This window comes from Streptomyces sp. NPDC001604 (genome assembly GCF_042893475.1).
Lineage (GTDB): Bacteria > Actinomycetota > Actinomycetes > Streptomycetales > Streptomycetaceae > Streptomyces.
Genome location: NZ_JBIAUY010000012.1, coordinates 1 through 55,791, shown reverse-complemented (window position 1 = coordinate 55,791; position 55,791 = coordinate 1). Strand labels below are relative to the sequence as shown.

The following is a 55,791-nucleotide window of genomic DNA, read 5'->3' as shown; positions in this document are numbered from 1 at the left end:
CCTGGCGCAGATGGGTGCGGGCGGCGCCGCTGCGATCGAGCTTCACATAGTCGGCCGCCAGGTTCAGATGCAGCGAGGGGTAGAGGGCGCGCACCGCGAGGGTTCCCTCGTGTGCGGCGAGGCGGTCGTCCGTGAGTTCCTCGGCCGCGGTCAAGGCCCGAAGGTCCCATGCCAGTTCGTCCGCGGGGTCGTCCTGGGTGTCGGCCATGTAGTGGGCCAGCGTGCAGCGGTGCAGCGCGTCGCCGTGCTCGCCGATCTCCGCCCACAACTGGAGGAAGCGGTGCCGGGCCTCCTCGCGGTCGCCCGCGTGATGCAGCATGACGACCTGCCCGATCCGCGTCATCACGGCGTCCGTCGCCGCCTGCTCCTGTCCGTTGGCCACCGCGTCCTCCGCACACACTCGCCGGCTGGTCGGCTGTCCCGACCGACGCTAACCGCCGCCCGCGGCAATCCCGGTCAGGCGGCACCGGGCCGATCCGGAGCGGAACCGGCCCGGCGGGGTGGTCAGCCCAGATTCGGGATGGTCCAGTCGATGGGCTGATGCCCCTGGAGGGCCACGGCCTCGTTGATCTGCGTGAACGGACGGGAGCCGAAGAACTTCTTCGCCGACAGCGGGGAGGGGTGGGCGCCCTTGACCACCACGTGCCGGGTCTCGTCGATCAGCGGGAGCTTCTTCTGCGCGTAGTTGCCCCACAGCACGAAGACCGCCGGGTCGGGCCGGTCGGCCACCGCGCGGATCACGGCGTCGGTGAACTTCTCCCAGCCCCGGCCCTTGTGCGAGTTGGCCTCGCCGCCGCGCACCGTGAGCACCGCGTTGAGCAGCAGCACGCCCTGCCGGGCCCATGGCATCAGATAGCCGTTGTCCGGGACCGGCAGACCGAGCTCCTCCTTCATCTCCTTGTAGATGTTGCGCAGCGACGGCGGGGTTTTGACGCCCGGACGGACCGAGAAGCACAAGCCGTGGCCCTGTCCCTCGCCGTGGTACGGGTCCTGGCCGAGGATCAGGACCTTCACCTGGTCGTACGGTGTGGCGTCCAGCGCGGCGAAGACCTCCTCGCGCGGCGGGTACACGGGACCCTTCGCCCGCTCCTCCTCGACGAACTCCGTGAGTTCCTTGAAGTAGGGCTGCTGCAGTTCCTCGCCCAGGACCCCGCGCCAGGACTCGGGCAGCATGGCGATGTCGGTCACGTCAACTTCCTTACGATGTGCGGTAAACCGGGTGCGGTCGCTTCCAGGATCAGAACCTACAGGCGACCACTGACAACGGCCCCGCGCTCCCCGAAAGGCATCGCCTACCAGCTGGTCTTTCGGGACAGCTCGCCCATCAGCATGATCGTCGACGGGTCCAGCGCCTGCTCCGCGCCGGAGATGTCCTCGCTCGCGGCCACGTACTGCTTGCCCTGCCACAGCGGCAGCAGCCGGGCGTCGTTCACCAGGATCTGCTGGGCCCGCTCGAAGTCGGAGACCACGTTGGCGCGGTCGCTCTCGCTGCGCGAGCGGGGCAGCAGCTTCCCGGTGATCTCCGGCGCCGGATAGGGCGTGCCGAGCGCGTTCTGGTTGCCGACGAACGGCGCGATGAAGTTGTCGGGGTCCGGGAAGTCGGGGAACCAGCCGCGCCCGAAGACCGGGTACTCGCCGTTCTGGTAGCCCTTCACGTACGTGTTCCAGGGGCGGCTCTTCAGGGTGATCGTGAACAGGCCGGAGTCCTCCAGCTGCTGCTTGATCTCCGCGAACTCCAGCTTGGTGGAGGAGCCGTAGCGGTCGGTGGTGTACCAGAGGGTGAGCGGGACGCGCCGGGTGATGCCGGCATCGGCGAGGATCTTGCGGGCCTTGGAGGTGCTGGGGCTGCCGAAGTCGTCGAAGAAGTCGGTGGTGTGCCCGGTCAGGCCCTTGGGGACCATGGAGTACAGCGGCTCGACGGTGTCCTTGTAGACCTTGTGCGCGATCGCGCCACGGTCGACGAGCTGGGCGATCGCCTTGCGGACGGGGAGCTTGCCCGCCCAGGGGTCCTTCGGGTTGAACACCAGGTAGTTGATCTCGATGCCGGAGCCCTCGATGAGCTGGAGGTTCCCGCTCGCGTCATGGCGCTGGAGGTCGACGATGTCGTTCGCGTTGAGGCCGCGGAAGGCGACGTCGACCTGCTTGTCCTTCAGGGCGGTGACCATGGTGGACGAGTCCTGGAAGTAGCGGATGGTCACCGCGTCGTTCTTGCGCTCGGCGTAGCCCTTGTAGGTGTCGTTCTTGACGAGCTCGGCCTTCTTGCCGTCCTCGTACGACTGGAGGGTGTACGGCCCGGAGCCGTCGATGCTGTCGCCCTTGCGCAGCGATCTCTCGGGGTACTCCGCGGGGTCGACGATCGACATGGCGGGGGTGGCGAGCACGAACGGGAAGGTGGCGTCGGGCTTGTTGAGGTGGAAGACGATCTCCCGGTCGCCCAGCGCCTGCACCCGGGCGAGGCTGCCGAGCAGTCCGGCGGGCCCGCCATTGACGTTGATCTTCAGGATCCGGTCGATGGAGTACTTGACGGCCTTGGCGTCGAGCGGGTGCCCGTTGGAGAACTTCAGGCCCTCGCGCAGCTCACATGTGTACGTGGTGTTCGAGCTGTCGGAGAAGCGGCAGCTGTCCGCCGCGTCCGGCTGCGGGGTGGTCGCTCCGGAGGGGTAGCTCAGCAGCGTCTGGTAAATGTTGCGGAACAGTTCCCAGGACTGGTCCCAGGAGGCGGCGGGATCCAGTGTGCTGGGCGCGCTGGTCGTCCCGACCACGATGGGGCCCTTGCCGTCGGAGGAGTCCGCCGAGAGAACTCCGCATCCCGCCACCAGCGACGATATGGACGCGATGGCCGCCGCCTGCCACAGGCCTCGGTTCCGGTTGAACACGCGCTCGCTCCTCGATCTGCCGTACCAAGGGTCGGCAGACCATACCGCAGTGCAACGAGGGTTGAACCCGGTCGGTACAGGGGCCTTGATCAGCTTCTTTATGACGACGTTGTCATTCCGCTGTGCCTCTCCCGTACGACGACAAGGGCGCCGTTTCCGTCAAGGAAACGGCGCCCTTGTGCACCCGATCGTTACGGTTGCAACCGCTTGCGTCAGCCGACGCCGGCGTTGAGGAAGATGCCGCCGTCGACGACGAGCGTCTGGCCGGTGACCCAGGCGGACTGCTCGGAGGTGAGGAACGCGGCGGCGCCGCCGATGTCGGAGGGCACGCCGAGCCGGGCCAGCGGGTAGGCGGCGGCCGCCTCCGCCTCCCGGCCCTCGTACAGGGCCTGCGCGAACTTGGTCTTGACGACGGCCGGGGCGATCGCGTTGACCCGCACCTTGGGCGCGAACTCGTGCGCCAGCTGCTGGGTCAGGTTGATCAGCGCGGCCTTGCTGACGCCGTACGCGGCGATGAAGGGCGAGGGCGCGAGGCCCGCGACGGAGGCGATGTTGACGATCGCGCCGCCGTTGTCCTTCTGCCAGGCGTGCCAGGTCTTCTGCGCGAAGCCGAGCGCGGAGATCACGTTGGTCTCGAAGACCTTGCGGGCCACGTCCAGGTCGAGGTCGGCGATCGGGCCGAACACCGGGTTGGTGCCGGCGTTGTTCACCAGGTAGTCGACGCGGCCGAAGGCCTCCATGGTGCGCTCGACGGCCTCGGCCTGGTGCTCCAGGTCGTGCGCCTTGCCGGCGATGCCGATGACGCGCTCTGCGCCGAGCTTGTCGACGGCCTCCTTGAGGGCGTCCTCGTTGCGGCCGGTGATGGCGACGCGGTCACCGCGGGCGACCAGCGCCTCGGCGACGCCGTAGCCGATGCCTCGGCTGGCGCCCGTGACGAGGGCGACCTTGCCGGAGAGGGCGGGCAGTTCAGTCATGGTGCGTGTTCTCCTAGTCGAGCGGTCCGCCGGCGACGTACAGCACCTGGCCGGAGACGAACCCGGCCGCCTCGCCCGTGAAGAAGGCGATGGCGTTGGCGATGTCGTCCGGCTCTCCGACCCGGGCCACGGGGATCTGGGTGGCGGCCGCGGCCTTGAAGTCCTCGAAGCCCATGCCCACGCGCGCGGCCGTGGCGGCGGTCATGTCGGTGGCGATGAAGCCGGGGGCGACGGCGTTGGCGGTGATGCCGAACTTGCCGAGCTCCTTGGCGAGGGTCTTGGTGAAGCCCTGCAGACCGGCCTTGGCCGCGGAGTAGTTCACCTGGCCGCGGTTGCCGAGCGCCGAGGACGAGGACAGGTTGACGATCCGGCCGAAGCCCGCGTCGACCATGTGCTTCTGGACGGCCTTCGACATCAGGAAGGCGCCGCGCAGATGGACGTTCATGACGGTGTCCCAGTCGGAGACGCTCATCTTGAAGAGCAGGTTGTCGCGCAGCACGCCCGCGTTGTTGACCAGGATCGTCGGCGCGCCCAGCTCCTCCACGACACGCGCGATCGCGGCCTCGACCTGCGCCTCGTCGGAGACGTCCGCGCCGACCGCGAGGGCCTTGCCGCCCGCCGCGGTGATCTTCTCCACGGTGTCCTTGCAGGCGGCCTCGTCGAGGTCGATCACGGCGACCGCGCGGCCCTCGGCGGCCAGTCGTACGGCGGTCGCGGCGCCGATGCCGCGCGCTCCGCCGGTGACCACAGCGACCCGCTGCTCAGTGGTGGACATTGCTGCTTCTCCTCGCCCTCGAGAAAGTACGCCCGCTTGAAAGTACGTCCGTCGTCAGTGCGCCCGCTCGGTGAGCGACCGCTTAGTACCTTCGGCAGACGTGACGCTAGAAGGCCTGGCACTCGGTGTCAACGGCACGCGGCGCGGGTGTGATCCATTACCTCACCAGCAGCTCGAGCAGGCGCTCCGTCTCGGCCGCCGGATCGGCGGTGAGCCCAGTGTGCACCGGCCCGGGCTGGAGAACCGTGGAACGCGGCGCAATCAGCCATCTGAAGCGCCGTCCGGCGTCGTCACCTGCGGCCTGCCCGGCCGCCTCCCCGCCGCCGCACACCCGCTCGACGGCCCCGAGGGCGGCCCGGATGCCGGCCACGTCCGCCGCCGGGTCGAGGGCCAGCAGCCGCGCCTCGTCGAGGTGGGTGCGGGCACCGACGTAGGCCTTGGCGCGGCAGTAGACGAGCACGCCGGCGTTGATGCACTCGCCGCGCTCCACCCGCGGTACGACGCGCAGCAGCGCGTACTCGAAGACGTCCCGGTCGCCGCCCTGGCCGCCGCGGATGATGTGCCGTTCGACCACCGAGCCGGCCATGTGGATGTGGCGCTCGCTCATTTGCCCTCCTCGATTCCGGTGACGCGCTCGTGGACGACGGCGGCCCGGGCCAGCAGTGGCCGCGCGTAGGCCCGCCGGAGGTCGTCCGGCGTGTCGAAGCCGGGTTCGCCGGCCAGCCAGGCGTCCGGGATCTCGGCGGTGGCCTCGGTGAGGAGTTCCTCGGTGACACGCGGCGCCAACTCGGCGGCGGCGCCCGCGAGATCGGGGGCGAAGCGGGCGAGGGCGTGGTCGGAGGCGTCGTAGGCACGGCCCGCGGAGGCCTCGGCGCCCGGCCAGTTGTGGTGCCAGATCATGGTGGCGCCGTGGTCGATGAGCCACAGATCGCCGTGCCACACCAGCAGGTTGGGGTTGCGCCAGGAGCGGTCGACGTTGTTCACCAGGGCGTCGAACCAGACGATCCGGCCGGCCTCCTCGGGGCTCACCGTGAAGGCGAGCGGGTCGAAGCCGAGGGCGCCGGAGAGGAAGTCCATCCCGAGGTTGGTGCCGCCGCTGGACCGCAGCAGATCCTGCACCTGCTGCTCGGGTTCACCGAGCCCCAGCACCGGGTCCAGGTCGACCGTCACGAGCCGGGGCACCCGCAGGCCGAGCCGGCGGGCGAGTTCGCCGCAGACCACCTCGGCGACCAGGGTCTTGCGGCCCTGTCCCGCGCCGGTGAACTTCAGGACGTAGGCCCCGAAGTCGTCGGCCTCGACGAGCGCGGGCAGCGATCCGCCCTCCCGCAGGGGCGTGATGTAGCGGGTCGCGATGACTTCCTTGAGCATCGCCCCAGGTTACTGGCCGACAGCGAAACGACAGCTCTGGCTTACCTCCCCCTGAACCCGGACCCGTCAAGCTCTCGACGTCGTCTGAACAACCCTTGCTCGGCGACCGTACCCCTGGACAGATCTTCGAAGCCTGCATGGAAGGGAACGTCAGCATGACCAGCGAACCGCTCCATCCCGTTCCGGCACCCGGCCGCCGTACCGTCGTGGCGGCGGTGGGCGCGACGGGGCTCGCCGTCGCGCTGACCGCGTGCGGATCGGACAACGGGTCCTCCGACTCCTCGTCCTCGAACGTCCGGGCGGGCGACAACGCGAGCGGCGGCTCCAGCGCCTCGTCCGGCTCCGGCGGCGGCACCGCGCTGGCCAGGACGGCCGACATCCCGGCGGGCGGCGGCAAGATCTTCAAGGACCAGGGTGTGGTGGTCACCCAGCCGACGGCCGGCACGTACAAGGCGTTCTCGTCGAAGTGCACGCACCAGGGCTGCGCGGTGTCCGAGATCTCCAACGGCGTGATCATCTGTCCGTGCCACAAGAGCGAGTTCTCCGTGGCCGACGGCAGTGTGAAGAAGGGTCCCGCGACCCAGCCGCTGCCAGCCGAGAAGATCACCGTGAGCGGGGACTCGATCACGCTGGCGTGATCCGCCTGCGCCGGGGCCGCTTGAAGCAGCCCAGGACCTCGTCGGTGGTCACGACCGTGGCGACCAGTGCGAGGGTGTGGCGGATCATCGCGGAGGTGTACTCCGAGGGCACTCCCGCGATGGCGTCGGACGGCACGACGGCGGTGTAGCCGCGGTTCACCGCGTCGAACACGGCGTTCGGGATCGCCACATTGGCCGAGACCCCGGTCACGACCAGGGTGCGGCAGCCCAGGTTGCGCAGCAGCGCGTCGACGTCGGTGCCCTGGACCGGGGACAGTCCGTGCAGCCGTCGTACGATCAGGTCCGCCTCGGTGACCTCGATCGGGGCGGCGACACGCACCGCCTTCGTACCGGACAGCTGCTGTACGGGAAGGCGTTCGGCGGCGCGGAAGAGGCGGGCGTTGCGGCTCGCCCCGCGGCCGTCGGGGCGGCGCTCGGCGATGGCGTGGACGACCTGGATCCCGCTCTCGTGCGCGGCCGCCACCAGCCGGGCGACGTTGGCGAGGGCCCCCGAGGAGCGTGCCTCGCGGGCGAGTTCGGGCAGCGCGCCGTCCGGGCCGACGACCCCCTGCTGGCACTCGACGGTCAGCAGCACGGTGGTCGCCGGGTCGAGGAGTTCGCTGAGCTGTTCGTACGACGGCACGGTTCCCCCTGGTCGGCGGCGGTCCGGAGCGGGCGAGCGTAACGGCCATTGCGTACGGACGGAAGACGTCCCATCCTTTTCAGACCGTCCTTTTCTGACGTGATGTCAGAGGATCACTGGAGTTCCTCTGACACGACGTGAGAGAAGAGGGGGCCGCATGACCGTCACTCAGCGTCGGGGCCGGAAGATCATGATGACGCCCGGTGAGCTGGACGAGTTCCTCGTCACCCAGCGCACCTGTCGGGTCGCCACGGTGTCCGCGGGTGGAGCGCCGCACGTCAGCACGTTGTGGTTCGCCTGGGACGGCACCTCGATGTGGCTGTACTCCGTCGTGCGCAGCAAGCGCTGGACCGATCTGCGGCGCGATCCGCGGGTCGCGATCGTGGTCGACACCGGCGAGGAGTACGACGAGCTGCGCGGCGTCGAGCTGTCCGGAACGGTGGAGTTCGTGGGCGAGTCCCCGCGCATCGGGGAACTGTGCGCCGAACTCGACATCCCGGAGACCCTGTTCGCGCGCAAGAACTTCAACCTGGAGGAGATGCCGCACGACGGCCGGCACGCCTGGGTGCGGCTGACCCCGGAGAAGATCGTGTCCTGGGACTTCCGCAAGCTGGGTCCGGCCTAGGCCACCTCGCGCCCCGCGTCCTGGAGCGCCTCCACCGCCGCCCGGATCGACGGGCGGCGGTCGGCGTCCGCACGCCAGACGGCGTAGATCTGGCGCCGCACCGACTGCCGCACGGGCACGGCCCGCACCCCCTCCGGGAGCGGTCCGCGCCCCAGTCTCGGTGCCACGCACACCCCCAACCCCGCTCCGACCAGGGCGAGTTGGGTGGGGTGTTCCTCGGCGCGGTGGGCGACGCGCGGCTCGATGCCCTTGGAGCGCAGGGTGTGGATCAGCCACTCGTGGCAGAACTCGTTCTCGCCCCAGGTGATCCACTCGTCGTCGGCGAAGTCCTCCAGGTCGACCTCGGTGCGCTCCGCGTAACGGTGGTCGACGGGCATCGCGATGTCCGCGGTGTCGTCGAGGATGACGGCCTTGACCAGCCCGTCGGGCATGGGCAGCGGTCTGTTGTACCAGTCCAGGACGACGGCGAGGTCGAAGTCTCCGCGCATCACGGCGAGGACGGCGGGCTCGGGCTCCGTCTCCCGCGAGGTGACGCGCAGCCCGGGATGCGCCTTGCGCAGCCGGGACAGCGCGGTCGGGAACAGACCCCGTGCAGCGGTCGGGAACGCCGCCAGCCGCAGCTCCCCCACCACCTCCCCGCGGTGCGCCTCCAGGTCGGACTGGGCGAGCTCGACCTGCGACAGGATCCGGGCCGCGTGCTCGGCGAGCAGCCGGCCCGCGTCCGTGAGCCGCACGCCCCGCCCGTTCTTGGCCAGGAGCGGCTGCCCGACCTCCCGCTCCAGCTTGGCCAGTTGCTGGGAGACGGCCGACGTCGTGACATGCAGCCCCTCGGCGGCACCGCTGACGGAGCCGTGCCGGGCGAGGGCGTCGAGGGTGCGCAGACGCTCCAGATTCAACATGTAAGCAATGCTACGAGGTATCCGGCGCAAATTCTCGATTGTGCTACGAGGTGGTGTGCATCATCGTTGCGCCCATGAGCATCACCGCACCCCGCACCCGCCCCACCCTCGACTGGCGTCTGCGCTTCGGCGCCCTCTCGCTGATCTGGGGGTTCAGCTTCCTGCTCATCAAGGTCGGCACGGAGGCGTACGCGCCGTTCCAGGTCACGCTCGGACGGCTGGTGTTCGGTACGGCGGTGCTCGCGGCGGCCATGGCGGTGAAACGGGAGCGCCTGCCGCGCGGGGCACGCACCTGGGGGCATCTGGCGGTGGCGGCGCTCCTGCTCAATGCGCTGCCGTTCTCCCTGTTCGCGTACTCGGAGCTGACCATCCCGTCCACCCTGGCCGGCATCTGCAACGCGACCTCACCGCTGTGGGGCATGGCGCTCTCGCTGGTCGCGCTCTCCGAGGACCGCCCGACCCGCGTGCGGGTGGCCGGCCTCGGCCTCGGCTTCCTGGGCGTTCTGACGGTGCTCGGTGCGTGGCAGGGCTTTCACGGGCTGGACGCCACCGGCACGGCGATGGCGCTGCTGGCCTCGCTCAGCTACCCCGTCGGCTGGATCTACGTCCGCCGTACGCTGGCCGGGGCAGGGCACTCCCATCTGTCCATGACGGGGGCGCAGCTGCTGCTGGCCGCGGTGCAACTCGGCGTGGTTACGCCGCTGTTCACCTCGCTTCCGGCGCGGTTTCCGTTGGTGCCGCTGATTGCCGTCGCCGCGTTGGGGGTGCTGGGGACGGGGCTCGCGATTCTCATCCAGTACGGACTGGTGGCCGAAATCGGGCCCACCACGGCGCAGATGGTCACGTACTTCATTCCGGTGATCGCCACGGCTGCGGGGGTTGCTGTTCTTGGGGAGTCGTTGCGGTGGTCCACTCCCGTGGGGGCGGTGATTGTTCTGGCGGGGGCTGCACTCACGCAGGCGCGGGCTCGTTCAAGTGCACCTAAGGGGGCAGAGGTTGAGGAACGGGTGCGGGTGCGGGTGAGCAGCGGCTTGTCGCGCCCACGCGGCGGAGCCGCAAAGTGATACAGCCCCGCCTAGACGTAGCTTCGGGTCGGTGAAGGGCCAAGAGCCCTGGCGATCGCGTCCGCCAGGAGGTTGACCTCCTCTGGCGCCAGGGTCGCCACCGTGACGCGGATGCCCGGTGGGGCGCTCATGCGGAAACGTGCGCCGGGGGCGACCGCCCAGCCGGCGTGGAGGAGGGCGGCCACCGCGGTGGTTTCGTCGGGGACGGGGATCCAGACGTTGAGGCCGGTGCGGCCGTGGGCCTCGACGCCGCGTTGGGCGAGGGCGTCGATCAGGAGGTCGCGGCGGGTGCGGTAAGTCTCCGCGACCGCGCGGGTGTCCAGCGCCTCGTCGGACCACAGCCGTACCACCGCCCGCTGGATGAGGCGGCTGACCCAGCCGGGGCCGAGGCGGTGCCGGCCGCTCACCCGGTCGACCGTGGTGGTGTCGCCGGTGAGGACGGCGAGGCGCAGGTCGGGACCGTACGCCTTGGCGACCGAGCGCACGAAGGCCCAGTGCCGGGTGATGCCGGCCAGGGGGTGCAGCGGGAGGTCGACGATGCCGTGGCCGTGGTCGTCCTCGACGAGGAGGATCTCCGGGTGGTCGCGGAGCACGGCGCGCAGGGCACGCGCGCGCGTGGCGGTCACGGCGGCGCCGGTCGGGTTCTGGGCGCGGTCCGTGACGATCAGGGCGCGGGCGCCGGCCTCCAGGGCCTGTCGTACGTCCTCGGGGAGGGGCCCCTCGTCGTCGACGCCCACCGGGGCCGTGCGCAGGCCGAGCGCCGGGACGAGGTCGAGGAGGCTGCCCCAGCCGGGGTCCTCCACGGCGACGGTGTCCCCCGGTTTGAGATGCGCCGCGAGCACGCGCTCGATGGCGTCCAGTGAGCCGGACGCGACCGTCAGCGGTCCGTCGGGCACCCCGTCGGCGTCCAGGTCCGCACGCGCGATCCGCTCCAGCTCCGGCTCCACGAGGGCGTCTCCGTACAGCACGGGCTCCCGGTCGCCCTGCTCGCCCGCCGCCGCGAACACCTTCGCCAGCGAGGGCAGCAGCGCCGGGTCGGGGTTGCCGCTCGCCACGTCCCGGACGCCCGCGGGCACATCCATCCGGACGTGGTCGCGCCCCGTGGTGGCCGGCTTGGCCCGCACCCTGCTGCCGCGCCGCCCTGACGTCTCGATGACCCCGCGCTCCCGCAGGATCCGGTACGCGGACGCGACCGTGTTCGCATTCACGCCCAGCTCGACCGCCAACTCCCGCATGGGGGGCAGCAGTTGCCCCGGCTCCAGCTCGCCGGACCCCACCGCACGCTCGACGCTCGCCGCAATCTCTGCTGCGCGTCGCCCTTCGATCCGATATCCTTCTAGCACAAACCAGATTATGCACTAGTGCAATGGAGATGGCAATGCAGGGGACCCAGCAGCAGCCGACGTCGCAGCCCGCCGCCTACACGCCGACCGACCGCACCGTCCCCACCCGCTCCGCGGACCGGGCGTCGTACGACAAGGAGCTGGTGCACGCGATACTCGACGAGGGTTACGTCTGCCATCTGGGCTTCGTGCGGGACGGCGCACCGGTGGTGCTGCCCACGCTCTACGGGCGCGTCGGCGAGCGGCTCTACGTGCACGGTTCGACGGGCTCCCGTCCGCTGCGGATGACCGGCAGCGCCGACCCCGGGCTGGCCGTGTGCCTGACCGTCACGCATGTGGACGCGCTGATCCTGGCCCGTTCGGCCTTCCACCACTCGATCAACTACCGGTCCGTGGTGGTGCACGGCATCGCGCACGACGTGACCGACCCCGAGGAGAAGCGGGCCGCGCTGGACGCCCTGGTCGACCACGTCGTACCGGGCCGGGCGGCCGACTCCCGGCCCGCGAACAGGAAGGAGCTGGCCGCCACCGCGGTGATCCGCCTCGACCTGAACGAGGTCTCCGCCAAGCTCCGCACGGGCGGTGTGAACGACGAGCCCGAGGACCTGGCCCTGCCGCACTGGGCCGGCGTCGTCCCGCTGCGTAAGGGGTACGAAACCCCGGTGCCGGACGCCGACCTGATCCCGGGCACCACGCTCCCCGAGTACCTGGCGGTGCCGTGATGCTGATCCACCCGTGGGACGCGGCCCGTGACGACGCCGAGTGGCAGCAGTGGCTGGGCGCGCACGACTTCGGGCAGCTCGCCGTCAACGGTCTGCCGGGGGAGCCTCCCCACGTGCAGCCGCTGCACTTCGCCTACGACGCCGAGCGCGGCGAGGCCGTCACGCACCTCGCCCGCCCCAACCCCCTGTGGCCGGCGCTGGAGGCGCACCCGGACGTCCTGCTGAGCGTGGTCGACGACTACGTGTACGTCCCCGGACCCTGGCAGGCCCCGCCGGACGCCCCGCCCGAGCACGGCGTCCCGACGAGTTTCTACACCGCGGTCCAACTCCGCTGCACCGCCCATGTCGTGGATGATCCGGCCGAGAAGGCCGCCCTGCTCAACCGCCAGGTCGGCCACTTCCAGCCCGAGGGTGGTTCCGCGTCGGCGGCGGTGGGCGAGGAGCCGTACGGCAGGCTTCTCTCCGGCATCCGTGGTCTGCGGCTCGAAGTGGTCGACGTGCGGGCGAAGTTCAAGTACGCGAGTCACAAGCCGGAGCAGGTCCAGGACCGGCTGGTGGCCGAGCTCGCCGCGCGGGCCGGCTCCCGGGACGCGGCGGCCCGGGAGCACCAGCTGAGACGACGAGGGGTGTGGTCGGGGGCACGGTGACGCACCTGCTCGATGACCATGGGCCGGGTCCGGTTACCGGTCCGCCCCCTCGGCCTCACACCGGCACCGGTTCCTCCGCCGCCGTGCCGCGTGCCTCCGCCAGTGCCAGGCCCGCCACCGAGCCCAGCATCAGCAGCGTGCCCATCAGGGTTGCTGGTGTCAGTCGTTCCCCGAGCAGCGCGACTGCCAGCACCGCCGCGCCGACTGGTTCCAGGAGCATGATCACGGACACGGTGGCCGACCGGACGGCGGCCGCGCCCGCGAAGTAGAGGCCGTAGGCGAGGGCTGTGGGAATGGTGGCGAGGTAGGCCAGCAGCCATACGGTCAGGGCCGGATGGGCCGTGTGCGGGACGATGCCCTCGGCCAGGGCGAACGGCAGCAGGCAGAGGCTGGTGACCGCGAACGCCCCCACCGACGTACTGGAGGCGTCGACCTCACCGCCCCTGCCCCACCAACGTGTGAACAGGGTCAGCACGCTGTACCCGGCCGCGGACAGCAGGGCGAACAGCACACCCGACAGGCGTACGGTCGCTCCGCCGCCGCCGAGGACGAGCACTCCCAGTCCCGCGAGCGCCCCGGCGACGGCGGTCACACCGCCGCGGCCCAGCCGCTCCCCCATCGTCAGCCGGGCCCCCAGCGCGATGAGCACAGGGCCGGTGCCGAGGGTGACGACGGTGGCGACGGCGAGTCCGGTGGCGGACACGGCCGCGAAGTAGGCGGTCTGGAAGACGGCGAGCCCGACGCCGGAGACACCGGCCCGAAGCGCCCTGCGACGAAGCGGTTCGCGTACGGCGGCCCGTCCGCGCGGACGCAGCAGGCGGGCGGCGAGCAGCAGGACGAGGCCGGCCGCGCAGCGCCAGAAGGAGAGGGCGACACAGCCCAGGTCACTGGCCCGGTAGACCAGGGAGGCGGCCGCGCCCGCAGTGCCCCAGGCGGCACCGGCGACGATCAGATAGAACAGGCCTCGCCCGACGGGAAGGCCGAAAGCAGCATTCGAGGACACGAAGGTCTCCGCAGAAGTTTCGGAAGGTACCCGGCATCGGCCGGGCCGTGGACTTCTTCTGCGGGCAGCACCGTTCCGCCCGGCACCAGGTCGGGCGTGGTTTCCGGAGGGCCCGCCTCAGGCGGCCGGAGGCGGAAGAACGAGTGCGTTCGAATGCATGATCAGCACCCTAGGCGGCGCTTTCGCGGGACGACAACTCCCTTTCCGGGCCGCCGCTCGCCACCGGCTCCGGGGATCCCTTGGCGGGTGCCGAGGACTGGGCGATGAACGCGCCCACCAGGACGACCGCACCGCCGACGATCTGCGGCGCCGAGAGGTGCTCGCCCAGCAGCACCCAGGCCAGGACCGTGGCGACAACCGCTTCGAGGCAGGCCACGACGCCCGCCACCTGCGGGGAGAGCCGGCGCACCGACAGCACACCGGTGACGTAGGCGAGGACGGTGGCGATCAGGACGATCCAGGCCAGCAGGAGCAGGGCGGCGACCGGGGTGCCGTCCAGGTGCGCGGTACCGGTCAGCACGGACCAGCGCATGGTCCAGGGGCGGGCCACGGCGGTCAGGACGACGGCGCCGATCAGCAGGCCGTACGCGATGACGCCGAGCGGGTCGGGTGCGTCGTCTCCGGCGTCGCTGCCCTGGTCGGACAGGACGAAGTAGCCGACCTGGCAGCAGGCGGCGCCGAGCGCGAGCAGCAGGCCGACGGCGTCGAAGCTCAGCCCCGACCAGACCTCGACCACACAGGCGAGGCCGCCGGCCGCGAGGAACACGCCGAGCGCGGCGGCACGGGTCACCGGCCGCCGCTGCACGAACCGCACCCAGCCCAGGACCAGGGCGGGCGCGAGGTACTCGACGAGCAGCGCGACCCCGACGGGTATGCGGGATATCGCGGCGAAGTAGCAGGCCTGCACACCGGCCACGGCCAGCAGTCCGAATCCGGCGAGCAGCGCCGGGCGGCGGCGCAGCAGCGCGCGGTGACGCACGGCGACGGGCAGCATCACCAAGGCGGCGCCCGCGACCCGCAGCCACACCACATGGAGCGGGTCGAGTCCGGCCTCGATCAGGGGTTTCGCCGCGACCCCGGATCCTCCGAAGGCGACCGCGGACCCGAGGGCGAGACCGAGCCCGGCACTCCTGCCGCGACCGCCCCGGCTGCTCTCAGACGTATGCACGGGCCCATGATGACAGGCGACGACATGAGCGTCACCCCCGATGACACCTGTCTCAGCGGCTGGACCACCTGGAGCGCGCCAGCCGGTTCTCGATGCGGGTCAGCACGGCGTCCGTTTCGAGGCCGGCCCGGTCGAGAACCTCGACGGCCCGTGCCTGCGGGTCGACGACGATCGCCGCCAGGAGGTCGACGCCGCGGGCCGTCTCGGCTCCGCGGGCGGCGGCACCCTCGCAGGCGTGGTCCATCGCGCCCGCGGCCAGCGGCGAGAAGCCCTCGGCCTCCGCCACCACGGGTACGGCGCCGGAGTCCTCGACGGAGCCCTGCCAGCGCAGGCCGTAACCGATGCTGCGCTGCACCAGGTAGCCGAGCAGCCGGGCGATCTCGGGCCCGTCGTCGAAGACGGCCCGCACCTCGGGGTCCTGCTCCAGGAGCGAGTGCAGCAGATGGGCCGTGTCGATCTGCCGGTCCCCGTCGCGCACCGCCCGGCGGCGGGCACCGGAGACCACCGCTGCCAGTTCGGGACTGAGCCTGGCATCGTTGTCCACGCGGGGGCCCTCGGCCTGTTCGCCGACCGACTGCCGGGGGATACGGGATTGCACGACCCCTACCCCATCAATCTCCTCGCCCCCGGTCATCCCCGCCGGGGAGCATTTTCGCGTCCCGCGGGGAGTGGACTCGGCGGGCGAAAATCTCCTCCTTACGGATGAGATCTGGCCGTTCTGCCCCGGGGGGGCGCGCGCCGCCTTGCCACGCGCCCGGCGCGCAACCACAGCGCCCCGTCGCACGTCCAGGAAGGGCGTGGAGAGCGGGTGCTGGCTGGTGTCCCTGCCGGCCGTCGACGGCAAGCAGTACGTGTACCGGGTGGACGCCCCGGAGGACGCGCTGCCCGCCGACCTGTTCTGGGACGCCTGGCACTGCCACGACGAGAGCGCCCTTCCGCGCGCCTGGGATCTCTTCGACGCCGCGGTGATCCGCCGGGTCGGCTGACCGCTCGGGGGCGCACCGGGAAACACCCACATTTTCTGACGGTTCATCAGTATTGAATGTTCCAGGCCCTGCGGCTACGTTCCGCGACACCACAGCCCGACACGAAGAGGTGGTCGCATGCCCGAAATCAACGCGGAGGCACGGATCGAGGCGCCGGCCGAGAAGGTGTGGGCACAGCTGATGGACTGGCCCGCGTACGGCGAGTGGAACGCCACCCACACCAGCTTCCCGCAGGGCGGTCCGGCGGCGCTCGAAGTGGGCGGGACCTTCCAGGAGAACATGAAGCTGATGGGGTTCCCCGCCGAGGTCGAGTGGACCATCTCGGAACTGGAACCGGCCAGGGTCTTCGCCATCAAGGGCAAGGGCCCGATGGCGGTGAACGTGGCCACGCGCTACACCCTGACGCCCGAGGGCGAGGCCACGAAGGTCCGTATCGACGGCGAGTTCACGGGCGCCGCGGTCACTTTGATGGCGGGCAGGCTGAAGGACTCGGGGACCGCCGCGCTGAACGAGTCGCTGCGCAAGCTCGCCGGGCTGGTGTCCTGACCGCCGGACACGGGAAGGCGCCCCGCGGACCACTCCGCGGGGCGCCTTCGTCGCCGTAGGAACTGTCAGTCCTCGTCGGCGAGGATCAGGTACAGCTTCTTGCGGGCTTCGTTGATGACCGTCAGCGCCTTCTCGCGCTGCTCCTTGTTGCCGGTCTTCCAGACCTGACCGAAGGCCTCCATCAGGCCGAAGCCGGCCTGGCGGATCTCACCGAGCGCCTCGAAGTCGATGCCGCGGGAGGCTTCCTCCCAGGGCGCGTCCGGGCCCTCCTCGGCCGCGGCGCGGCCGGACTCGGTGAGCGAGAAGAGCTTCTTGCCGCCCTCGCTCGCGCTGGTGATCAGACCCTCGTCCTCCAGCAGCTGGAGGGTGGGGTACACCGAACCGGGGCTGGGCTTCCACGCCCCGCCGCTGCGCTCGGCGATCTCCTGGATCATCTCGTAACCGTGCATGGGCCGGTCCTTCAGCAGGGCCAGGATCGATGCCCGTACGTCACCTCGCCGCGCCCTGCCCCTCGGTCCGCCGCGCCCTCGTGGCCCCCAGGGGCCCGGGCCGAAGCCGGGTCCGCCAAAGCCGAAGCCGCCCGGACCGCCGCCGGGTCCACCCGGCCCGAAGGGGCCGAAGGCGCCGCGCCGGCCCTCGAAACCACCCCGCCCGCGAGGGCCGGGTCCACCGTGTCCACGTTCGAATCCATGGGAACGCATCGCAATCACTCCATTCCATCGTTGATCTGTCGCGATGCGTCAACGATATATCGGAAGTCTTCGCATGGCAATACCCGCCGGAACACCGCGATGGACGCAAATCTCAGTGGATCTCCGGCCCCTGGCGCATGGAGACTGGCTGTCATGGCCATGCATGACGACCAAGTGGACGTGACCAGCGAGATCGTCGCGACCTTGATCCACGAACAGTTCCCTCAGTGGAGCGGCAAGGCGGTCCGGCCCCTGTCGTCGACCGGGACGGTCAACGCCGTCTTCCGCATCGGGAACGACCTCGCTGCGCGTTTCCCCCTGCGGGTGGCCGATGCGGCGGAGGCGCCGGCGGTTCTGGAACGGGAAGCCCGGGCGAGCGCCGAGCTGGCTCGGGTGTCCCGGTTCCCCGCCCCGGAGCCCGTCGCCCTGGGAAAGCCAGGAGCGGGATACCCCATGCCGTGGTCCGTCCAGACCTGGCTGCCGGGAACGGTTGCCTCCGATGCCGACCCGAGCGGGTCAGACGCTTTTGCCGAGGATCTCGCGGTCTTCATCGCGGCCCTGCGGCAGGCCGACACCCGGGGGCGGCTCTTCAACGGCGACCATCGCGGCGGGGCTCTCGCTCACCACGACGGCTGGATGGCGAAGTGCTTCGAGGAGAGTGAGGGACTGCTCGATGTGCCACGGCTGCGCCGGCTGTGGGGCCGTTTCCGGGAGTTGCCGCGCACGAGTGCGGACGTGATGAGCCATGGTGACTTGATCCCGGGCAACGTACTGGTCGCGGGAGACCGGCTCAGCGGCGTACTCGACACCGGCGGCTTCGGCCCCGCCGACCCCGCACTGGATCTGGTCGGTGCCTGGCACCTGTTGCAGCCGGGCCCGCGGAAAGTGCTGCGGCGGGCCCTGGGCTGTGACGACCTGGAGTGGGAGCGCGGCAAGGCGTGGGCGTTCGAGCAGGCGTTGGGTCTGGTCTGGTACTACGCCGAGAGCAATCCGGCGATGAGCAGACTGGGGCGCCGGACACTCGACCGCATTCTGGGGTCGAGGGAGTGATGACGCCCCGGTCGTAGGCCCGGCCCCCGGGCAAGGGCCGGGACCATGCGGCGCTCAGTGGCCGCGGAACGCCTCCTCCAGCCACCAGGACCCGTGCTCGCGGGTCACCTTGGCGTCGATCAGCAGGGGTGCCGAGCGCGGTCCGGCGACCCAGTCCTCTACGGCCTTGAGGTCGGCGGGCGTGCGGACGGTGACCGCCTCGAAGCCGTAGCCGCGGGCCACGGCGGCGATGTCCGTCTCCGGGAACGTCACCGTGTCCAGCGGGAAGCCGTCGGGGCCGAAGTGGTGCACCTCCGCCCCGTAGGCCTCGTCGTTGTAGACGACGACCACCATCGGCAGCCCGAGTCGGCGCACGGTGTCGAGTTCCACGGCGCTCATCAGCGCACCACCGTCGCCGAGAGCGGCCACGGGGAGCCGGCCCGGCTGGGCGAGGGCTGCGCCGATGGTGGTCGCGAGGCCCAGGCCGATCGACTGGAAGGCCTGGGTGAAGCAGAACCCGTTGTGGTCCGGCACCGAGAGATACGCGCTCGGGTAGCCCATGAAGTTGCCGGAGTCGACGCCGACGACCCGCTCGGCGGGGAGGATGTCGTCGAGCGCGATGCTCAGCGTGCGCGGGTCGATCCGCTCGCGGGCGCCCTCGTCCTCGTACGGCACGTCCCTCCACCTGACCCGCGCGGCGAGGGCGTCGGCGACGTCGGGTGTGCGGTAGCCGGTGCGGCTCTCGCCGCCGGCCTCCAGTGCCCGTCGGGCCGTGCGTTCCACGTCGCCGGTGACGCCCAGAGTGATCTCCCTGTGCGCGCCGAGCTCCTCCGGGTCGTCGTCGACCTGGACGACGGTCGCGTCCGGGCCGATCAGACTGCCGTGCCGCATGGTCCACATGTTCAGCGCGCAGCCCCAGCCGACGATCAGGTCGGCGCCCTGGATCAGTTCGACCGCGAGGGGCGAGGCGAAGCCGCCGGAGACGTCCAGCGAGAAGGGGTTCGCGTGGAACAGGCCGCGGGCCACTGCCGAGGTCGCCAGGAGCGCGCCGTACCGTTCGGCCAGGGCGAGGAGCGCGTCGCGGCTGCCGGTGGTGCGCGCGCCCCGGCCGGCGACGAAAACCGGCCGCCGAGCCCCTTCCAGGGCCCGCACCAGCTCCGCGACGGCCGCCTCGGACGGTTCGACCGGTTCTCGTACGGGCATGGGGTGGGCGTCCAGGAGGGCCGCGTCGGGCACGTCGAGGGACTGCACCTCCAGCGGCAGGTTCAGCAGGACCGTGCGCCGCTCGTGCCGGGCCCGCTGGAGGGCCGCGCGAGCCTGTTCGACGGCGTCGTGCGCGGTCGTCAGGCGCGCGGTGACGGCACCGACGGAGTGCGCCAACACGGCTTGGTCGATATGGAAGTTGGAGCGCTGCGCGGTCGCCTCGGCGGCCAGCACCAGCAGCGGGGTACGGCTCTTGGCGGCCTCGGTGATGCCGGTCAGGGCGTTCGTCAGGCCGGGGCCCTGGTGGACGCTCAGTGCGGTCACCGCCCCACTCGTGCGGGCGTACGCGTCGGCCATGGTCGCCGCGCCGCCCTCGTGCCGTGCGGCGGCGAACCGCGCGCCCGCCGCCATCATGGCGTTGGTCAGATGGAAGTTGCCCGAGCCGACCACGCCGAAGACCTGGTCGATCCCTGATGCGACGAGGGCCCGCCCGACGGCTTCGGCGACCTTCACGACCGCTCCACCAGGGCGAGGACGCGTGCGGGGGATCCGGAGCCCGAGACGATCGGCAGCGGTCCCGCGATGACGACGGCGCCGGTCGGGGGCAGGGAGCCGAGGTTCTGCAGTTGGGTCAGCCCGTACTTGTCGGCGCCCAGGAGGTAGGAGTGGCAGGGGAAGGCCGGGTCGAAGGAGTGCGCCCGTCCCGCGTCCGTGCCGACCGTCTCCGTGCCGAGGCCGAGCACCGGCGACTCCTCGGCGACCCAGCGGGCGCACTCCGGTGACAGCCCGGGGGTGTGCGGGCCGTTCTCGTCGGCGTTGAGGAACGCCTCCTGCGACTGCGAGCGGGCGTCCCAGCCGGTGCGCAGCAGCAGCCAACCCCCGTCGGGCAACGGCCCGTTGTCGGCCTCCCAGGCCTTGATGTGGTCGACCTCGACCAGGAAGTCGGGGTCCTTGGCGGCGTGCTCGGAGAAGTCGAGTACGACCGCGGGGGCGATCAGCCGGCCCACCGGAACCGAGGCGACATCGGCGAGGTCCTTCCCGGTGACCCAGTGGACGGGTGCGTCGAAGTGGGTGCCGGTGTGCTCGCCGCTGCGGAAGTTGTTCCAGTACCAGGCCGGTCCCCGGTCGTCGTACCGGCTGATCTCCTCCAGCTCGAAGACCTGGGTCTGGCCGAACTGGGGCGGCAGCTGGATCACCGGGGTGGTCGACGACAGCGGCGAGGTGAGGTCGACGACTTCGATCGATCCCCGCTGCAGCCCGGCGAGCAGGGCGGAGAGCACGGACGGCTGTGACATGGCGGCCTCCTGGGCAGGGGCTGGACGGTCAACGACAGGGTGTCAGCCGGGGGCCGCTCCGCTAAGGCACGCGGCCCGGAAATCGGTCCACCGGCCCCGAATTGGCCTTGGTGGAAGGCTCCACTCCGCCCTAGCGTCGAAGCCATGCGAATCCGAATCGTCGACGCGTTCACCGACCGCCCCTTCGCCGGCAACCCTGCCGGCGTCCTGCTTCTCGACGACTTCCCCGACGACGACCGGCTCCAGAAGATCGCCCTGGAGGTCAACCACGCCGAGACCGCGTTCGCGCACCGGCTGTCCGAGGGCGGGGACGCCGACTGGGCGCTGCGCTGGTTCACACCGGCGACCGAGGTCAACATGTGCGGGCACGCCACGCTGGCCACGGCCCATGTCCTGCACACGACCGGCGCCCACGAGGGCACGGTGCGCTTCGCCACCCGCAGCGGCGTTCTCATCGCCACGCCCCAGGAGGACGGCTCGATCACCCTGGACTTCCCGACCGCGCCGCTCACGCCGGTCGAGGTCCCGGACGGCGTCGCCGAAGCGCTGGGCGCGGAGCCGCGCGCCGCCTTCGACACCGGCCCGAACGTCGGCGACCTGCTCCTCGAACTCGCCGACGAGAAGACGGTCCACGCCCTCACCCCGGACCACAAGGCGCTCGGCGCCTACTCCGAGCGCGGCATCATCGCCACCGCCCGCGCCGAGGACCCGACCCGGGGCTACGACTTCGTCTCCCGCTGCTTCTTCCCGAACGCCGGCATCGACGAGGACCCGGTCACCGGCAGCGCCCACACGGCACTCGCGCCCTTCTGGTCCGAGCGGCTCGACCGCACCGACCTCACCGGCCTGCAGGCCTCGCCCCGCTCCGGCCGTGTCCGCACGCAGCTGCGCGGCGACCGCACACTGCTCGGCGGACGCGCGGTCACAGTGATCGAGGGCGAGCTGCTCGCCTAGCGGCCCGGGCTGCCGGCGCTCACGCCGTCGGCAGCCAGCCCACCTTCCCGGCCAGCAGCGCGTACCCCACGAAGGCCCCGATGTCGAGCAGGGAATGCGCCACCACGAGGGGGCCCACCCGCCCCCAGCGCCGGTACAGGTACACGAACACCACGCCCATCACCATGTTGCCGACGAAGCCGCCGATGCCCTGGTAGAGGTGGTACGAGCCGCGCAGTACGGAACTGGCCACCAGGGCGGTCCCCGGTGTCCAGCCCAACTGCCCGAGCCGGCGCAGCAGATAGCCGACGACGATGACCTCTTCGAGGATCGCGTTCTGCAGGGCCGACAGGACCAGCACGGGGTACTTCCACCACACGTCGGGCAGCGCCTCCGGCACCACCGTGAGGTTGACGCCGAACCCGCGTGCGGCCAGGTAGAAGGCGATTCCGGTGCTGCCGATCACCGCCGCGATCCCGGCGCCCCGGCCGAGGTCGAACCAGGGCCGGGTGCGGTCGAAGCCGAGGGTGCGCAGGCTCCGGCCCTCGCGCAGCAGGAGGTGCGCGACCAGCGCGACGGGCACCAGGGCCGTGGCGATCCCGAACAGCTGCCAGGCCAGATCCAGCCAGGGGCGGCCCGGCGCGGCCGAGGCGTTGAGGGTGGCCGCCTGCTCCTTGAGCCCTCCCGGTTTCGTGACCGATCCGACAAAGCTGATCAGGGCGGACACACCACTCGCACCGAGCGAAAGCCCCAGAACGAGCAGCGTCTCGTCACGGAGAATCCGTCGCGAGGGCCGTTCCGGCGGAAAAGAATCGGCCACCGGGCCCGCCTCTGCCTGCACACCTGCCTCCAGTTGAGTAATCCAGCCTCATCCCCACCGCCACCCCGCTAGGGTCTCGAAAGAACTTACGAGGATCGTGCGCCAGGCCGTCAGGGGGGACGGACGCCGTACGGGGCGTACCTCCCCTTTTGCCTGCCATACGGCCGCGGTCCGGCACGAGGTTCAACAGGGAGGGGCACCACCGTCATGGGACGTCACAGCTTGCCCGATCAGTATGGGGCGGGCGGCAGCGACCCCCGTCCACGGGCACGGCGCCGCACGGTGGCGGTGGCCACGGTGCTCGTCCTCGCCGTCGCCGGCGGCACGGCGGGCGCGGTCAAGAGCGGACTGCTGTCGTTCGGCTCCTCCTGCCAGGACGACCCGGTGCGCCTGAAGCTCGCCGCCTCGCCCGACATCGCCCCTGCCCTCACGGCCGCGGCCAAGCAGGCCCGGCGCAGCGACATCACCTCCGACGGGCGCTGTCTCGCCGTCACGGTGACCGCGCGCGACTCGTACAAGGTCGCGGACGCGATCGCCGCGGGCAAGAAGCCGGACGCGCAGCTGTGGGTGCCGGACTCGGCGCTGTGGATCGATCGGATCACGGCGGACAACGGCCCGATCGATGTGACTCCGGTGGGCGCGGTCGCCTCCACGCCGATCGGAGTGGCCATGGTGCCCACGGCCGCCAAGTCGCTGGGGTGGCCGAAGCAGACGTACAGCTGGGTCGACCTGGTCGGCGCCGCGATGCAGGACACGTCGCTCAAGCTGGGCGCGGCCGATCCCGCGCGCAGCGCCACCGCACTGCTCGCGCTCACCCAGCTCAGCACGGCCGCCGCCGGGATCAAGGGCGGCGACACCCGGGCCGCGGCCATGATGAAGACGCTGGCGCAGCGCACCTCGGACAGCGACGGCCAGGTCGTGGACACCCTGCCCCGCGACTCCTCGGGCACCGAGCTGGGCAACCCGAAGCGGAACCAGGCGCTGGTGCTGTCCGAGCAGGCGGCGTACGCGTACAACTCCTCGGCGGCCGGCGGCGTGGACATGTTCTACCCGAAGGACGGCTCGCCGCGGCTCGACTACCCGTTCGCCACGGTCGACGAGCTGACGACCGACGAGAGCCGGGCCGCGCTCCGGTTCGTCAACTACCTGCGGCAGCCGGCGCAGCTGCGGCTGCTGCAGAAGTACGGCTTCCGCACCTCCGACGAGGAGGCGCCCGAGGCGGTGGTCGCCGGGGCGGGCGGCAGCAGCCCCCAGCCGTACACCGAGCCCACGCCCCAGCCGGCCTCGGACGCGGCGCTCCAGGAGACCCTCGGCACCTGGACGATCACCGTGCAGAGCGCCCGGCTCACCACGGTCGTGGACGCCTCTTCGTCCATGGCGGAGCCGGTGCCGGGGACCGGGCAGTCCCGCATGGACGTCACCAAGGGCTCCCTGCTGCAGGCCCTCGCCACCTTCACGCCCGACGACGAGATAGGACTGTGGGATTTCTCCACGAAACTGGACGGCGCCAAGGACTACCGCATCCTGGTGCCGACCGAGCGCCTCGGCGACCAGAGGGGCAGCGGCACCCAGCGCGACCGCCTCTCGGCGGCCTTCAACGCCCTCCAGCCGGTCCCGCACGGGGCGACCGGGCTCTACGACACCACACTCGCCGCATACAAGGCGGCGACCTCGTCCTACGCCAAGGGGAAGTTCAACGCGCTGGTCATCCTGACCGACGGCGTCAACCAGGACCCCGGCAGCATCTCCCGCTCCGAACTCATCACCCGGTTGCAGAAGCTCACCGACCCCGCCCGCCCGGTACCACTCATCATGATCGCGGTGGGCCCCGACGCCGACCGCCAGGAAGCCGAACAGATAGCGGAGGCGACAGGCGGCTCGGCCCAGTCGGTCAGCAACCCTTCGCAGATCCAGTCGGTGATGCTGAAGGCGATCGTGTCGGCGGGGTCCAAGGGCGACGACTGATCAGGCCGTCGATATCCCGCTCCGGTGCGGGGGCACCCTCCCGCGGCGGGGGCGTGATCCGCCGCAGCCCGCGGAGGCCTAACCGAGCGGCACAGGCTCCGGCAGCCCGACGGGCCAGGTGTGCACCGGCTCCCCCGCCCGCATCAGCTCGCTGTACCTCCGAGTCGTCGCCGCCAGCGCGGCATCCCGCGACAGCCCCGCCTCCAGGGCCCGGTGGAACGTCGCCGCCTGCCACGTCGCACCGTTCACCCGGCGTCGGCAGCGCTCGTCGATGACGCCCAAGTAGAGGTCCCGGTCGGCGCGTTCGACCCCCCACGCGTCCAGCCCCGCCTCGGCGAGCGGCAGCAGTTCGTCGCGGACCAGGCTCACCGCGTCGACCTGAGCAGTGCCGCTGTACCGGCCGCGCCGCGGCCACTCCAGGCGGGCGTCGATGCCGTGCTTGCAGGCGGCGTCGAAGTTCGCGGCGGCCGCCTCGAAGGGCAGCCGGGTCCACACGGGCCGTGACTCCTCGGCGAGGGCGCGGACGAGGCCGTAGTAGAAGGCCGCGTTGGCGATGACGTCGGTGACGGTGGGCCCGGCGGGCAGGACGCGGTTCTCGACGCGCAGGTGCGGGACGCCGTCGGCGATGCCGTAGACAGGGCGGTTCCAGCGGTACACCGTGCCGTTGTGCAGGACGAGTTCGGCCAGCGTGGGGACGCCGCCTTCGTCGAGGACCTGCAGCGGGTCCTCCTCGTCCGAGATCGGCAGCAGGGCCGGGAAGAACCGCACGTTCTCCTCGAACAGGTCGTACGCCGAGGAGATCCAGCGCTCCCCGAACCAGGTGCGCGGGCGCACGCCCTGCGCCTGCAGCTCCGGCGGCCGGGTGTCGGTGGACTGCTGGAACAGCGGGGGCCTGGACTCCCGCCACAGTTCACGGCCGAACAGGAAGGGCGAGTTGGCGCCGACGGCGATCTGGGCGGCGGCGACGGCCTGCGCGGCGTTCCAGACGTCGGCGAAACGGCCCGGGGTGACCTGGAGGTGCAGCTGTACGGAGGTGCAGGCGGCCTCCGGCGCTATCGACTTCGAGGTGCAGGTGAGGCGCTCCACGCCGTCGATGTCGAGGACGAAGTCCTCGCCGCGGGCGGCCACGATCTGCTCGTTGAGCAGCGCGTAGCGGTCGACGTCGGAGAGGTTGGAGGAGACCAGGTCGTCCCGGTCGAGGGTCGGCAGAATGCCGATCATCACGATTCCCGCGTCGAGCTCTCCCGCTTTTCGGTGGGCATATGCCAGCGAGGTCGTGAGTTCCTCGGAGAGCCGGTCGAATACCCGCCCGCCCAATCGATGTGGGGCAATGTTGACTTCCAGATTGAACATGGCGAGTTCTGTTTGGAAATCACGGCTTGCGATCCGCTCGAGAACCTGAGCGTTGAGCATTTTCGGCATGCCGTCGCCACCGGCGAGATTCAGTTCGATCTCCAGCCCCATGAGGTTCTTCGGGCGATCGAACCGCTTCTCGTCCAGGAGCCGCTCCAGCCCCGTCAGACACCTGCGGAGCTTGTCGCGGTAGTGCTGCCGATCGGACAGGTCGAACCGGCCTGCCACGACCTTCTCCCCCATCGAAGCGTCCCTCCTCGTGTGGGCGGCCCGAAGATCGGCCGCCCGGTGTCGGGGTCACGTGGGATGATGCCCAGCCGCGGCGATCGATAACGTCCCCGCGCACGGACGTCGCCCGCTACTCTGATGCGCGTGACCGTTGGCACATTCACCGGGCATGGGGCACAGCGCAGTTTCGGGTCGGCGACGAACTCGTGAAAAACGCCGACGAGAATTGGCCGACCGCTCTCCAGCTATTTCCCGAGGTCACCGGCGTGAGATGGAAGCAGAATCGGGATGATTCCTGCGTATCGCCGACCGGATACACCCTTGCCGAGTGCACCGGAAACGGCTAGACGAAACACGGTCTGAACACATGTCGTATAAACTCCGCGAACAAGACAGAGGGTCGGCGCCCGCGGTCATGGAACCTGCCGTCGAGGTGACGTGCGGCAGGCCTCAGCCACACTCCTCGTTCCCAGGCCCCGGCCCCCGCCCCTCTGGCCCCGTGAGCAGACAGCGCCGTCCGCCCCCGCCCTCGCGCCACCGTGCCTGTCGAATGAGAGGCGACCCACCATGCCGCTGCATGTCCCCCCGGCTCCCGCGCCCGCCCTTCGTACCGTCCTGACCGCGCTCGGCTCCCCCACCGCGGTCCGCGAGGCCCGAACTCCCTCCCTGCTGCGCTCCCAGGGCCCCGCCACCCCCGAACTCCCGCTGCCCGTACACGTACTGGACGAACTCAGCCCCGCGGGCGTGTCCGCCACCAGGCTGGCCGGGTGGCGCTTCCTGATCCGTTGCGGCGAGCGCTCGGTGGCGGCCGCCGACACCATGCTGACCCCTGACGGCTGGGCCTTCTCGCACTTCTTCGAGGGCCCCTACATCGCCTCCACCGAGCGTGCCCTGCGCCAGGCCGAGACGATGAGCCAGCCCTACCAGCCACGCCTCCTCTCGGTACCCAGCCTGTACATGCTCACACTGTGGCTGCACGGCGACTGCACCGCGGACGGCACCACCGGCCACCCCGCCGCCACGGACCTGCTGGTGCCGCTGGCGCCGGCGCCGCCCGGCATCGCCGCCCACCGCCCGCACCGCGTCGCCGAACTGCTCCCGGTGCTGACCCATCGGGTGACTCCCGTCCCGCTCTTGGGCTCGCCCGCCTGACCGCCTCCCGTCGCCACACCTTTCGTACCCCGCCCCGGAATTCCGGGAAGCGGGGTACGACGCTTTTCCGCCCGGCAATTCGCTCGTACGAGCAGCCAATTGCTCGTACGAGCCACAAAAGGTCCTTGACCTGGAAGGACTAGCCCCATCCGGCCACCGAGAACCACCCGAAGTGACAGTGCGGTTGGACTGAACCGTCCGCACGGGGGATGCGTCCTCAACCTGTGAGAAGCGGTGCTGCGAAATCCCTGCGGATTGACGTCCATGGGGCAACACTGGGACTGGACCGACTTATCACTACGGGGGGCGGCCATGAACGGAGCTTCAAGCCGCGGGACAGACAAGACAGCCATCTCACACATCACGACAGAGCGAAAGATCCCATCAATGTGCCAGCACCAGCCACCGTGTCCGACAGCCCACTCCGCCGACCGGGAATCCGCCCGACTCGTGGCGCACCACCCGGAGCAGGGATGGAGCCTGCTGTGCAACGGCGTTCTGCTCTTCGAGGACACCGGTGAGCTCCTGCCCGACGGCCAGATCATCGCGCCGCACCGCCCGCTGGGCGCCGGCCAGGTGATGACGGCCGCCTGAGCGGCACCGGGCGGTGCGCCCCACCGCCCGGAGACCTGAGGGGCCGGTCGCAAGGACACCCTGCGAACCGGCCCCGACGCATGTCCGGGGGCAATCACTGCGTGTAGTGGCGTGTGCCGGTCACGTCGACGGAGGTGGGGAATTGACGACGGACGAGACCGGCGCCGAGGCGCCGTCCGAGGTCCGGAGCAAGGTCACGATCACCGAGATCGCCCGGCAGGCCGGGGTCTCGGTGCCGACCGTGTCCCGGGTCGTCAACGGCCGCTCCGACGTCTCGCCGCAGACCCGCGCCCGGATCGAGGACCTGCTGCTGCGGCACGGCCACCGCAGGCGCGCCGCCGCCCCCGCGTCCGGTGCCGCCCTGCTCGACCTGGTCTTCAACGACCTCGACAGCCCTTGGGCGGTGGAGATCATCCGGGGCGTCGAGGAGGCAGCGCACGCCGCCGGGGTCGGCACCGTGGTGTCGGCGATCCACGGCCGCTCCGGTGACGCCCGCGAGTGGATGCGCAATCTGCGGGCCCGCGCCTCCGACGGCGTCATCCTCGTGACCTCCGCACTGGAACCGGTCCTGCACGAGGAGTTGCGCGCCCTCGGCGTCCCCCTGGTGGTCGTCGACCCGGCGGGCTCCCCCGCCCTTGACGTCCCCACCATCGGCGCCGCCAACTGGTCGGGCGGCATGGCGGCCACCCGGCATCTGCTGTCGCTGGGCCACCGCAGGATCGGTCTCATCGCGGGCCCGCCCAGGCTGCTGTGCTCAAGGGCCCGCTTCGACGGTTACCGCGCCGCCGTGGAGGGCGCGGGACTCATGGTCGACGAAACCCTCGTCGTCCCGGGCGACTTCCACCCCGAGTCCGGCTTCACCGGCTGCAACGCCCTCCTCGACCTGCCCGAACCACCGACGGCCGTGTTCGCGGCCAGCGACCAGATGGCACTCGGCGCGATCGAGGCACTGCGCCGACGGGGCCTCAGGGTGCCGCAGGACATGAGCGTGGTCGGTTTCGACGACCTTCCGGAGGTGCGCTGGTCGGCCCCGCCGCTGACCACGGTGCGCCAGCCGCTGGCCGGCATGGGCAAGCTGGCCGTCGGCACGGTGCTGCGCCTGGCCCGCGGTGAACAGCCCGGCTCACCGCGGGTGGAGCTGGGCACGGAGCTGGTGGTGCGGTCGAGCACGGCACCCCCGGCGCCCTGAGCCGGGGGTGCCGGACCCCGGCGGTGCTCCCCACTGCACCGCCGGGGCGTTCTCTACTTGCCGCCCAGTGCCCCCCTGATCGCGAAGTAGGCGGGCTTGGGCTGCAGTTGCTCGTCCCACGGCAGGGCAGCGCCCTCACCGGGGAAGAACGCCGGGATCCACGAGTACTTGTCGGTGTAGTCCCACACGGTGATGCCCACGCACCGCCGCACCTCGAGGCATGCCTCGGTCAGGTCCCGGTACCACTGGGCCTGCTGCGCCAGCTTCTCGTCGGTCGCGGGCAGGAGCATCCGTACGTCGACCTCGGTGAGCGCGGTGTCGAGGCCGAGCCGGGAGAAGCGGCGCAGGTTGTCCTCCAGGGTCGTCGGATAGCCGTACTGGAGGGCCAGATGGGCCTGGAGCCCGATGCCGTCGAGCGGGACCTTCCGGGCCTTGAGGTCCTTCGCCAGCTGGTAGTAGGCGTCGCTCTTCGGGCCGACCGCCTCGATGTTGTAGTCGTTGAGGTAGAGCTTGGCGTGCGGGTCGGCCTGGTGGGCCCAGCGCAGCGCGTCGGCGATGTAGCCGGGGCCGAGCGTCTTGTACCAGAGCGTCTCGCGGTAGGTGCCGTCCTCGTTGAACGCCTCGTTGACGACGTCCCAGGAGTAGACCTTGCCGCGGTAGTGCCGTACCTCGGTCTGGATGTGCTTCTTCAGTACGGCCCTGAGCTCGTCCGCGGTCCATTGGCGGCCGGTGAGCCAGTCGGGCAGCTGGCTGTGCCAGACCAGGGTGTGGGCGCGCACCCGCTGGTGGTTCTTGCGGGCCAGGTCGACGATCTGGTCGCCGTTCGTCCAGTCGAAGACGCCCTGTTGGGGCTCGGTGGCGTACCACTTCATGCCGTTGCCGGGCGTGATCATGTCGAACTCGCTGCCGAGCAGGGCCGTGTAGGCGGTGTCGGTGAGTTCGGGGTTGTCGGTGGCGCTGCCGAAGTAGCGGCCGTGGCGCTGGGCCAGTTCCGCGAGCGTCGGCTGCTTGGGGCTCGCCTGGGCCGCGGGGCCGGTGGCGATCCCGGCGGCGACCAGGAGGGCGGCGAGGCCTCCGGCGAGTCTGAGACGGGTGGTCTTGCGCATGGTGCGACTCCTCACGGTGTGGGGTGCGGGGCCGTACGGACGCCGGTGCGCCTCATCCCTTGGTGGCACCGGCGGTGAGGCCGCCGACGAGCTGCCGCTCGGCGACCGAGTAGAAGGCGAGGGCGGGAACCATCGCGAGGACGAGGTAGGCGAAGACGCGCGCGTATTCCGACGAGTACTGGCCCTGGAACTGCGCGACGCCGAGGGGCAGCGTCCACCACTTGGAGTCGGTGAACACCAGCAGCGGCAGCATGAAGTTGTTCCAGCTGGCGACCACGGCGAGGACCGAGACCGTGCCGAGCGCCGGCCGTGCCATCGGCAGCAGCACCCGCCAGAAGAACCCGAAGGCGCTGCACCCGTCGAGGGTGGCCGCCTCCTCCAGCTCGCCCGGGATCTGCCGGAAGAAGCCGCGCAGGATGATGATCGTCATCGGCAGGGCGAAGGCGGCCTGCGGAAGGATCACGCCGAGCGGGTTGTCCAGCAGGCCGAGATAGCGCAGGAGGAGGAACAGCGGCAGGGCCGCCACCGCGAAGGGGAACATCAGCCCCATCGTGAAGAGGGTGAACAGCACCTCACGGCCACGGAAGGCGAACCGCGCGAAGGAGAAGGCCGCGAGCGCGGACACCCCGACCACCAGCACCGTCGTCGCCACCGCGACCAGGGTGCTGTTGCCCAGCAGCCGCCAGAAGTCGCTGCCACCGAGGATGTCGGTGTAGTTGCCGGTCAGCCAGTGCTCGGGCAGTCCGAACGGGTTGCGGGACAGCTCGGAAGTCGATTTGAAACCGGACAGCACGGCGTACAGCAGGGGTACGACCATCACCGCGCCGACGGCGACCAGGACGACGTGCAGCGGCAGTTTGCGCAGGGTCTTCACTTGCCGTCTCCCCTCATGTTCGTGGTGGCCCCTTCCAGGTCGCGGCGGAGCACGAACCGCTGGTAGGCGAGGGCGAAGAGGAGGCAGATGCCGAACATGACCACGCTGATCGCGCTGGCGTAGCCGACCTGATAGCGCTTGAAGCCGTACTGGAACATGGTCACGGCCATCGTCTCGGAGTGGTGGTCGGGGCCGCCCTGGGTGATCACCCACACCAGGTCGAAGAGCTGGATGGCCCCGATGACGGAGAGGAAGACGCTGATGCGCAGGGTGGGAGCGAGCAGCGGCAGGGTGACGTTGCGGAACCGCTGCCAGGGCCCGGCGCCGTCGATCAGCGCCGCCTCCGTCAACTCGGCCGGGATGGACTGGAGTCCGGCCAGGTAGAGCATCATGTGGAAGCCGAAGTACTTCCAGGTCATGACCAGGAACAGGGTCGCCATGACGTAGGAGGGATCGGCGAACCACTCCCCGCCGAGGCCGTCGAGGCCGACGGCGCCCAGGACGTGGTCGGCGAGCCCGTCGCCCGGCGCGAAGACCATGCTGAACAGCACGCCGGTGATGGCCTCGGACAGGACGTACGGCGCGAAGAACAGCATCCGGTACACGGCCCGGCCGCGCAGCCGCTGGTTGAGCGCCACGGCCATGGCGAGCGCGAACGGCAGCTGCAGCGCGAGTGACAGCACGACCAGGAGCAGGCACCGCCACAGGTCGCCCAGGAAGACGTCGTCCTGGAAGAGCCGGGTGAAGTTGTCCGTGCCCGCGTAGTCGGAGGGCATTCCGAAGCCGCCCCACCGGAAGAAGGCCGTGTACAGGGCGAACAGCATGGGCAGCAGGACCAGCCCGATGAACAGCACCAGGGCGGGCACCTGGAAGCCGACCGCGGTGAGCCAGTTGAGCAGGCGCCGCCGGGCCCGCCCCCGCGCGAAGTCCGCGGCGGGAGGCGGGAGTTCGACGCTCGGTCCGCTCCGCTTGTCCGGGAGGAACGTGGAGGACGTGGAGGTCATCGCCGGTTACTGCTCTTCCTTCGCGGTCTTCGTGATCGACTGTGTGACCTGCTCGGGGGACTTGGAGCCGGCGATGAGCGCGGCGACGCTGTCGTTGACCTCCTGGCCGACGGCGGGGGCGTACGCCTGGTCGAGGAAGAGCTGGAAGCCGGTGGCGGCCTTCAACTGCGCCTCCACGGCCTTGATGTTGGGGTCGGACAGGGCGCTCTCCGCGGCCGGGACGACCGGGATGGTGTTGGTCTTCTTGACCAGTTCGATGTCCGTGGCGTTGGAGGCGAAGAACTTCAGGAAGTCGACGGCCGCCTGCGGTGCGCCCTTGCGCAGGGCGTGTCCGCCACCCCCGCCGAACACCTCGGTGAGGCTGCCCTTTCCGCCCTCGACCGCGGGGAACGGGAAGAAGCCGAGGTCCTTGCCGAGTCCCTTGCCCTGGTCCGCCTGCACGCTCGGGGCCCACTGGCCCATCAGCTCCATGGCCGCCTTGCCGTTGCCGACGGTCGCGGCCTCTCCGGTGGGGGTGGAGTAGGCCGCGCCGAGGAACCCCTTCTGGAACGGCTGGAGTTGGACCAGATCCTTGAGGTGCTGCCCCGCCTGGACGAACCCCGGGCCGGTGAAGTCCTTGGTTTCGCTGGCCTTCTGGAGCGCGTCGATGCCGGCGGTGCGCATCGAGAGATAGGCCCAGTAGTACATGCCGGGCCACTTCTCCTTGCCCGCAAGGGCGAGCGGCGTGATGCCCTTGGCCTTCAGCTTCCGCACGGCGTCGAGGAAGCCGCTCCAGGTGGTCGGGGGCGTGCCGATGCCGGCCTGCTTGAAGAGCGCCTTGTTGTACCAGAAGCCGACCATGCCGATGTCGAACGGGATCGCGTACGTCTTGTCGTCGAGGATGTACGGCTTCTTGGCGACCGGCAGCATGCCGTCGGCCCAGGGCTTGGTCTTGTCGGTGAGGTCCTCGACGAGCCCGGCGTCGACCTGCTGCTTGAGGACGCCGCCGCCCCAGGTGTGGAAGATGTCGGGGAGCTTCCCGGAGGCGGTCAGCGCCGTCATCTTCGACTTGTAGGCGTCGTTCTCCAGCTGGACGATCTTTACCTTGACCTTGGGGTTCTGGGCCTCGAACTTCTTGGCCAGAGCGGCCCACACGGTCTTCGCCGGCTCGGTGGTGGAGATGTTCCACCACTCGATGGTGGTCGTCCCGTCCGACGACCCTCCGTCCGAGTCTCCGCCGCATCCGCTCAGTGCCGTCATGCCCAGACCGGCCGCGGCGGAGGCCGCCAGGAAGCCGCGGCGGGACAGTGCCCGGTCGCCCATCATGCGCTCCTTGGGTAGGGACGGCGCGTCCACGACCGTCCGCTGGGACCGAAAGTTTCGGAGATGATCCAGAAAGCTGCGTTGTTGCCGCACCCTAGAGACAGCTCCCAAACGGTGGCAACCCCTTGTACGCGGTGAATCTGCGGGCAACCCCTTTGGCATTGCCGCGCATCGACCTCCGTCGCGCACGCTCCACGCCCAGGAGGTACGAAACATTCGGCGCCCGCGGCGAACCTTACGAAGCAACCGGAACCGTTCAGCGCACGGGGCACATCGTTCGTGGATACATGCATCCACCGGCCACCGAAGGGGCACTCGTGACGCACCACTGATCACACATCCCTGTGATCCATATCACAGGGGTAAGCGGAGGTGAGCACACCATCCTCGAATCCCGACACCATCGCCGGCCCCGGCCCGCTCGGTCTCGGCGCCTCCGCACTGACGACGTTCGTCCTCAGCGTCTTCAACGCTGACCTGATCACCGAGCTGACCTGATCACCGACAAGAAACTCGCCGCCGTGGTCGACGGACAGGCCGTTGCGCTCGGCGACCCGGTGCACCTGGGGGTCGGCGTACTGGGGAGAGTGTCAGGGTCCAGGCCGGAGCCGGAGGACGTCACGGCGTCCGCGGGGACCTGGGAGGGCTTGACGGTGTAGCCGGGACGGAGTTGTCCCTGACGACCTTCACCTTCGCCGCCCTGACCCACTTGACGAGCTCGGGGTTGTCGCCGGAGCGGTTCGTGGCGCCGGCAGCCCGGGGACGAGCGAGATGAGCAGGTCGATGATCTTGATGCCGATGAACGGCGCGATCAGCCCGACGGGATCACACGACGTCTCGTGCTCAGGGACGCCTTCGGTGAGTACGTCGAACTCGACCTCCAGGTCCTGGCGGACAACCCCGACCTCTGGTACCGGCTCCACGAGGACGCCCGCAAGTCACTGACCCTCGGCACCTTGCAGGGCGGGTCCGCCGCGCGGGAGCGGCTCTCCGTGCGAGTGGAGCGCGAGACGGTGCTGACCGTGTTCAAGGTCTCCGATCTGAAGTGACCGTCCCCGTTCAGCTCCGGCGGTCCGTCGACTGCGGTTACGGCCGCACACCCGTCATCAGGATGTCCAGACCCCGCCTCGTCGTCGCCAGGACGACACGATCGCCCGCCCGCAGGATCCGTGCCTGCGCGGGACGCCAGTCGAAGCCCGTCCGCTCGGGATGCGGTCCGGTGAGGCCGTCCACGGCCTCCCCCGCGGGGAGCGGCCCTGCGGCGGTCCCGACGGCCAGCACCCGCCATTCGTTCTCCCGGAACGCCTCGTGCACGGAGCGTCCCTCCAGCTCCGGATGCCCGGCCACGTCCACGCAGGTGAACAGCAGCGAGCCCCGCTCCACCGGCATCACCCCCAGCACATGGCGCCCCATCATCGCGGCGGCGAACGAGGGCGCAGCCAGCGCGGAAACGCTTCTGCTCCGGGTGAGGGCGTCCGGGTAGGAGGCGCGCAGGGTGCGCTGGACGGTGGCCGCGAAGGCGTCGTCGTACAGGCGCGTCACCACCCGCACGGCGGGGTTGGTCTCGCGTACCGCCATGACGATGTCGAGGTTCTGGCCGTCGTCACGGGTGAGGACGAGCAGCGAGCCGCTCTGCCGGACGCGGGCCAGTTCGAGCACACCCGGGGCCGTGGCGTCGTCCAGGATCAGCGGGATGCCGAGCTGGCGGGCGAGGGCGACGCCGCGGGCGCGCGGGTCGCGTTCGATGGCCACCACCTGGTGGTCGGTGGCGCGCAGCCGGTCCAGCACCCGGGTGCCGACCATTCCCAGACCGACCAGCACGATGTGGCCGTGCACGCCGTCGTCGGGCGGATGGCTCGCCGAGGCGGTGCGGAAGGCCTCGGTGGCGTTCATGGTCGCGGCGACCACGAGCGGGAGGACGGCCAACCCCACGAAGCCGGCCAGGAGTTGGAGCACCCGCCGGGCGACCGACTCCTCGGTGGCCGGATCTCCCATGGTGAAGATGTCCAGCAACGGAAGATAGAAGTTCTTCCACCACGGATGCTCGTCGGCGAAGAGCGCGGTGGCGGTCGCCAGCGCGAGGACGACCGCCGTCAACGCCCCGTAGACGGCTGCCAGTTGATGGGAGACGAAGACCTTCCACGGCAGATGCGCGAGCCGTGCCCGAAGCCACCGTCCGGGGTGCGGGCGCCGGGCGCGGGCGGTCGCCTCGGAGGCGTGATGGGTGACCTCCTCCAGCATCAGCCGGCCGTGCGTCGACTGCCGGTGGTGGGCGGTCCGGGTGTCGGGCAGCAGCTGGGTGCCCTCCTCGCCCGGCGTCTCGGCGCTGTCCTGGCTGGCCGGGTCGTCCTGGTGGGCGCCGGACAGGACGGCCAGAGTGGCCAGGTCGGTGACGTTCGACGGGGACCCCGCGGGCCGTACGACACCGCGGAACACCTTGCCCTCGACCTGGAGGGTGTGCCCGTGACCCACGGCGGCGGCTGCCACCAGCTCCGGTACGGCGGTGTCGGCGTCGGAGAGCACCGTGGTGGAGGTGTCCTGGGCAGGGTCCTCGCACAGCCCCGCCGCCCGGTCCAGCAGCCGCTCCAGATGGCGGCCGCGCTCGCGGTTGAACATGCGGACGACCAGCCGCACCGAGGGGTTGATGGTCCGGGCGAGCAGCGCCGCGGTCATGTTGACCTGGTCGTCCCGGTAGGTCAGGGCGAGCGCGGCGGCCCGCTCGACACCCGCCGCCCGCAGGGCCCGCTCGTCGGGGCGGACGGAGAGGTGCAGCTCGACCGGGGAGTGCGGGTCGTCGTGCAGCGCGGCGATCTCCGCGCCGCGCTCGTCGCTCGCGGACGGCAGCACGACGGTGACGATCTCCCCGCACACGGCGTCCAGTTCGACGGCGAGCCGGTGCGCGAGAGCGTCGTCGCCGCAGATCACCATGTGCTGGGATCTCTGGCCGGGCGGTGTGCGGAGGGGGAGAGTCGACGTCACACCAGGCAGAACGCCGCAGCTCGCGAGGGCGGTTCCGGCGGCGCACCGGCCGGGATCCAAGATTTCGCCAAGAACATGCCAACAGCCGCCGCCTTCTCCCCGCCGCACCGCCCCGGTCAGCCGCCATAGCCCACGTCAAGAACGTTGGCACTGTCTTGACATGAGGGGGACGGATAGGGTGAAAGCGGTGTGCCGGGAAGTCTGGTCGGCCGGGAGCCACGGTGGCTCCTGTGAAGGCCCCAGGGGGAAGGCATGCGCAGCGTAGGGACGGTTCTCGCACTGGTCGTACTGGCCACCGTCGTGGCCACCTTCGCCCACCGCCGGCGCATCCCCGCACCGTCCCTCCTGGTCGTCGCCGGCCTCGCCGTGGCCCTGCTGCCGGGCACCCCCGAGATCCGGACCAGCCCCGAGATCATCGCCCTGGTCGTGCTGCCGCCGCTGCTGTACGCGAGCGCGGAGGAGTTGTCCTGGCGTGAGCTACGGGCGGTGTGGAAGCCGGTCGGGATCCTCGCGATCGGGCTGGTCCTGGCGTCGGCGGCGGCGGTCGGCGCGGTGGCCTCGCTGGTGACGCCGCTGTCGTGGCAGATGGCGTTCGTGCTGGGCGCGGTCCTGGCCAGCACCGACCCGGTGGCGGTCACGGCACTCGGCAGACGCCTCGCCCTGCCGCCCAGGGTCCAGGTCCTGGTCCAGGCGGAGAGCCTGTTCAACGACGCCACCTCACTGGTCCTGTTCCGGGTCGCGGTGAGCGTGGCCGTGGCGTCAGCGGCGGCGAACTGGGGCGCGGCGGGCGGCGAGTTCGCCGTACTGGCGGGCGGCGGCACACTGATCGGCGCGGTCGTGGCCCACGTCGTCACACTCATCCGGCGGCGCACCGAGGACCCCGTCCTGGAAACGGTGATCGCCCTGGTCACGCCGTACGCCGCCTACGTCCTGGCCGAGGCGGCCCACACCTCCGGCGTCACCTCGGTCGTGGTGGCCGGAGTCGTCCTGGGTGGACGCGGCGAGAAGCTCACCAACGCCCGCATCCGGCTCCAGCTGCACGCGGTGTACGGCACCGTGGTGTTCCTCCTGGAAAGCGTGGTGTTCTCGCTCATCGGCCTGGCCCTGCCCGCCCAGGTGCAGGAGCTGTCCCACGACGACCGGGCGTGGCCGCTGTACGCGCTCGCGGTCGCCGGCACCCTGATCGCCGTACGGCTGCTGTGGCTGGCCCCGCTGTCGGCGGTGGTACAGCGCAAGGGCGGCATCCGTCCCATGAACTGGCGCGTCCCGATGGTGCTCACGTGGGCAGGCACGCGGGGCGTCGTCCCCCTGGCCGCCGCGCTCTCCATCCCGGAGACCACCAAAGGCGGCGCGGCGCTCGCGGACCGCCCGCTGGTGCTGGTCCTGACCACCTCGGTCGTGGTCGTCACCCTCGTCGTGCAGGGCTTCAGTCTGGCCCCCGTGGTCCGCCGCTCCGGCATCGCCCTCGAACCCGACCACACCGAACGCGAGGAGGCCGCGGCCCGCTGCCGCCTCGCCGACGCGGGCATCCGCCGCCTGGAGGAACTCTCCGAGCTGCAGGCCGTCCCGGAGGTCGTTCTCGACCGTCTCCGCCGCGGGCTCACCGCCCGTCTCGACGACGCCCGCGACCGCCTCAGCGACCACACCGGGCATAGCGCCCCCGCCGAATCCGCCGATCTGGTCTACCGCCGGCTGCGCCGCGACGTCATCGCCTTCGAGGCCTTGGAACTACAGCGCCTGTACGACGAACACGCCATCAGCGACACGACGCGCAGGAGGCTCCAGCGGTCGTTGGACCTGGAGGAAGCCCGCCTGACGGACATCTGAGCCATGACGCTGGGTGTCCGGTCCCGATCGTCGAACTCCAACCCCCCGGACGGCCCAGACCACAGCAAAACTGCCCATAAGCCTCCTTCCTGGGCGCCCCTTCAGCCGAGCAGCGAGTCTTAACGGAAGCTTGACGCCGTCGCCCCCCTCATCCGTGGGCCCATGCGTCACTCTCCGCTTACGCTGGTGCCGCCGTCCGCGTGATGGCCGGAATCCACACGCTGAGCCGCACCTCAGGAGCACGCCGATGGCCACGACCGAGCACCCGCCTCCCAGTCGCCTGCGCGCCTGGATGCTGGAGGGCCTGTCCGACATGGGCAAGGGCATCCAGCAGGCGCCGCACGCCCAGCCGGAGCCCGCACACAAGGGGCAGCGCTGGTACCGGGTGATGTGCCTGACCGGCGTCGACTACTTCTCGACCCTCGGCTACCAGCCCGGCATCGCGGCACTGGCGGCCGGCCTGCTGTCGCCGATCGCGACCATCGTGCTGGTCGTCGTCACCCTGGCCGGTGCGCTGCCGGTCTACCGACGCGTGGCTGAGGAGAGCCCGCGCGGCGAAGGCTCGATCGCGATGCTGGAGCGGCTGCTGTCGTTCTGGAAGGGCAAGCTGTTCGTCCTGACCCTGCTCGGTTTCGCCGCCACCGACTTCCTGATCACCATCACCCTGTCGGCGGCGGACGCCTCGACCCACCTCGTCGAGAACCCCCACCTGACCAGCACCCTGCACGGTCAGCAGATGCTGATCACACTCATCCTGGTCGCCCTGCTCGGTGCGGTGTTCCTCAAGGGCTTCCTGGAGGCGATCGGTGTCGCGGTCGCGCTGGTGGTGGTCTACCTCGGCCTCAACGTCGTCGTCGTGGCCGTGGGGATGTACCACGTGATCACCGCCGGCCATCTCGTCACCGACTGGGCCGGCGCCCTGACCACGGAGCACGGCAACATCTTCGCCATGATCGGCGTCTCCCTGCTGGTCTTCCCCAAGCTCGCGCTCGGCCTCTCCGGCTTCGAGACCGGCGTCGCGGTCATGCCCCACGTCCAAGGCGACCCGGGCGACACCGAGGAGAACCCGCAGGGCCGCATCCGCGACACGAAGAAGCTCCTCACGGCCGCCGCGCTGATCATGAGCGTGTTCCTGATCGCGACGAGCTTCATCACCACCGTGCTGATCCCGGAGAAGGAGTTCAAGTCCGGCGGCCAGGCCAACGGACGCGCACTCGCCTACCTCTCGCACGAATACCTGGGCAACGCCTTCGGCACGGTCTACGACATCTCGACCATCGCCATCCTCTGGTTCGCCGGCGCCTCCGCCATGGCCGGCCTGCTCAACCTGATGCCCCGCTATCTGCCCCGCTACGGCATGGCACCGCACTGGGCCCGCGCCGTACGCCCCATGGTGATCGTCTTCACCCTGATCGGCTTCCTGGTCACCTGGATCTTCGACGCCGACGTCGACGCCCAGGGCGGCGCCTACGCCACCGGCGTGCTGGTCCTGATGTCCTCGGCCGCGATCGCGGTGACCATCGCCGCCCGCCGCGCCCAGCAGCGGGGCTGGACCATCGGCTTCGGAGTCGTCTCCGCGGTCCTCCTCTACGTCACGGTGGCCAACGTCATCGAGCGCCCGGACGGCGTCAAGATCGGCGCCTGCTTCATCGCCGGCATCATCCTGGTCTCCCTGCTGTCCCGGCTGGCCCGCGCCTTCGAGCTCCGCGTCACCAGCGTGACGCTGGACGATATGGCGGAACGTTTCATCCGGGACATGGCCAGCCGCAAGATCCGTTTCATCGCCAACGAGCCGGACCAGCGGGACAAGGCCGAGTACCGCGACAAGATCGAGCAGATCCGCGCCGACAACGACATGCCCGAGGCGGAGGACTTCGTCTTCGTCGAGGTCACGGTCGTCGACCCCTCCGAGTTCGAGGCGGGCCTGACAGTGCGCGGCGATGTCCTGCACGGCCGCTACCGGGTGCTGACCCTGGAGTCCTCCTCCATCCCGAACGCGCTGGCCGCCCTGCTCCTGCACGTCCGCGACACCACCCGGTGCATCCCGCACATCTACTTCGAGTGGACCGAGGGCAGCCCTTTCGCCAACTTCCTGCGCTTCTTCCTCTTCGGCCAGGGCGAGGTCGCCCCGGTCACCCGAGAGGTCCTGCGCGAAGCAGAACCGGACCGCGCCCGCAGGCCCCGCGTCCACACGGGCTGACACGGGCCCGGGCCCCTGTACGACTGCGCACGACGCCCCGCCACAGACGCCCTCAACGCTGCCCGGCAACTCGTTGCACCCCCCGCCACGAAGGCGCCCCAAAGGGGCGCGGGGAACTTCGCGACCAGCCACGACGGCGCCGCAGACGATCAACAGCAGTTCGAGGCACCCCGCGGCGGAGCCGCACACCGGCACCGATGTGCAGGGTGTCGTGCGTGATCACCGCCTCGGTGAAGTCGAGCCTCACCTCGCCCCACTCCGAGCCGATCTCCAGCCGCCGCGGTACCACCCGGCCGCCACGCCGAGCGGAAGCGCCGAGTTGCTCGATGCGGTCGACGTCCTTGCCGGTGACCTCCGCGGCTGATCCCGGCAGGTCCACCGTCAGAACGGCGAGTTCGCCCAGCGTCCGAGCGGTCAACGCCGCGGCGACCCTCCCGTCCAGCTCCTCTGCGGCCGGCCGACCGCCCCCGGGCCGCCACCCGCAGCACCCCCACGCCCCGGTCCCGGTCCGCATGCGAGGCCCGCAGTCCAGCGACGCCCCGCCACTGCCTGACATCTCAGCCGACATACCCGCGCCCCCGAATCCCCGTCCCCCAACTAACGCCATATCGCGTTACACCCAACGCTCACCCCCCGTCCACCAGGGCCCGTTCCCGGCCCTATCGTGACCGCATGCAGAGCTACACAATCGGCCAGGCCGCACGACTGCTCGGCGTGAGTCCGGACACCGCACGCCGCTGGGCCGACGCCGGCCGCGTGGCGACCCATCGCGACGAGGGCGGCCGACGGCTCATCGACGGCAGGGACCTGGCCGCCTTCTCCGTGGAACTCGCCAAGGCGGGCAGCGCCGAGGAGGAGACCTCCTACACCTCGGTCCGCAACGCCTTCCCCGGCATCGTCACCGCTATCAAGCTCGGCGACGTGGCGGCCCAGGTCGAGATCCAGGCCGGCCCGCACCGCCTGGTCTCACTCCTGACCCGCGAGGCCGTGGAGGAGCTAGGCCTCGAGGTCGGCATGGAGGCCACCGCCCGCGTGAAGTCGACCAACGTGCACATCGACCGCGCCTAGCCCAGGAACAACTCCCCTACGGCGAGCCGCGGCTCATGCGATTCCGGCCCGAGCGCCACGGCCGCGGGCAACGGCAAAGCGACGCAGACACCCGCATACCTGGCACAACACGCCGCTGGGGCTACGGTGGGCCCGGGCACAAAGCCCTCAATCCGCCACCCCTGCGAGGCGTTCCCCATGAGCCCCATGAGCCTGAGCATCCGCAACCAGATCCCCGGCACGGTCACCGCCATCACCCCCGGAGAGGTCATGGCCACCGTCAGGGTCCGCCTCACCGGCGGCCAGGACATCACCGCGGCGATCACCCTCGAGTCCGCCGAGGAACTCGGCCTCGCCGCGGGCACCGCCGTACGCGCCCTGGTGAAGGCGACGGAGGTCTCCCTGGCCACCGCCCCGGTCGAGGGACTGTCCATCCGCAACCAGCTGCCCGGCACGGTCACCGAAGTGACCACCGGCGGCGCGATGGCCTCCGTGAAGGTCGCCGTCGACGGCGGCGAACTGACCTCCGCGATCACCAAGGACGCCGTCACGGACCTCGCTCTGACCTCCGGCACACCCGTCGTGGCCCTGATCAAGTCGACGGAGATCTCACTCGCGACGGCGTGACGGGAAAGGGCCCCGCCTAAGCGGGGCCCTCCTCCACAACCACTGCCTCAGTCGTCGTACGCGTCCAGCGGCGGGCATGAGCACACCAGGTTCCGGTCACCGAAGGCCTGGTCGATCCGGCGCACCGGCGGCCAGTACTTGTCGGCGGCCGACACCCCGGCCGGGAAGACGGCCTCCTCACGCGAGTACGCGTGCTCCCACTCCCCACCGAGCGCGGCGGCGGTGTGCGGCGCACCCCGGAGCGGGTTGTCCTCGGCCGGCCACTCGCCCGACCCGACCTTCTCGATCTCCGCACGAATGGCGATCATCGCCTCGCAGAACCGGTCCAGCTCGATCAGGTCCTCGGACTCGGTCGGCTCGATCATCAGCGTGCCGGCCACCGGGAACGACATCGTCGGCGCGTGGAAGCCGTAGTCGATGAGCCGCTTGGCGACGTCGTCGACGCTCACCCCGGTCGCCTTGGTCAGCGGCCGCAGATCGATGATGCACTCGTGCGCGACCAGCCCGCCCGGACCGGTGTAGAGCACCGGGTAGTGCGGCTCCAGCCGCTTGGCGATGTAGTTGGCGCTCAGCACGGCCACCTGCGTGGCCCGCTTCAGCCCCTCGCCGCCCATGAGCCGGACGTACGCCCACGAGATCGGCAGGATGCCCGCGGAACCCCAGGGAGCCGCGGAGATCGGCCCGACGCCCGTCGCCGGTCCTGCGGCCGGCTGCATCGGGTGGTTCGGCAGATACGGCGCCAGGTGCGCCCGTACGCCGACCGGGCCGACGCCGGGCCCGCCGCCGCCGTGCGGGATGCAGAAGGTCTTGTGCAGGTTGAGGTGCGAGACGTCACCGCCGAAGTGCCCGGGCTTGGCGAGCCCCACCAGGGCGTTGAGGTTGGCGCCGTCGACGTACACCTGTCCGCCGGCCTCGTGGACCTGCGCGCAGATGTCGGCGACATGCTCCTCGAACACACCGTGCGTGGAGGGGTACGTGATCATCAGCACCGCCAGCTCGTCGCGGTACTGCTCGATCTTCGCCCGCAGGTCCTCGACGTCGATCTCGCCGTCCTCGGCGGTCTTCACGACGACGACCTTCATCCCGGCCATCACGGCGCTGGCGGCGTTCGTACCGTGCGCGGACGACGGAATCAAACACACGGTCCGCTGCTCGTCCCCGTTGGCCCGGTGATAGCCGCGTACGGCGAGGAGTCCGGCCAGCTCGCCCTGCGATCCCGCGTTGGGCTGCAGGGACACCTTGTCGTACCCGGTGACCTCGGCGAGCCGCTCCTCCAGCTCACGGATGAGGGTGAGGTAGCCCTGCGCCTGCTCGGCGGGCGCAAAGGGGTGCAGCTGCCCGAACTCGGGCCAGGTGACCGGCTCCATCTCGGTGGTCGCGTTGAGCTTCATGGTGCAGGAGCCCAGCGGGATCATGCCCCGGTCGAGCGCGTAGTCGCGGTCGGCGAGCCGCCGCAGGTAGCGCAGCATCGCGGTCTCGGAGCGGTGCTCCTGGAAGACCGGGTGGGTGAGGTAGTCGTCGGTGCGCAGCAGTCCTGCGGGCAGGGAGTCCTCGGTCGCCGCGTCCAGCGCCTCGATGTCACCCTCGACCCCGAACGCGCTCCACACGGCGCCCACCTGCGCCCGCGCGGTGGTCTCGTCGCAGGCGATCGACACGTGGTCGGCGTCGACCAGGTGAAGGTTGACCCCGTTCTCCCGCGCGGCGGTCACCACCTCGGTGGCGCGGCCCGGCACCCGCACGGTGAGCGTGTCGAAGTAGGAGCCGTGCACGACCTCGACACCACCGGCCCGAAGGCCCGCGGCAAGGATCGTGGCGTACCGGTGGGTGCGCCGCGCGATCGCCTTGAGCCCGTCCGGCCCGTGGTACACCGCGTACATCCCCGCCATGACGGCGAGCAGCACCTGGGCCGTGCAGATGTTGCTGGTGGCCTTCTCCCGCCGGATGTGCTGCTCGCGCGTCTGCAGCGCGAGCCGGTAGGCCTTGTGCCCGTCCGCATCCACGGAGACGCCCACCAGCCGGCCGGGCAGGCTGCGTGCGAACTTCTCGTGCACCGCCATGTAGCCCGCGTGCGGCCCGCCGAAGCCCATCGGCACACCGAAGCGCTGCGTGGTCCCGACCGCGATGTCCGCGCCGAGCTCCCCGGGCGACTTCAGCAGCGTCAGCGCCAGCAGATCGGCGGCGACCGTGACGAGCGCACCGAGTTCGTGCGCCTGGTCGATGAGCGGCTTGAGATCGCGTACGACGCCGGAGGCGCCGGGGTACTGGACGAGCACGCCGTTGATCTCACGCCCGGCGACCTCGGCCGGAATGCCGTCGCTGAGGTCGGCGACCACGACCTCCACACCGGTCGGCTCAGCGCGGGTCTCGATCACGGCGATGGTCTGCGGCAGCACGTCCGAGTCGATCAGGAACAGGCCCTTCTTGTTCCTGCCCATGCGCCGGGACAGCGCCATGGCCTCGGCGGCGGCCGTCCCCTCGTCGAGCAGCGAGGCACCGGAGGTGGGCAGCCCGGTCAGGTCGGCGACCATCGTCTGGAAATTGAGCAGGGCCTCGAGCCGCCCCTGCGAGATCTCGGGCTGGTAGGGCGTGTAGGCCGTGTACCAGGCGGGATTCTCCATCACATTGCGCAGGATGACCGGCGGGGTGAAGGTCCCGTAGTACCCGAGCCCGATCATGGAGTCGAGCACCTGGTTCCGGTCGGCGAGCGACCGCAGCTCGGCCAGCACCTCGGCCTCGGTACGCGCACCCGGCAGCTCCAGCGCATCCGAGTTCTTGATCACATCGGGCACCGCGGCGGCGGTCAGCTCGTCCAGCGAGCCGTATCCGACGTGCGCGAGCATCTTCGCCCGCGCCTCGTGATCAGGCCCTATATGGCGCTGCTCGAACGGGATTCCCTGTTCGAGCTCGGCGAGCGGAATGCGATGGGCGGTCATTGCGGAGGCCTCCTGGTCTGACACGACCTTCGAGGGGCACCACGGCACGGGTACCCGGACGGCCTCCCCCTCTGTCATCTCAACCTGAGAGCTTCACCGGAACACCCGAGGGCGCCCGGCTTTCACCGTCGGTGAGAGCGGAAGCCATCGACACCCGCCCTGCTTTCCAGAGTGACCTCGTCCGCGCGGTACGTGAGCCTGAGAGATTCCGGGGAGGATTTGCTCCTTCGGCGCCTCCGATGATGTCTGGAGGACTCTCCCGCACGGGGTCAGCAGCCGCTGTCAGCGTACCAGCGCGCACACCATCCGATCCTTCGAGTGGCCGTCATCACCAATCTGCTCTTTCGTAGTGCTTACGGATGAGTTGCGACCAAGTGGAGGGCCCGTGCAGACCGACATCGATCCGCGCAACCTGATCGGCCGCAAGGCGTTCGACCGCAACGGCACCAAGCTCGGCACCATCGACGAGGTCTACCTCGACGATGCGACCGGCGTGCCGGAGTGGGCGGCCATACGCACCGGCCTGTTCTCCCGCGACGCCTTCGTCCCCCTGGAACCCAGCGAACTGATCGAAGGCACCCTCCACGTCCCCTTCGACCGCTCCCTCATCAAGGACGCCCCCGACTTCGGCGTCGGCCGCCACCTCTCCCCCGAACAGGAGCTCCAGCTCTACCACCACTACGGCCTGGACATCCCCGCGCCTGGCTCCTTCCCCGACCACGACTTCGGCAAGCTGGCGGGCACGGAGGACGCGGACGCCTAGACCTACCGCAAGCCGTAGTTCCCCGCAGCCGACCCGCTCCGGCCGACAGGCCCTGGACGAACCGCCCCACCGTACCCGGCCCCCGCGCTGACCAGCGCCCTTCCAGTCAGGCACCGACCCCGTGCACGGAGGCCCCGGGTCTCCCCGGCACCAACGGCAACGGGTCCGCCGGCTCCAGCTCAGGGTCGTCCGTGCGAAACGTCCGCACGCGCCCCGGCTCCGAATCCGGCGTCTCGAACCGCACGGTCACCCGCCCGAGCCCGCTTCCCTGCACCCACCCGTGCCCGAACTCGGCATGCCGCACATCGTGCCCGGCGGGCCACCGCCGTTCGACAGCCACCTTCTGCTCCTCTGCGGGCTCCTCATCCGCTTCGTCCACCGGATGTTCCGCACCGTCCCCCGCGGCCTGCGCGAACAGATCCTCCTGCGTGTAGTCGGCCAGCCCGCTCACCCCGACCCCCAGCAGCCGCACACCTCCCGTCGTGTCCACCGAGTCCAGCAGCCGCGCGGCAGCCTCCCGCACGACCGCCGGATCGTCCGTGGGCCCGCGCAGCGTCTCGGAACGAGTCAGCGTCGAGAAGTCGTAGCGCCGCACCTTCAGCACGATGGTCCGCCCCGAAAGACCCGCACCTCGCAGCCGCCGCACGCACCGGTCGGCCAGCCGCTGCACCTCCAGCCCCACCCTCACCCGGTCGTGGATGTCCACGTCGTACGTGTCCTCGACCGATACCGACTTGGCCTCCCGCTCGGCCACCACGGGCCGGTCGTCGTGCGCCAGCGCCATGGCGTACAACGCATGTCCATGGGCCTTGCCCAGCAGCCGGACGAGCTCGTCCTCACCGGCCTCGGCGATCTCGTCGACCGTGGTGATGCCGGCCCGCCGCAGATGGTCCCCCGTGGCCGGCCCCACCCCCGGCAGCATCCGCACCGACATCGGTCCGAGCTTGGCCCGCTCGGTCCCGGGCTCGACCAGCACCAGCCCGTTCGGCTTGGCCTCCTCGGAGGCGATCTTCGCGAGCATCTTGCAGGCGGCGAGGCCCACGGACCCGGTGAGGCCCGTATCCGCCCGTATGTCGGCGCGCAGCTTCTCCCCCACCAGCCGCGCCGACGCCGCGTCCCAGGCCGCCTCCCCGGCCTCCAGGTCCACAAAGGCCTCATCGAGGCTCAGGGGCTCCACCAGCGGCGACAGCGAGTGCAGCAGCCCCATGACCTGCTCGCTGATCGACCGGTAGAACCCGAAGCGCGGCACCAGATACGCGGCGTTCGGTGCCAGCCGACGCGCCTGTGCCATCGGCATCGCCGACCGCACTCCGAAGACCCGCGCCTCGTACGAAGCGGTGGCGACCACCCCGCGCGGCCCGAGCCCACCCACGATCACGGCCTTCCCACGCAGACTCGGCTTGGATGCCTGCTCCGCCGAGGCGTAGAAGGCATCCATGTCGAGATGCAGGATCGTGGGCGCGTTTCTCACATCTCCGATGCTGCCCTACGCCACTGACAATGCCGCCCCACGACCGCCGAAGGTCTGGGAGAGGCCGCAGAGAACGCGGTCAGACCGCCCGGTTCCGCCGTCGTGCCAGCTCGTCCGCCGGGTTGTGCCCGACCAGGGTCTCACCGGTGTCGATCCGCTCACCGTGCAGCTGCGAGAGCGCACTGTCGACGTCCCGCCACACCACACCGACGGCGATCCCGAAGATCCCCTGGCCGCCCTGGAGCAGCGCATGGACCTCGTCGGGCGAGGTGCACTCGTAGACCGTGGCGCCGTCGCTCATCAGCGTCATGCGCTCCAGGTCCCGGAAGCCGCGCTCACGCAGGTGCGTCACCGCGGTACGGATGTTCTGCAGCGACACCCCGGTGTCCAGGAACCGCTTGACGATCTTCAGGACGACGACGTCCCGGAAGCTGTACAGCCGCTGCGTGCCCGACCCGTAGGCGGGCCGCACGCTCGGCTCGACGAGCCCGGTACGGGCCCAGTAGTCCAGTTGCCGGTAGGTGATGCCGGCGGCCGCACAGGCCGTCGGGCCGCGATAGCCGATCTGCTCGGACGCCATGGACGCCGCCCCTCCGCTGCTCGGCACGGCCGCCGGTCGCTGCGGAGCGTGATCGGCCGCGCTGCCGGGATGGGGGTCCCCCCAACTCGAACGAAGTTGAGAGCTCGGGGGAGGGTACGGACCGCTCTCCCCGAAACTGCGTCCGGGGCCACCCCCAGCCGTACCGTCGCCGCTGCTTCTCACGCCGACCTCCGTCCTTGACCTGCCATCTCGACGGTAGGCAGTCACCAGGGGTGCGTCAACGATCGCCACACTCGGCACGCCGAGTGATAATCACCCTAAGAGTGGTTTCCCGCACCCCACCGCGGGGAAAGGCTAGCCGAATGCGCTCGGAGGGGACCGCAGGACGCTCTCACTCGCCGTTGGCACTTGCCGGCGTTCGAGTCTCACTGGCTGCTTGTCCCGAAGTCCTCCGGCGAGATCTGGTCGAGGAACTCGCGGAACTTCTCCACCTCGTCCTCCTGCTCATCCGGGATCGCGATGCCTGCGTCGTCGAGCACACCGTCGCTGCCGTAGATCGGCGTTCCGGTGCGCAGGGCCAGCGCTATGGCGTCGGACGGACGGGCACTGACTTCGACCCCGCTGGCGAAGACCAGCTCCGCGTAGAAGACGCCCTCCCGCAGATCCGTGATGCGCACTTCGGTCAGCTCCTGACCGACGGCCTCCAGCACGTCCTTGAACAGGTCGTGGGTCAGCGGTCGTGCGGGGGCCATGCCCTGCTGGGCGAAGGCAATGGCAGTCGCCTCCCCCGGCCCGATCCAGATGGGGAGGTAACGGTCGCCTCCCACTTCACGCAGGAGCACGATCGGTTGGTTGGAGGGCATTTCGACCCGGACACCTACGACATCGAGCTCGTTCACACAGCAACCCTAGGACCTGCCCGGGACGTTTGGGTAGTCGAGCCGGGAACGGGGGGCCGATCCGGCCTCCGCAAAGTGCCGGACTCAGGGCAGTCGCACACCGAGAGCGATCTGTACGAGGGCGGCGTGCAGCCTCACCGTGAGCGCCGCCAGCTCCTTCGTACGCGCCTCGGCATGCGCCCTGGTCTGCGGATTACGGTGGCGCTTCAGCGGGGCCACCACCTGGTCCACCAGCCCGGCCTCACGCTCGGCGGCGGCCTTCATGGCCCTGAGGTGCCGCGGTTCGATCCCGAACTGCCCGAGTTCCAGAACGAGCGACGCCACCGTCACCGTCTCCGCGTCGTACGCCCCGTCCGGCAGCGGCGCGACCAGGCCGTACGACTCCCACTCCTCGAGTTCCTGCTCGCCGATCCCGGCGGCCGCGAGCAGCTCGGCCCGCCCGATCCGAGCCGCGGTGGGCCCCTCGGGCGCTTCGAGGAGGGACTCGCCGTCCCGCTGGCGTCCCACCACGGGCAGCGGGACCGCCTCACCGCGCTCCATGGCGTCCAGATGCTCCCGGATCACCTTGAGGGGCAGATAGTGATCCCGCTGCATCCTCAGCACATGGCCGAGTCGCTCGACGTCGTCCGCGCTGAACTTGCGATACCCCGACGGGGTGCGCTGCGGCTCGATGAGCCCCTCAGACTCCAGGAAACGGATCTTGGAGATGGTGACTTCGGGGAACTCGTCGCGCAGCACGTTCAGCACCGTGCCGATGCTCATCAGACCGCTGTCCGGGCCGGCGGTGCCGTGCCCGGCACCGCCGCTCGGTGTTCGAAGCATGGACATTCCCTTGGGGTCCCCCCGGACGGGGTCTGGGGGAATGGTCAGTAGCCCCGCTGGCTTGCGTAGAAGACCAGCCGGTACTTTCCGATCTGCACCTCGTCACCGTTGTTCAGGGCGACCTGGTCGATCCGCTCGCGGTTGACGTACGTGCCGTTCAGACTGCCCACGTCGGCCACCGTGAACGAGCCGTCCGCACCACGGCGGAACTCCACGTGCCGCCGCGAGACCGTCACGTCGTCCAGGAAGATGTCGCTCTGCGGATGACGCCCGGCCGTGGTCAGGTCACCGTCCAGCAGGAAGCGGCTGCCCGAGTTCGGCCCGCGGCGCACGACCAGAAGCGCGGAGCCCAGCGGCAGCGCGTCGACGGCCGCCTGGGCCTCGGGAGAGAGCGCCGGCATCTGCGTCTGACCGGTGACCTCGGCGTCGTAGGCCTCGATGCCGGAAATCGAGATCGTCGACGTCGTCTCGGACGGCCGCTCGGCCGCGCCTCCGGCCCGCAGCGGGGCGCCACAGTTGGAGCAGAAGCGGCTGTTCTCCGCGTTGCGGTTACCGCACCTCGTACACACCAGGGCCGACATAGGGGAAAACCCTCCACCCGTACTTGAGGTTGACGGTTGCCCGAAACCTATGCCGCCGGACTGCGCAGGGTCAACAGACGGCGCGCCCTGACCTCCGGGAATGTCACCACCCGGCCCAGGGACCTGGTCTCGGAACAGCGGCCGCTGACCCTCTGCATCGGGCTGTGCGCGATGACGAGCGGTCGCGTTGTCGCTACCCTCTCGCGCGCTCTTGCCGAACAACTTCGCAAACAACTTCACGGGCGATTCCCCTTGACCGAAACAGACCCGCCCGTGGGGCAGGACGAACCCTGATTGCATACACCGGCCGACCCGGACATCCTCACAACGTCCGTATCCACCAGACAGTTTCCACCACGCACCACCCATTCGGTGCGCCGACCCCCCGCAACCTCATGCCCCCGCCGGATGTCCGCCATGCACCGCCTGTTCACTGGGAGGACGACCGAGCGTAGTCAGGCCGCTTTGCAGCTCGCAAGGCGTCCACAATGATCTTGTTCGACCGCTCGACGGCAACGGTGGCCTGCTCCTTCTCAAGAGTCTGCACCACGCCCCCAGGGATGTTGAGCGCCGGTTCGAGGTCCGCCGGCTTGCCGATGACCTTGAAACGAAACGGAGCGTTGATCTTGTTCCCGTCGACGCTCACGCTCTTGCCCGAGTCGGTGAGGTAGGTGTTGGCGACGACACGTACGTCGTTCACCTGGATCGCCTCCGCCCCGGCCGCACGCAGCTCCTGGATCGCGTCGAGCAGCATGTCCGCCTGGACCGTCCCCTTCGTGTCCTCGATGGTCATCGTGATGCCGGGCCCCTGCGCGGCCACCGTGCCCGCCAGAATGCCGAGTTGCTTCTCCTTCTCGACGGTCTGCTTGCGGGCCTCCTCGGCCTGGTTGGAGCTGTTCTCCAGCTCGTCGCGCTGCTTCTCCAGTCCCTGCTTCTCGTCCTCAAGACGCTGGGTACGGTCGTCGAGTTCATCCAGGATGCGAACGAGATCTTCCTGACGCGCGCCGCGCAGGGCGCTGTCGCTGTTGCTGTTCGAAGCCACCTGGACGGCCAGGCCGAAGCCGAGGCCGAACAGCAGGACGGCGACGATGAGTTGGGCGCGGGTGAGGCGCGGCGGCCAGAGGCCCTGCACCAGCCGCTGCCGCCCCGTGAGAGCAGGCTGCTTCTCCTCGGAGGGCTTCTCCTCGGAGGGCTGCTTCTCGGAGGGCTGCTTCTCCTCTGGGGCTGCCGCCGTCACGTCGGGCTCCGTCGCGGGGACCTCCTCCGGAAGTTCCTTGCGCAGCCTGTTCTCCGGTGTCTCTTCGTTGTCGCTCATCGGCCTCACGCCCGGAACACGTGCCGGCGGATCGCCGCGGCGTTCGAGAAGATGCGGATCCCGAGGACCACGACGACACCGGTGGACAGCTGGGCGCCCACACCCAACTTGTCGCCCAGGAACACGATCAACGCGGCAACGACCACGTTGGACAGGAACGACACCACGAAGACCTTGTCGTCGAAGATCCCGTCGAGCATGGCCCGCAGGCCACCGAACACGGCGTCGAGCGCCGCGACGACGGCGATCGGCAGGTAAGGCTCGACGACCGCCGGAACCTCAGGCCGGACCAACAGGCCGGCCACGACTCCCACTACGAGGCCCAGTACGGCGATCACGATGTGCCCTTCTCAGTCTTCTCGGTTGTCGGCTGTGCTGTACGTACGATCACACTCGGTGCGGCAGGCAGCCGGAGGTCGCCTTCCACGGAAATGCTGCTGCGGATGCCGTAGGTCTCCTGCAGGGCATGCAGATACAGCCCGTCGGCGCTGTTCTGGAACCTGCTGCTCAGCTGTTTCCCGTTCCCCACGGCCAGCACCGTATAGGGGGGAACCAGCGGCTTGTTGTCGACCAGTATCGCGTCCCCGGCGGCCCTGATCGCCGAAAGCGCCGTCAGTCGCTGCCCATTGATCGAAACGGCTTCGGCACCCGACTCCCACAGCCCATTGACCACACGCTGCATGTCGCGGTCCCGCACTCGACCGGTGTCGGAGAAGTCCGAGGTCTCGCGCGGATTGCCGTTGCCACCGCTGGTAGCTTCCTTGGCGTCGTTCACGACCAGTTTCACGCCGGGGCCGTGTACTTCGACGGCGCCCGACAAAATCCCCACCAGCTCCGACTGATCTCCACTGCCGGTCTTCTTGAGAGCCTCCCGCTGGCGCGCGCTCACATCGTCGCGCAGCTTGTCGACGGAGCCTTCCAGCTTGTCCGCCGTCGTGGTCTCCCGGTCGATGCGGTTGATCAGTTCCTCTCGCTCCTTGGCGACGACGGGAGCCGCCACCCGAGCCTGTGCCGCTCCTACGGTCACGACGAGGGCCGCGAGCACCAGCCCGGCCGCCAGGCCGAGCCTGGCCCGAAGGGTCTTCGGCAGAGCACCGTCGCCCGCGGCCTTCTTCCTGGCGGCTGCCTCGGCGTAGCCGTCGTCCAGGCTGTGGTCCATGACGTTGGTGAGCAGCGACATGGAGGCGTCCGGACGCGAGGGTCGCGTGGGTGTGCTCCGAATGGGGGGCTGCTGCGGCATGCCGCACATCGTCGCATGTCGCGACCACTACCTCCGAATGGCCCCACCGGCGTGCCGGACGGGCCCCCTCGGGGACACCTGTCCGGCACGCGCGTGTGCTGCGTTTTTCAGCGGCCGGCGCTGTCCACGACCGCCGACCACTCGTCGAGCAGGGCCTGCGCGGAGGCGTCGTCCGGCCCCTCCGCCCACAGGTGGGTGACCGCTTCGGCCGGGTCGGGCAGCACCATCACCCAGCGCCCGTCCGTCTCCACGACCCGCACACCGTCGGTGGTGTCCACGAAGCGGTCTCCGGCCGCCTCGACCACACGACGCATCACAAGTCCCTTGACGGCCCAGGGAGTCGCAAGATCCCGCTTGAGGACGTGCGCCCGCGGAATCCGGGCATCGATCTGGCTGAGGGTGAGCTGCGTCCGCGCCACCAGCCCGATCAACCGTACGAAGGCCGCCGTACCGTCGAAGACGCTGCTGAACTCCGGGACGATGAAGCCGCCCTTGCCGTCACCGCCGAAGATGGTCGAGTCGTCGCCGCCGACCCTCGTCAGGTCGTCGGGCGAGGTCGTCGTCCACTCGACCTGCGTCCCGTGGTACGCCGCAACCTGCTCGGCGATCCTAGTCGTGGTCACCGGCAGCGCCACCCGCCCACTGCGCCGCTCCGCGGCAACCAGATCCAGCATGACGAGCAGCGCCCGGTCGTCCTCGACGATCCGCCCCTTCTCGTCGACCAGCGACAACCGCTCGCCGACCGGGTCGAACCGCACCCCGAAGGCGGCCCGCGACGACGCCACGATCTCACCGAGCCGCACCAGCCCCGACCGCCGCACATCGGCGGACTCTGTGGGCCGCGACTCGTCGAGCCCGGGATTGATGGTCAGCGAGTCCACACCGAGCTTGCCCAGCAGGCTGGGCAGGACAAGCCCGGCGCTGCCGTTCGACGCGTCGACGACGACCTTCAGTCCGGACTCGCTGATCCCGGTCGTGTCGACATTGCGCAACAGCGAGCCGGTGTACGAGTCGAAGACGCTGGCAGGGAAGTGCAGATCTCCGATCTCCCCGGGGAACGCACGCCGGTACTCCTGCCGCGCGAACACCCGGTCCAGCTTTCGCTGGCTGCCCTGCGAGAGATCGGCGCCGTTCCCGTCGAAGAACATGATGTCCACGGAGTCCGGCACCCCGGGCGTGGTCCGGATCATGATCCCGCCGGCGCTGCCCCGCGCCGTCTGCTGCCTGGCAACGGGCAGCGGTACGTTCTCCAGGTCCCGTACGTCGATGGCGCTGGCCTGAAGGGCGGAGATGACCGCCCGCTTCAGCGCACGGGCGCCACGGGAGTGGTCGCGGGCTGTGGTGACGGTGGAGCCCTTCTTGAGAGTCGTCGCATAGGCACCGGCCAGGCGCACGGCGAGCTCGGGCGTGATCTCCACGTTCAGGATGCCGGACACCCCGCGAGCACCGAACAGATGCGCCTGGCCCCTGGACTCCCAGATGACCGAGGTGTTGACGAAGGCACCGGCCTCGATGGTCTTGAACGGATAGACCCGCACATTGCCCTGAACGATCGATTCTTCACCGATGAGGCACTCGTCGCCGATGACCGCGCCGTCCTCGATCCGAGCGGCCCGCATGATGTCGGTGTTCTTACCGACCACGCAGCCACGCAGATTGCTGTGCTGCCCCACGTACACGTTGTCGTGCACAACGGCCTTGTGCAGAAACGCACCGCTCTTCACCACGACATTCGAGCCGACGACGGTGTGCTCACGAATTTCGGCACCGGCCTCGACCTTGGCGTAGTCACCGATGTAGAGCGGGCCGCGCAACACGGCGTCGGGATGCACCTCGGCACCCTCGGCCACCCACACCCCCGGGGACATCTCGAAGCCGTCGATCTCGACGTCGACCCTGCCCTCCAGAACGTCGGCCTGCGCCTTCACATAGCTCTCGTGAGTACCGACGTCCTCCCAGTACCCTTCCGCGACATAGCCGTAGATCGGCTTGCCTTCCTTCATCAACTGCGGGAAGACGTCCCCGGACCAGTCCACGGGCACATCGGGCTCGACATAGTCGAAGACTTCGGGCTCCATCACATAGATGCCCGTGTTCACCGTGTCCGAGAAGACCTGGCCCCAGGTGGGCTTCTCGAGGAAGCGCTCGACCTTTCCTTCCTCGTCGACGATCGTGATGCCGAATTCCAGCGGGTTCGGCACACGCGTCAGGCAAACAGTGACGAGCGCACCCTTTTCCTTGTGGAAATTGATCAGCTCGGTGAGGTCGAAGTCGGTCAGGGCATCACCGGAGATGACGAGGAAGGCATCGTCCTTCAACGCCTCTTCGGCGTTCTTGACGCTTCCTGCGGTACCGAGTGGCTTCTCCTCGTTGGCATAGGAGAGCTCCATTCCGAGCTCTTCGCCGTCACCGAAGTAGTTCTTGACCAATGAGGCCAGGAACTGGACAGTTACGACGGTCTCGTTCAGCCCATGCCTTTTGAGCAGCCTCAGCACATGCTCCATGATCGGGCGGTTGGCCACGGGCAGGAGCGGCTTGGGCATGCTTGAGGTCATGGGGCGAAGGCGTGTGCCTTCACCTCCGGCCATCACGACGGCCTTCATGTCGGAAGCGTCCTCCTCAAAAAGACGACGGTCTAGCCGACTTCACCCGCCCAAATTGTCCCGCACTTTTCCGCCGAGGGCCATCCAGGCACTACGGCCGCAGCAATCGGCGAGGTCAATCGGCCATGGCGTCCGCGCGGACGAGGCGGCGGACTTGTACCACGTAGAGGACTCCTGCCCACCAGTAGAGGGTTGTACCCCATCCAGCGAACGCCCATCCGAAAATAGCAGCGAGTGACGAGATCCATCCAGTTCCGTCACTGAGCAGGAGCAGAGGGAAGGCGTACATCAGGTTGAAGGTGGCCGCCTTCCCCAGGAAGTTCACCTGCGGCGGCGGATAGCCGTGCCGCCGGAGGATGCCCACCATCACCAGCAGGACGAGCTCGCGCGCCAGAAGTACAGCGGTCAACCAAAATGGCAGAATCTCGCGCCAGGTGAGGCCGACCAGCGTCGAGAGAATGTAGAGCCGGTCGGCGGCGGGGTCGAGCAGCCGGCCGAGGCTGCTGATCTGGTTCCAACGCCGCGCGAGCTTGCCGTCGAGGTAGTCACTGACTCCGCTCAGAGCCAGCACCAGCAGCGCCCACCCGTCACTCTTGGGGCCTCCGAACTCAGGCCTGAGGATCAGCCACAGAAAGACCGGCACACCGACGAGACGCGCCATGCTGAGGATGTTGGGGATGGTGAGGACCCGGTCCGTCTGAACGCGGGTCTCCTGGACCTCCACCCGGGGGCCTCCTGTGGGAAACGTGCCAACGATGCCCCCTGACCTTACCTCAACGCAAAAAAGCTCTGGCTCTTGGGCTGTTGCCCAAGAGCCAGAGCTCTAAAAGGAGTTCGGCGGCGTCCTACTCTCCCACAGGGTCCCCCCTGCAGTACCATCGGCGCTGTAAGGCTTAGCTTCCGGGTTCGGAATGTAACCGGGCGTTT

The 55,791-nt window shown here is 70.0% G+C and carries 55 protein-coding genes, 1 rRNA gene, 1 pseudogene and 1 riboswitch (1 of these 58 only partly in view); of the genes and pseudogenes, 20 read left to right on the top strand and 37 right to left on the bottom strand.

Translation table 11 applies throughout. The features are described from left to right. The 7 genes from ACFY1E_RS28805 to ACFY1E_RS28775 all read right to left on the bottom strand — a co-directional run. Window positions 1-382: the 5' portion of a hypothetical protein gene (locus ACFY1E_RS28805; protein ID WP_389080616.1), read on the bottom strand. The gene continues 140 nt to the left of window position 1, outside the view; the window shows 382 of its 522 coding nt (coding positions 1-382); the start codon lies at window positions 380-382; its stop codon lies off the left edge, out of view. A 122-nt stretch (window positions 383-504) separates the two neighbouring features. Continuing rightward, window positions 505-1,188 carry a uracil-DNA glycosylase gene (gene ung / locus ACFY1E_RS28800; protein WP_389080615.1) on the bottom strand — a complete coding sequence of 228 codons (684 nt, stop codon included), beginning with the start codon at window positions 1,186-1,188 and terminating at the stop codon, window positions 505-507. Window positions 1,189-1,292: 104 nt separating this feature from the next. Then, window positions 1,293-2,876 (bottom strand): ABC transporter substrate-binding protein, encoded by a 1,584-nt coding sequence (locus ACFY1E_RS28795; protein ID WP_389080614.1) that lies wholly within the window; start codon window positions 2,874-2,876, stop codon window positions 1,293-1,295. A 212-nt stretch (window positions 2,877-3,088) separates the two neighbouring features. Beyond that, window positions 3,089-3,850, bottom strand: a complete 762-nt coding sequence (locus tag ACFY1E_RS28790; RefSeq protein ID WP_389080612.1) for an SDR family oxidoreductase — start codon at window positions 3,848-3,850, stop codon at window positions 3,089-3,091. A gap of 13 nt (window positions 3,851-3,863) precedes the next feature. Continuing rightward, window positions 3,864-4,625, bottom strand: a complete 762-nt coding sequence (gene fabG, locus ACFY1E_RS28785) for a 3-oxoacyl-ACP reductase FabG (protein ID WP_344399191.1) — start codon at window positions 4,623-4,625, stop codon at window positions 3,864-3,866. Window positions 4,626-4,782: 157 nt separating this feature from the next. Beyond that, window positions 4,783-5,232 carry a DUF3037 domain-containing protein gene (locus ACFY1E_RS28780; protein ID WP_389080610.1) on the bottom strand — a complete coding sequence of 150 codons (450 nt, stop codon included), beginning with the start codon at window positions 5,230-5,232 and terminating at the stop codon, window positions 4,783-4,785. Continuing rightward, window positions 5,229-5,993, bottom strand: a complete 765-nt coding sequence (locus ACFY1E_RS28775; RefSeq protein WP_389080609.1) for a HipA family kinase — start codon at window positions 5,991-5,993, stop codon at window positions 5,229-5,231. Before ACFY1E_RS28775 ends, ACFY1E_RS28780 begins: the two co-directional genes overlap by 4 nt. 155 nt (window positions 5,994-6,148) lie before the next feature. Here ACFY1E_RS28775 and ACFY1E_RS28770 point away from each other — a divergent pair, with 155 nt between their 5' ends. Further along, window positions 6,149-6,631, top strand: a complete 483-nt coding sequence (locus ACFY1E_RS28770) for a Rieske (2Fe-2S) protein (protein ID WP_389080608.1) — start codon at window positions 6,149-6,151, stop codon at window positions 6,629-6,631. Here the strand turns inward: ACFY1E_RS28770 and ACFY1E_RS28765 are convergent. Beyond that, window positions 6,618-7,274, bottom strand: a complete 657-nt coding sequence (locus tag ACFY1E_RS28765; protein ID WP_389080607.1) for a cysteine hydrolase — start codon at window positions 7,272-7,274, stop codon at window positions 6,618-6,620. The two genes, ACFY1E_RS28770 and ACFY1E_RS28765, sit on opposite strands and share 14 nt — an antisense overlap. 157 nt (window positions 7,275-7,431) lie before the next feature. On the opposite strand from ACFY1E_RS28765, the gene ACFY1E_RS28760 reads away from it, so the two are divergent. After that, a complete protein-coding gene (locus ACFY1E_RS28760; RefSeq protein WP_389080606.1) occupies window positions 7,432-7,899 on the top strand; it encodes a pyridoxamine 5'-phosphate oxidase family protein in 468 nt (155 codons plus the stop codon). On the opposite strand, the gene ACFY1E_RS28755 is transcribed toward ACFY1E_RS28760, so the two are convergent. Continuing rightward, window positions 7,896-8,798 carry a LysR family transcriptional regulator gene (locus ACFY1E_RS28755; protein ID WP_389080604.1) on the bottom strand — a complete coding sequence of 301 codons (903 nt, stop codon included), beginning with the start codon at window positions 8,796-8,798 and terminating at the stop codon, window positions 7,896-7,898. The genes ACFY1E_RS28760 and ACFY1E_RS28755 overlap by 4 nt on opposite strands. 74 nt (window positions 8,799-8,872) lie before the next feature. On the opposite strand from ACFY1E_RS28755, the gene ACFY1E_RS28750 reads away from it, so the two are divergent. Further along, a complete protein-coding gene (locus tag ACFY1E_RS28750; protein WP_389080603.1) occupies window positions 8,873-9,862 on the top strand; it encodes a DMT family transporter in 990 nt (329 codons plus the stop codon). A gap of 11 nt (window positions 9,863-9,873) precedes the next feature. Here the strand turns inward: ACFY1E_RS28750 and ACFY1E_RS28745 are convergent, their stop codons facing one another. Then, complete coding sequence (locus tag ACFY1E_RS28745; RefSeq protein ID WP_389080601.1) at window positions 9,874-11,205, bottom strand: aminotransferase class I/II-fold pyridoxal phosphate-dependent enzyme; 1,332 nt, start codon at window positions 11,203-11,205, stop codon at window positions 9,874-9,876. A 35-nt stretch (window positions 11,206-11,240) separates the two neighbouring features. On the opposite strand from ACFY1E_RS28745, the gene ACFY1E_RS28740 reads away from it, so the two are divergent. Together ACFY1E_RS28740 and ACFY1E_RS28735 are read left to right on the top strand one after the other, a co-directional pair. Beyond that, the gene (locus ACFY1E_RS28740) at window positions 11,241-11,927 is read left to right on the top strand and encodes a pyridoxamine 5'-phosphate oxidase family protein (protein ID WP_389080600.1); all 687 of its coding nucleotides are present in this window, start codon (window positions 11,241-11,243) and stop codon (window positions 11,925-11,927) included. Further along, window positions 11,927-12,574 (top strand): FMN-binding negative transcriptional regulator, encoded by a 648-nt coding sequence (locus tag ACFY1E_RS28735; protein WP_389080598.1) that lies wholly within the window; start codon window positions 11,927-11,929, stop codon window positions 12,572-12,574. The genes ACFY1E_RS28740 and ACFY1E_RS28735 overlap by 1 nt, the downstream gene beginning before the upstream one ends. 55 nt (window positions 12,575-12,629) lie before the next feature. Here ACFY1E_RS28735 and ACFY1E_RS28730 read toward each other — a convergent pair whose 3' ends face one another. From ACFY1E_RS28730 to ACFY1E_RS28720, 3 genes are all read right to left on the bottom strand, one after another. After that, window positions 12,630-13,577 carry a DMT family transporter gene (locus ACFY1E_RS28730; protein WP_389080597.1) on the bottom strand — a complete coding sequence of 316 codons (948 nt, stop codon included), beginning with the start codon at window positions 13,575-13,577 and terminating at the stop codon, window positions 12,630-12,632. A gap of 169 nt (window positions 13,578-13,746) precedes the next feature. Next, window positions 13,747-14,745, bottom strand: a complete 999-nt coding sequence (locus tag ACFY1E_RS28725; protein WP_389080595.1) for a DMT family transporter — start codon at window positions 14,743-14,745, stop codon at window positions 13,747-13,749. Window positions 14,746-14,797: 52 nt separating this feature from the next. Beyond that, window positions 14,798-15,343: a Clp protease N-terminal domain-containing protein gene (locus ACFY1E_RS28720; RefSeq protein WP_389080594.1), complete on the bottom strand. Its 546-nt coding sequence runs from the start codon at window positions 15,341-15,343 to the stop codon at window positions 14,798-14,800. Between the two features lie 199 nt (window positions 15,344-15,542). Between ACFY1E_RS28720 and ACFY1E_RS28715 the strand changes: the two genes are divergently transcribed. Further along, window positions 15,543-15,731 (top strand): hypothetical protein, encoded by a 189-nt coding sequence (locus tag ACFY1E_RS28715; protein WP_344399179.1) that lies wholly within the window; start codon window positions 15,543-15,545, stop codon window positions 15,729-15,731. A gap of 117 nt (window positions 15,732-15,848) precedes the next feature. Next, entirely contained in the window at window positions 15,849-16,277 is a 429-nt protein-coding gene (locus tag ACFY1E_RS28710; protein WP_115913988.1) for an SRPBCC family protein, read from the top strand. A 65-nt stretch (window positions 16,278-16,342) separates the two neighbouring features. On the opposite strand, the gene ACFY1E_RS28705 is transcribed toward ACFY1E_RS28710, so the two are convergent. Next, a complete protein-coding gene (locus tag ACFY1E_RS28705) occupies window positions 16,343-16,978 on the bottom strand; it encodes a PadR family transcriptional regulator (protein ID WP_389080592.1) in 636 nt (211 codons plus the stop codon). Between the two features lie 144 nt (window positions 16,979-17,122). Here ACFY1E_RS28705 and ACFY1E_RS28700 point away from each other — a divergent pair, with 144 nt between their 5' ends. Further along, window positions 17,123-18,019, top strand: a complete 897-nt coding sequence (locus tag ACFY1E_RS28700; protein ID WP_389080590.1) for an aminoglycoside phosphotransferase family protein — start codon at window positions 17,123-17,125, stop codon at window positions 18,017-18,019. Between the two features lie 54 nt (window positions 18,020-18,073). Here ACFY1E_RS28700 and ACFY1E_RS28695 read toward each other — a convergent pair whose 3' ends face one another. Then, a complete protein-coding gene (locus tag ACFY1E_RS28695; protein WP_389080589.1) occupies window positions 18,074-19,714 on the bottom strand; it encodes a thiamine pyrophosphate-binding protein in 1,641 nt (546 codons plus the stop codon). Then, complete coding sequence (locus ACFY1E_RS28690) at window positions 19,711-20,496, bottom strand: cyclase family protein (protein WP_389080587.1); 786 nt, start codon at window positions 20,494-20,496, stop codon at window positions 19,711-19,713. The genes ACFY1E_RS28695 and ACFY1E_RS28690 overlap by 4 nt, the downstream gene beginning before the upstream one ends. Window positions 20,497-20,640: 144 nt before the next feature. Between ACFY1E_RS28690 and ACFY1E_RS28685 the strand changes: the two genes are divergently transcribed. Next, a complete protein-coding gene (locus ACFY1E_RS28685; RefSeq protein ID WP_389080586.1) occupies window positions 20,641-21,450 on the top strand; it encodes a PhzF family phenazine biosynthesis protein in 810 nt (269 codons plus the stop codon). Between the two features lie 19 nt (window positions 21,451-21,469). Here ACFY1E_RS28685 and ACFY1E_RS28680 read toward each other — a convergent pair whose 3' ends face one another. After that, window positions 21,470-22,270, bottom strand: coding sequence for a CPBP family intramembrane glutamic endopeptidase (locus ACFY1E_RS28680; RefSeq protein ID WP_389080584.1), 801 nt, complete (start codon window positions 22,268-22,270; stop codon window positions 21,470-21,472). 186 nt (window positions 22,271-22,456) lie between these two features. On the opposite strand from ACFY1E_RS28680, the gene ACFY1E_RS28675 reads away from it, so the two are divergent. Then, a complete protein-coding gene (locus tag ACFY1E_RS28675) occupies window positions 22,457-24,214 on the top strand; it encodes a substrate-binding and VWA domain-containing protein (protein ID WP_389080583.1) in 1,758 nt (585 codons plus the stop codon). Between the two features lie 78 nt (window positions 24,215-24,292). Here the strand turns inward: ACFY1E_RS28675 and ACFY1E_RS28670 are convergent, their stop codons facing one another. Further along, window positions 24,293-25,810: a glutamate-cysteine ligase family protein gene (locus ACFY1E_RS28670; RefSeq protein WP_389080581.1), complete on the bottom strand. Its 1,518-nt coding sequence runs from the start codon at window positions 25,808-25,810 to the stop codon at window positions 24,293-24,295. 552 nt (window positions 25,811-26,362) lie between these two features. On the opposite strand from ACFY1E_RS28670, the gene ACFY1E_RS28665 reads away from it, so the two are divergent. From ACFY1E_RS28665 to ACFY1E_RS28655, 3 genes are all read left to right on the top strand, one after another. Then, complete coding sequence (locus tag ACFY1E_RS28665) at window positions 26,363-26,947, top strand: hypothetical protein (RefSeq protein WP_389080580.1); 585 nt, start codon at window positions 26,363-26,365, stop codon at window positions 26,945-26,947. A 387-nt stretch (window positions 26,948-27,334) separates the two neighbouring features. After that, entirely contained in the window at window positions 27,335-27,541 is a 207-nt protein-coding gene (locus ACFY1E_RS28660; protein ID WP_115913979.1) for a DUF5999 family protein, read from the top strand. Between the two features lie 142 nt (window positions 27,542-27,683). Continuing rightward, window positions 27,684-28,730, top strand: a complete 1,047-nt coding sequence (locus tag ACFY1E_RS28655; RefSeq protein WP_389080578.1) for a LacI family DNA-binding transcriptional regulator — start codon at window positions 27,684-27,686, stop codon at window positions 28,728-28,730. A gap of 53 nt (window positions 28,731-28,783) precedes the next feature. Here ACFY1E_RS28655 and ACFY1E_RS28650 read toward each other — a convergent pair whose 3' ends face one another. The 4 genes from ACFY1E_RS28650 to ACFY1E_RS28635 are packed head-to-tail and all read right to left on the bottom strand — an operon-like array spanning window position 28,784 to window position 33,016. Further along, window positions 28,784-29,836 (bottom strand): endo-1,4-beta-xylanase, encoded by a 1,053-nt coding sequence (locus ACFY1E_RS28650; protein WP_389080577.1) that lies wholly within the window; start codon window positions 29,834-29,836, stop codon window positions 28,784-28,786. Between the two features lie 52 nt (window positions 29,837-29,888). Beyond that, window positions 29,889-30,653, bottom strand: a complete 765-nt coding sequence (locus ACFY1E_RS28645) for a carbohydrate ABC transporter permease (protein ID WP_389081055.1) — start codon at window positions 30,651-30,653, stop codon at window positions 29,889-29,891. 53 nt (window positions 30,654-30,706) lie between these two features. Next, entirely contained in the window at window positions 30,707-31,714 is a 1,008-nt protein-coding gene (locus ACFY1E_RS28640; protein WP_389080575.1) for a carbohydrate ABC transporter permease, read from the bottom strand. Window positions 31,715-31,720: 6 nt separating this feature from the next. Further along, the gene (locus ACFY1E_RS28635) at window positions 31,721-33,016 is read right to left on the bottom strand and encodes an extracellular solute-binding protein (RefSeq protein ID WP_389080573.1); all 1,296 of its coding nucleotides are present in this window, start codon (window positions 33,014-33,016) and stop codon (window positions 31,721-31,723) included. Window positions 33,017-33,388: 372 nt separating this feature from the next. On the opposite strand from ACFY1E_RS28635, the gene ACFY1E_RS28630 reads away from it, so the two are divergent. Continuing rightward, window positions 33,389-33,514: a hypothetical protein gene (locus ACFY1E_RS28630; RefSeq protein ID WP_389080572.1), complete on the top strand. Its 126-nt coding sequence runs from the start codon at window positions 33,389-33,391 to the stop codon at window positions 33,512-33,514. A 29-nt stretch (window positions 33,515-33,543) separates the two neighbouring features. Here the strand turns inward: ACFY1E_RS28630 and ACFY1E_RS28625 are convergent. After that, window positions 33,544-33,769 (bottom strand): annotated as a pseudogene (locus ACFY1E_RS28625) (potassium-transporting ATPase subunit C); the annotation flags it as partial. Window positions 33,770-33,855: 86 nt separating this feature from the next. On the opposite strand from ACFY1E_RS28625, the gene ACFY1E_RS28620 reads away from it, so the two are divergent. Then, window positions 33,856-34,065, top strand: coding sequence for a hypothetical protein (locus ACFY1E_RS28620; protein WP_389080570.1), 210 nt, complete (start codon window positions 33,856-33,858; stop codon window positions 34,063-34,065). A gap of 37 nt (window positions 34,066-34,102) precedes the next feature. On the opposite strand, the gene ACFY1E_RS28615 is transcribed toward ACFY1E_RS28620, so the two are convergent. Next, on the bottom strand, window positions 34,103-35,995 hold the full coding sequence (locus ACFY1E_RS28615) for an NAD-binding protein (protein WP_389080568.1): 1,893 nt from the start codon (window positions 35,993-35,995) through the stop codon (window positions 34,103-34,105). Window positions 35,996-36,247: 252 nt separating this feature from the next. On the opposite strand from ACFY1E_RS28615, the gene ACFY1E_RS28610 reads away from it, so the two are divergent. Together ACFY1E_RS28610 and ACFY1E_RS28605 are read left to right on the top strand one after the other, a co-directional pair. Beyond that, window positions 36,248-37,822 carry a Na+/H+ antiporter gene (locus ACFY1E_RS28610; RefSeq protein ID WP_389080567.1) on the top strand — a complete coding sequence of 525 codons (1,575 nt, stop codon included), beginning with the start codon at window positions 36,248-36,250 and terminating at the stop codon, window positions 37,820-37,822. Between the two features lie 247 nt (window positions 37,823-38,069). Continuing rightward, window positions 38,070-40,022, top strand: a complete 1,953-nt coding sequence (locus ACFY1E_RS28605) for an amino acid transporter (protein ID WP_389080565.1) — start codon at window positions 38,070-38,072, stop codon at window positions 40,020-40,022. 52 nt (window positions 40,023-40,074) lie between these two features. On the opposite strand, the gene ACFY1E_RS28600 is transcribed toward ACFY1E_RS28605, so the two are convergent. Next, on the bottom strand, window positions 40,075-40,440 hold the full coding sequence (locus ACFY1E_RS28600) for a hypothetical protein (RefSeq protein ID WP_389080563.1): 366 nt from the start codon (window positions 40,438-40,440) through the stop codon (window positions 40,075-40,077). A gap of 254 nt (window positions 40,441-40,694) precedes the next feature. On the opposite strand from ACFY1E_RS28600, the gene ACFY1E_RS28595 reads away from it, so the two are divergent. Both ACFY1E_RS28595 and ACFY1E_RS28590 read left to right on the top strand, forming a co-directional pair. Continuing rightward, on the top strand, window positions 40,695-41,090 hold the full coding sequence (locus tag ACFY1E_RS28595; RefSeq protein WP_389080562.1) for a molybdopterin-binding protein: 396 nt from the start codon (window positions 40,695-40,697) through the stop codon (window positions 41,088-41,090). 186 nt (window positions 41,091-41,276) lie between these two features. After that, window positions 41,277-41,696 carry a molybdopterin-binding protein gene (locus tag ACFY1E_RS28590; protein WP_389081052.1) on the top strand — a complete coding sequence of 140 codons (420 nt, stop codon included), beginning with the start codon at window positions 41,277-41,279 and terminating at the stop codon, window positions 41,694-41,696. Window positions 41,697-41,743: 47 nt separating this feature from the next. On the opposite strand, the gene gcvP is transcribed toward ACFY1E_RS28590, so the two are convergent. Further along, window positions 41,744-44,629, bottom strand: a complete 2,886-nt coding sequence (gcvP, locus tag ACFY1E_RS28585) for an aminomethyl-transferring glycine dehydrogenase (protein WP_389080560.1) — start codon at window positions 44,627-44,629, stop codon at window positions 41,744-41,746. A 176-nt stretch (window positions 44,630-44,805) separates the two neighbouring features. Beyond that, window positions 44,806-44,901, bottom strand: a riboswitch (glycine riboswitch). Between the two features lie 113 nt (window positions 44,902-45,014). On the opposite strand from gcvP, the gene ACFY1E_RS28580 reads away from it, so the two are divergent. Beyond that, window positions 45,015-45,392 carry a PRC-barrel domain-containing protein gene (locus ACFY1E_RS28580; protein ID WP_389080559.1) on the top strand — a complete coding sequence of 126 codons (378 nt, stop codon included), beginning with the start codon at window positions 45,015-45,017 and terminating at the stop codon, window positions 45,390-45,392. 106 nt (window positions 45,393-45,498) lie between these two features. Here the strand turns inward: ACFY1E_RS28580 and ACFY1E_RS28575 are convergent, their stop codons facing one another. The 11 genes from ACFY1E_RS28575 to rrf form a co-directional block, all read right to left on the bottom strand. After that, complete coding sequence (locus ACFY1E_RS28575) at window positions 45,499-46,863, bottom strand: DNA polymerase IV (protein WP_389080557.1); 1,365 nt, start codon at window positions 46,861-46,863, stop codon at window positions 45,499-45,501. Between the two features lie 79 nt (window positions 46,864-46,942). Next, window positions 46,943-47,626 carry a MerR family transcriptional regulator gene (locus tag ACFY1E_RS28570; RefSeq protein WP_389080556.1) on the bottom strand — a complete coding sequence of 228 codons (684 nt, stop codon included), beginning with the start codon at window positions 47,624-47,626 and terminating at the stop codon, window positions 46,943-46,945. A gap of 203 nt (window positions 47,627-47,829) precedes the next feature. Beyond that, window positions 47,830-48,303, bottom strand: coding sequence for a bifunctional nuclease family protein (locus tag ACFY1E_RS28565; RefSeq protein ID WP_004002801.1), 474 nt, complete (start codon window positions 48,301-48,303; stop codon window positions 47,830-47,832). An 84-nt stretch (window positions 48,304-48,387) separates the two neighbouring features. After that, window positions 48,388-49,125 carry a MerR family transcriptional regulator gene (locus ACFY1E_RS28560; protein ID WP_389080554.1) on the bottom strand — a complete coding sequence of 246 codons (738 nt, stop codon included), beginning with the start codon at window positions 49,123-49,125 and terminating at the stop codon, window positions 48,388-48,390. Window positions 49,126-49,169: 44 nt separating this feature from the next. Next, window positions 49,170-50,075, bottom strand: a complete 906-nt coding sequence (locus ACFY1E_RS28555; protein ID WP_123963781.1) for an FHA domain-containing protein — start codon at window positions 50,073-50,075, stop codon at window positions 49,170-49,172. A gap of 61 nt (window positions 50,076-50,136) precedes the next feature. Further along, window positions 50,137-51,021 carry a DUF881 domain-containing protein gene (locus ACFY1E_RS28550; protein ID WP_389080553.1) on the bottom strand — a complete coding sequence of 295 codons (885 nt, stop codon included), beginning with the start codon at window positions 51,019-51,021 and terminating at the stop codon, window positions 50,137-50,139. Window positions 51,022-51,026: 5 nt separating this feature from the next. After that, complete coding sequence (locus tag ACFY1E_RS28545; protein ID WP_003988855.1) at window positions 51,027-51,359, bottom strand: small basic family protein; 333 nt, start codon at window positions 51,357-51,359, stop codon at window positions 51,027-51,029. Continuing rightward, a complete protein-coding gene (locus ACFY1E_RS28540) occupies window positions 51,356-52,261 on the bottom strand; it encodes a DUF881 domain-containing protein (RefSeq protein WP_389080551.1) in 906 nt (301 codons plus the stop codon). Before ACFY1E_RS28540 ends, ACFY1E_RS28545 begins: the two co-directional genes overlap by 4 nt. A gap of 107 nt (window positions 52,262-52,368) precedes the next feature. Then, a complete protein-coding gene (locus ACFY1E_RS28535) occupies window positions 52,369-54,864 on the bottom strand; it encodes a sugar phosphate nucleotidyltransferase (RefSeq protein WP_389080550.1) in 2,496 nt (831 codons plus the stop codon). Window positions 54,865-54,979: 115 nt separating this feature from the next. Beyond that, window positions 54,980-55,588, bottom strand: coding sequence for a CDP-alcohol phosphatidyltransferase family protein (locus tag ACFY1E_RS28530; RefSeq protein ID WP_266953264.1), 609 nt, complete (start codon window positions 55,586-55,588; stop codon window positions 54,980-54,982). A gap of 108 nt (window positions 55,589-55,696) precedes the next feature. Beyond that, a 5S ribosomal RNA gene (rrf, locus tag ACFY1E_RS28525) occupies window positions 55,697-55,791 on the bottom strand; the annotation flags it as partial.

Coding starts and splice junctions, on each gene's coding strand:
- ACFY1E_RS28780 (WP_389080610.1), bottom strand. CDS start 5,232: ATGAGCGAGCGCCACATCCACATGGCCGGCTCGGTGGTCGAACGGCAC.
- gcvP (WP_389080560.1), bottom strand. CDS start 44,629: ATGACCGCCCATCGCATTCCGCTCGCCGAGCTCGAACAGGGAATCCCG.
- ACFY1E_RS28540 (WP_389080551.1), bottom strand. CDS start 52,261: ATGCCGCAGCAGCCCCCCATTCGGAGCACACCCACGCGACCCTCGCGT.
- ACFY1E_RS28705 (WP_389080592.1), bottom strand. CDS start 16,978: ATGCGTTCCCATGGATTCGAACGTGGACACGGTGGACCCGGCCCTCGC.
- ACFY1E_RS28735 (WP_389080598.1), top strand. CDS start 11,927: ATGCTGATCCACCCGTGGGACGCGGCCCGTGACGACGCCGAGTGGCAG.
- ACFY1E_RS28645 (WP_389081055.1), bottom strand. CDS start 30,653: ATGGTCGTACCCCTGCTGTACGCCGTGCTGTCCGGTTTCAAATCGACT.
- ACFY1E_RS28700 (WP_389080590.1), top strand. CDS start 17,123: ATGGCCATGCATGACGACCAAGTGGACGTGACCAGCGAGATCGTCGCG.
- ACFY1E_RS28760 (WP_389080606.1), top strand. CDS start 7,432: ATGACCGTCACTCAGCGTCGGGGCCGGAAGATCATGATGACGCCCGGT.
- ACFY1E_RS28650 (WP_389080577.1), bottom strand. CDS start 29,836: ATGCGCAAGACCACCCGTCTCAGACTCGCCGGAGGCCTCGCCGCCCTC.
- ACFY1E_RS28640 (WP_389080575.1), bottom strand. CDS start 31,714: ATGACCTCCACGTCCTCCACGTTCCTCCCGGACAAGCGGAGCGGACCG.
- ACFY1E_RS28740 (WP_389080600.1), top strand. CDS start 11,241: ATGCAGGGGACCCAGCAGCAGCCGACGTCGCAGCCCGCCGCCTACACG.
- fabG (WP_344399191.1), bottom strand. CDS start 4,625: ATGTCCACCACTGAGCAGCGGGTCGCTGTGGTCACCGGCGGAGCGCGC.
- ACFY1E_RS28605 (WP_389080565.1), top strand. CDS start 38,070: ATGGCCACGACCGAGCACCCGCCTCCCAGTCGCCTGCGCGCCTGGATG.
- ACFY1E_RS28685 (WP_389080586.1), top strand. CDS start 20,641: ATGCGAATCCGAATCGTCGACGCGTTCACCGACCGCCCCTTCGCCGGC.
- ACFY1E_RS28775 (WP_389080609.1), bottom strand. CDS start 5,993: ATGCTCAAGGAAGTCATCGCGACCCGCTACATCACGCCCCTGCGGGAG.
- ACFY1E_RS28755 (WP_389080604.1), bottom strand. CDS start 8,798: ATGTTGAATCTGGAGCGTCTGCGCACCCTCGACGCCCTCGCCCGGCAC.
- ACFY1E_RS28550 (WP_389080553.1), bottom strand. CDS start 51,021: ATGAGCGACAACGAAGAGACACCGGAGAACAGGCTGCGCAAGGAACTT.
- ACFY1E_RS28555 (WP_123963781.1), bottom strand. CDS start 50,075: ATGGGTGGTGCGTGGTGGAAACTGTCTGGTGGATACGGACGTTGTGAG.
- ACFY1E_RS28610 (WP_389080567.1), top strand. CDS start 36,248: ATGCGCAGCGTAGGGACGGTTCTCGCACTGGTCGTACTGGCCACCGTC.
- ACFY1E_RS28675 (WP_389080583.1), top strand. CDS start 22,457: ATGGGACGTCACAGCTTGCCCGATCAGTATGGGGCGGGCGGCAGCGAC.
- ACFY1E_RS28750 (WP_389080603.1), top strand. CDS start 8,873: ATGAGCATCACCGCACCCCGCACCCGCCCCACCCTCGACTGGCGTCTG.
- ACFY1E_RS28690 (WP_389080587.1), bottom strand. CDS start 20,496: ATGTCACAGCCGTCCGTGCTCTCCGCCCTGCTCGCCGGGCTGCAGCGG.
- ACFY1E_RS28790 (WP_389080612.1), bottom strand. CDS start 3,850: ATGACTGAACTGCCCGCCCTCTCCGGCAAGGTCGCCCTCGTCACGGGC.
- ACFY1E_RS28635 (WP_389080573.1), bottom strand. CDS start 33,016: ATGGGCGACCGGGCACTGTCCCGCCGCGGCTTCCTGGCGGCCTCCGCC.
- ACFY1E_RS28535 (WP_389080550.1), bottom strand. CDS start 54,864: ATGAAGGCCGTCGTGATGGCCGGAGGTGAAGGCACACGCCTTCGCCCC.
- ACFY1E_RS28595 (WP_389080562.1), top strand. CDS start 40,695: ATGCAGAGCTACACAATCGGCCAGGCCGCACGACTGCTCGGCGTGAGT.
- ACFY1E_RS28665 (WP_389080580.1), top strand. CDS start 26,363: ATGCCGCTGCATGTCCCCCCGGCTCCCGCGCCCGCCCTTCGTACCGTC.
- ACFY1E_RS28670 (WP_389080581.1), bottom strand. CDS start 25,810: ATGGGGGAGAAGGTCGTGGCAGGCCGGTTCGACCTGTCCGATCGGCAG.
- ACFY1E_RS28710 (WP_115913988.1), top strand. CDS start 15,849: ATGCCCGAAATCAACGCGGAGGCACGGATCGAGGCGCCGGCCGAGAAG.
- ACFY1E_RS28590 (WP_389081052.1), top strand. CDS start 41,277: ATGAGCCTGAGCATCCGCAACCAGATCCCCGGCACGGTCACCGCCATC.
- ACFY1E_RS28660 (WP_115913979.1), top strand. CDS start 27,335: ATGTGCCAGCACCAGCCACCGTGTCCGACAGCCCACTCCGCCGACCGG.
- ACFY1E_RS28560 (WP_389080554.1), bottom strand. CDS start 49,125: ATGCTTCGAACACCGAGCGGCGGTGCCGGGCACGGCACCGCCGGCCCG.
- ACFY1E_RS28770 (WP_389080608.1), top strand. CDS start 6,149: ATGACCAGCGAACCGCTCCATCCCGTTCCGGCACCCGGCCGCCGTACC.